This is a genomic window from Mycobacterium sp. DBP42, from assembly GCF_005924235.1.
Classification (GTDB): domain Bacteria; phylum Actinomycetota; class Actinomycetes; order Mycobacteriales; family Mycobacteriaceae; genus Mycobacterium; species Mycobacterium syngnathidarum.
The window spans coordinates 229,933-287,603 of sequence record NZ_VCMY01000002.1; the positions used below are offsets into that span (position 1 = coordinate 229,933).

A 57,671-nucleotide genomic window follows, 5' to 3' on the forward strand; every position below is an offset into this window, starting at 1 on the left:
TCCTGGTAGCCGAAGGCGTCACCGTATTGAGCCAGACTCCGTCGGCGGCAGCCATGATCTCACCGCAGGGTCTGGAGTCCGCAGCGCTGGTGGTGGCAGGCGAAGCCTGTCCGCCCGAGCTGGTGGACCGTTGGGCGCCGGGACGGGTGATGATCAATGCCTACGGCCCCACCGAGGCCACCGTGTACGCATCACTGAGCGAACCACTCGGCAAGGGGACCGCGGTGCCGATCGGCGCGCCGGTCACCGGCGCAGCGCTGTTCATCCTCGACTCCTGGTTGCGTCCGGTGGCGCCAGGAGTGGTCGGTGAGTTGTATATCGCGGGTCGCGGTGTGGGAACCGGATATTGGGGTCGGGCAGCGCTGACTTCATCCCGGTTCGTCGCCTGTCCGTTCGGGGCGCCAGGCGCCCGGATGTACCGCACCGGCGATCTGGTTCGGTGGGGTCTCGATGGCCAGGTGCACTACCTCGGACGCGCGGACGAGCAAGTCAAGATCCGCGGGTACCGCATCGAACTCGGTGAAGTGCAGGCCGCACTGGCCGCACTCGACGGCGTGACCCAAGCCGTCGTCATCGCCCGCGATGACGACTCCGCCGCCATGCGCCTCGTCGGCTACATCACCGGAACGGCCGACCCGAATCACACCAGGGCGCGGCTCGCCGAGCGGCTGCCCAGCTATATGGTTCCGTCCGCGGTGATCGCGATCGACACGGTGCCTCTGACGGTGAACGGCAAACTCGACCGGCGCGCACTGCCCGCACCGGACTATCTCGACACCGATCGCTACCGAGCCCCGGGCAACCCGGTCGAGGAGATCCTGGCCGACCTCTATGCCCGTGTCCTCGGCCTGCCCCGGGTGGGGATCGATGATTCCTTCTTCGATCTGGGAGGGGATTCGCTGTCCGCGATGCGTCTGATCGCCGCGATCAACTCCTCGCTGCGCGCCGGTATCACGGTGGGTTCCCTGTTCGACGCGGCCACCGTCGCCCAACTGGCGCGCAGGATCGGCGGGGCAGAGGCTGGGCTGGAGCCTCTGATCGCCGGTGAACGACCCGAGGTGCTGCCGCTTTCATTCGCCCAGTCCCGTTTGTGGTTCCTGGACCAATTGCAGGGTCCCTCACCGGTGTACAACATGACGGCCGCATTCCGTTTGGTCGGGGCACTCGATATCGAGGCCTTGCGGGCTGCGATGGCCGACGTGGTGGCTCGCCACGAGAGCCTGCGCACCCTGTTCGCCGCTCCCGACGGCATTCCCCGGCAGATCGTGACGGTACCGGGAGTAGACGCACTCGGCTGGGAAGTTGTCGATGCCACCGGCTGGACGCCGGCACAGGTGCAGGCGGGCATCGAGGGCGCGGCACGGCACACCTTCGAACTGGCCACCGAGATCCCCCTGCGGGCGCAGGTGTTTCGTCTCGACGACGACGAGCATGTCCTTGTCGCGGTTGTGCACCACATCGCCGCGGACGGTTGGTCGGTCATCCCGCTGGTGACCGACCTCGGGCAGGCCTACGTCAATCGGTGCGCAGGGCAGGCCCCCGACTGGGCGCCACTGGCGGTGCAGTATGCCGACTACACGCTGTGGCAGCGTGCGCAGTTCGGTGACTTCGAGGACAGCCGGAGCCGGATCGCCACCGAGCTGACTTACTGGCGGGACGCGTTGGCGGGCCTGCCCGAGCGCATCGACCTACCCACCGACCGGCCGTACCCACTGATTGCCGAGCACCGCGGTGCCACGATGGCGGTGGACTGGCCGGCCGAATTGCAGCAGCAGGTCGCCCGGGTGGCGCGAGAACACAACGCGACCACCTTCATGGTGGTCCAAGCGGCCCTGCTGACACTCCTGTCGAAGCTCAGCGCAAGTTCCGATGTGGCGGTGGGCTTCCCGATCGCCGGCCGCCGCGATCCGGCGCTGGATGACCTGGTCGGCTTCTTCGTCAACACCCTGGTGCTGCGGGCGGATCTGGCCGGGGACCCGACCGTCACCGACGTCCTGGCGCAAGTGCGTGCCCGCACCCTGGCTGCGTTCGACAACCAAGATGTGCCGTTCGAAGTCCTCGTCGATCAACTGAACCCGACTCGGTCCCTGGCCCACCACCCGTTGATCCAGGTTGCGCTGGCATGGCAGAACCTCGCCGAGCATGACATCAACGATTCGTCCGCCGGAATGGTCTTGGACGACGTGCAGGTCACCCGGATACCCGTCGATACCCGCACCGCCCGAATGGACCTCAACTTCTCGCTGGCCGAACGCCGCACCGCCGACGGTGAACCGGCCGGCCTCGGCGGCACCGTGGAATTCCGCACCGATGTCTACGATTCCGGCACCATCGAAACCCTGGTCGCTCGGCTGCGACGGGTGCTGACGGCCATGACCGCAGATCCGACCGCACGGCTGTCGTCGATCGACCTGCTCGACGAGGATGAGCACGCCCGCCTCGCTGCCCTCGGCAACCGCGCGGCCGCCACTTGCCCGGCCCCCGCTGTTGTCTCGATTCCCGCGCTGTTCGCCGAACATGTCGCACGCGCTCCCGAGGCGTTGGCGCTCACCTGTGGGGAGCGATCCTGGACCTACCGGGAACTCGATCTGACCGCGAACCGGCTGGCGCACAAGTTGATCGGCCAGGGAGCCGGTCCCGGCCAGTGCGTCGCGCTGCTGTCCAACCGGTCCGGCGAGGCCATCGTCGCCATCCTGGCGATCCTCAAGACCGGCGCGGCGTATCTGCCGGTCGATCCCGTCGTGCCCGATACGCGGCTGGAGTTCGTGTTGACCGATGCCGCTCCGGTGGCCGCCGTCACCACCAGCGGCCTGGCTCACCGATTGCGGGGACGCGGGATTTCGGTGGTCGACGCCAACGAGATCACGGTGCCTGCATTGCATCCGACCAGTGGGCTGCCGATGCCGCACGCCGATGATGTCGCCTACCTGATCTACACCTCGGGCACCACCGGGGTGCCCAAAGGTGTGGCTGTCACCCACCACAACGTGACGCAACTGCTGGAGCCCCTCGATGCCGGGCTGCCTCGTCCCGGGGTGTGGCCCCAGTGTCACTCACTGGCCTTCGACGTCTCGGTCTGGGAGATCTTCGGCGCGCTGCTACGCGGCGGACGGGTGGTGGTCGTCCCCGAGGACGTTGCGGTCTCACCAGATGATTTCCACGCCTTGCTGGTACGCGAACGCGTCGATGTGCTCACCCAAACGCCCTCTGCCGTACGTGCGTTGCCGACACAGGGGTTGGGGTCGGCGGCGTTGGTGGTGGTCGGTGAGGCATGTTCGCCCGAGGTGGTCGACCAGTGGGCGCCGGGGCGGCTGATGATCAACGCCTATGGGCCCACCGAGACGACGATGTGCGTGGCGATCAGCGCGCCGCTGCAAGCCGGTCGGCCCGGATCGGCTGTCGTTCCCATCGGTTCACCGGTCCCCGCCGCCGCGCTGTTCGTGCTCGACGAGTGGTTGCGCCCCGTACCTGCCGGGGTCATCGGCGAACTGTACGTGGCAGGTGCCGGCCTGGCGTACGGCTATGTCGGTCGCACCGGATTGACCGGGTCACGGTTTGTCGCTTGCCCCTTCGGCGCGTCCGGCACACGGATGTATCGGACCGGAGACCTGGTGTGCTGGCGTTCCGACGGGCAACTGCAATACCTGGGCCGTGCCGACGAGCAGGTCAAGATTCGCGGATATCGCATCGAACTCGGCGAAGTCCAGGCCGCCTTGGCCGGGCTGGAAGGTGTGGATCAGGCTGCTGTGATCGTCCGCGAGGACCGTCCCGGTGACAAGCGCCTCGTCGGCTACGTCACCGGCACCGCCGAACCGGCCGGTATCCGCACCCAACTCGCCGACCGGCTACCCGCGTACATGGTGCCTGTCGCGGTCGTGGTGCTCGGCGCGCTGCCACTCACGGTCAACGGAAAGCTCGACACCCGAGCGCTTCCCGTGCCCGATTATGGCTCCGGTGACGACTACCGGGCCCCGGCGGATGCCGTCGAAGCGGTCCTCAGCGACATCTATGCGCAGGTTCTCGGGCTGGACCGAGTCGGCGTCGACGACTCGTTCTTCGATCTCGGCGGCGACAGCATCCTGTCGATGCAGGTGGTTGCCCGGGCCCGCGCAGCGGGCTTGGTGTGCCGTCCCCGTGACGTGTTCGTCGAGCAGACCGTGGCGCGTTTGGCGCGGGTGGTCGAGGTACCCGGGCTGGAAGGCGGTGTACACGGCCCAGTCGATGAAGGGGTCGGGCCGCTGCCGGCCACGCCGATCATCAGGTGGCTCAACGACGTTGCGCGCGTCGGCCCAGTCGATGCGTTCAACCAGACCGTCCTGCTACAGGCTCCCTCCGGTGTGGCCGAGGCTGATGTCGTCACTCTGTTACAGGCCTTGATCGATCGCCACGGCATGCTTCGGTTGTGCGCCGAGGCCCATGGGGTCGGCCCGTGGTCGTTGACCGTGCCCGAGCCGGGCTCGGTCGACGCGCGAGGCTGCGTGCGTTCGGTGGACACCCTGACGGATGAGGCGCTGGCGATGGCCCGGTCGCGGTTGAACCCGTCGGGCGGAGTGATGCTCAGCGCGCTGTGGGTGACCTCCACCCGTCAGTTGGTGTTGATCGTGCACCATCTTGCCGTCGATGCAGTGTCGTGGCGAATCATCTTGGAAGACATCAACATCGCCTGGTCACAGCATCGCGGTGGACAACCGGTGGCGCTGCCGCCGACCGGCACGTCCTTCCAGCGGTGGGCCGAAGCGCTGCGCGCGCACGCCGACCACCCCGACGTCGTGGCCCACGCGAACGTGTGGCGGAAAGTGGCCAACACCCCTGCGGTGCTTCCCGCGGTGCAACCCGACCGCGATACGCATGAGACCGCCGGACAGCTGCGGGTGTCCGTGGACGCCGAAACCACCCGCATGTTGCTCGGTGAAGTGCCTGCGGCGTTCCATCTCGGCGTGCAGGACATCTTGCTGATCGCGTTCGGGCTTGCCGTGGCCGAATTCTCCCGCACCGGGGGTAAAGCCGACGCGCCCATCACCATCGATGTCGAGGGTCATGGGCGACATGAGGAAGTGGCCGGCGACATCGACCTGTCCCGCACGGTGGGTTGGTTCACCGCCAAGTATCCGGTCGCATTGAATTTCGGCGACAGCGGCGGTGGCCCGTCCTGGTTGCAGGTGGTCGAGGGGGCTCCAGCACTGGGCGCAGCGGTGAAAGATGCGAAGGAGCAGCTGCGTTCACTGCCTGACCCACTCACGTATGGGCTGCTGCGCTACCTGAACCCCGATGTCGACCTCGAGGGTGCCGACCCGACGCTCGGGTTCAACTATCTGGGTCGTCTCGGCGCGCCCGCCGACATCAGCGATGACTTGTGGCGGATCTCCGCGGACGGTATGTCTGCGACAGGCGCGGCCGCCACTCGTATGCCGTTGACGCACACCGTGGCACTGGATGCGGGGACCCTCGACACCGGCGCCGGCCCTCAGTTGCAGGCGAACTGGACCTGGGCGCCATCGGCCGTCGACGAAGCGCAGATGAACCGACTCCACGGACTGTGGTGCGATGCCCTGGCCGGCATCTGCGAGCACGTGCGCAACGGTGGCGGCGGATTGAGCCCGTCCGACATCGCGCCCGCCCGGCTCGCCCAGTCCGAGATCGACGAGTTGTCCCGGCAGCACCGCGTCGCCGACATCCTGCCGCTGACCGCATTGCAGCAAGGCCTCATCTACCACAGCAGCACAACGCGGTGTGCCGACGACGACCTGTATGTGGTGCAGTTGGACATCACGGTCGCCGGCCCCCTCGATGAGCACCGGTTGGAGGATGCGGTTCAGGCCGTGGCGATTCGGCATCCGCACCTGGCGGCCCGATTCTGCGACCAGCTCGGTGAGCCGGTGCAGGTCATTCCGGCCGATCCGGCTGCGGGCTGGCGCTACGTCGGATCGGGACACGTCGCAAGCGAGGAACAGCTCCAGCAGTTGTGCGCCGAGGAACGTGGGGCCGTCTGCGATCTGGCGCATCCGCCGGCCTTCCGAGTCGCCGTGATCCATACCGCCCCGAACATCCACCGGGTAGTACTGACCAACCATCACATCGTGCTCGACGGTTGGTCACTGCCCATCCTGCTGCAGGAGATCTTCGCCGCCTATCACGGTCACCGGCTGCCTGCGGCCACCCCGTATCGCAGTTACATCAGCTGGCTGGCCGATCGCGATGTCGAGGCAGCCCATGCGGCGTGGCGCGAAGTGCTGGAAGGTTTCGACGCACCCACCCTCGTGGACCCGTCGCAGAAATCGGAGTCCGGGCCTCGGGGGGTAGCGGCACATCGCCTGTCCGCCAGGACCACCCGGGCGCTCAACGAGCTCGCGCGCTCACATCGCACCACCACCAACATCGTTCTGCAGGCTGCCTGGGCGCTACTGCTGAACTCATTGACCGGCCAGCGCGACATCGTCTTCGGCACCGTGGTCTCCGGACGGCCGGCCGAGCTGGCAGGAGCCGAGTCGATGGTGGGCCTGCTGATCAACACGGTGCCGGTCCGCGCGGACATCACCGCATCGACCACCACCACCGATCTGCTTGACCATCTCCAACGCGCTCACGCCAAGACCCTTGAGCATCAACACATCTCGCTCAGCGAGATCCACCGCATCACCGACCATGACCGGTTGTTCGACACCCTGTTCGTGTTCGAGAACTACCCGGTGGACACCGCTACGTTGTCCAGCGCCGAGGCGAGTCTGGAGATCGTCGAGTTCACCAGTCACGAATCCACCGACTATCCGCTGACGATGCAAGCGATACCCGGTGACGAACTCCGCCTGCGCCTCGAATACGACACCACCGTGTTCGACACCGCCGCCATCGAAGTTCTCACTCAGCGGCTAGAGGCGGTGCTGGAGGCGATGACGGCCGAACCTCGCCGCGCGCTCTCGGCTGTGGACCTCCTCGGCGAGGCGGAGCACGCCCGCCTCGCCGAATGGGGCAACCGGGCGGTGCTGTCCGAACTGGCACAGCCGGCGTCGGTTCCGGAGTTGTTCGCAGCACAGGTGACGCGGGCACCCGAGGCGGTGGCGCTGGTCTGTGGAGCGCGGTCGATGACATATCGCGACCTCGACGAGTCTGCGAATCGGTTGGCGCACTTGCTCGTCGCCGGGGGAGTGGGCCCGGGCCGGCGGGTTGCGGTGATGTTCCCGCGTTCGGCCGAGGCGATCGTGGCAATTCTGGCGGTGCTCAAGAGCGGCGCGGCTTATCTGCCGATCGATCCGGCGCTTCCCGAGGCACGCATCGAGTTCATGCTCACCGACGCCGCCCCGATCGCCGCGGTGACCACCGCTGCCTTGGCCGACCGCCTGAGCGGTCATGGCCTGACGATATTCGATGCGGACGATGTCGTCGCACCTGTTGCCGAAAGGCTGCCCAGCACACCGTTGGCGCCACCGGCGGCCGACGACATGGCACACCTCATCTACACGTCCGGCACCACCGGTCAGCCGAAGGGGGTGGCGGTCACCCAGCGCAACGTGGCGCAGCTTTTCGACTCGCTCGAGATCGGGGTACCGCTCGAGCCCGGACAGGTGTGGACGCAGTTCCATTCGTATGCGTTCGATTTCTCGGTGTGGGAGATCTGGGGCGCGCTGCTGCACGGTGGCCGGCTCGTGGTCGTGCCCGATGCGGTCACCCGTTCCCCCGAGGATTTCCATGCCCTGCTGGTGCGCGAAGGGGTCACGGTGTTGACCCAGACACCATCGGCGGCGGGAGTGCTTCCCGTGCAGGGCCTCGACCGCACTTCGTTGGTGATCGGAGCCGAGCCCTGCCCGCCGGAGTTGGTCGATCGGTGGGCACCGGGACGGGTGATGGTCAACGTCTACGGTCCGACCGAGACCACGATGTGGCTCTGTGCCAGCAGGCCACTGGAAGTCGGATCGGCCGGTCCGCAGATTGTCCCGATCGGCGCTCCGACCGCATGGGCAGCGTTCTTCGTCCTGGACGAGTGGCTGCGGCCGGTGCCCGCCGGCGTGGTCGGGGAGTTGTACCTGGCCGGTGCCGGCGTCGGTATCGGGTATTGGCGCCGCTCGGGTCTGACCGCATCGCGGTTCATGGCGTGCCCCTTCGGAGAGCCGGGCTCACGCATGTATCGCACCGGCGACCTGGTGCGGTGGCGAGCCGACGGGCAGTTGGACTATTTCGGTCGTGCCGACGAACAGGTCAAGATCCGCGGATACCGCATCGAACTCGGCGAGATCCAGTCTGCGCTGACCGCACTGGACGGTGTGGATCAGGCGGCGGTGGTCGCCCGGGAGGACCAGCCCGGTGACAAGCGTCTGGTCGGATACATCACCGGGACGGCGGATCCGGCCACAGCCCGCGCGGCCCTGGCCGAACGGCTACCGGGCTATATGGTTCCGGCCTCGGTCGTGGCCCTCGCCGCACTGCCGGTGACGGTGAACGGCAAGCTCGACACCCGGGCGCTGCCTGCGCCTGACTACCGCGACGTGGATCACTACCGCGCGCCGGCCGGGCCCGACGAGGAGATCCTGGCCGGGATCTACGCTCGGGTGCTGGGTGTCGAGCGGGTCGGCGCCGACGACTCGTTCTTCGATCTCGGCGGGGATTCCGTTTCGACGATGCGGCTGGTTTCGGCGATCAATGCCGCCCTGGGTACCGAACTGTCGGTGCGCACCGTATTCGAGGCACCCACGGTGGCGCAGCTGGCCCTGTGTATCGGCGAACGCCCGGGGGATCTGGCACCGCTGGTGGCCGCTGAGCGGCCCGCGGTGATTCCATTGTCGTTCGCCCAGAACCGGTTGTGGTTCATCGACCAGTTGCACGGGCCGTCCCCGGTGTACAACATGCCGGTCGGATTACGGCTTCGTGGCAAGCTCGACGCCGAAGCGTTGCGCGCCGCACTGGGCGACGTCATCGCCCGCCACGAGAGTTTGCGCACGCTGTTCGAGGCGGCCGACGGAACACCTCGCCAGGTGGTGGTCCCGGTCGACCGCGCCGACTTCGGTTGGAGTGTCGTCGATGCCACCGGTTGGGCGTCGGCTGACCTGGACGACGCCATCGCCGCGACCGTGCGCCACAGCTTCGACCTCGGCTCCGAGATCCCGTTGCAGGCAAAGGTGTTCCGTGTCGACGAGCACGATCACGTATTTGTGGCGGTGGTGCACCATATCGCCGCAGACGGCTGGTCGCTGACCCCGTTGGTGCGTGATCTGAGTGCGGCGTACGCCAGCCGGTGCTCGGGCCGCGCACCGGACTGGGCGCCACTGGCTGTGCAGTATGTCGACTACACGCTGTGGCAGCGTGTGCAGCTGGGTGAGCTCGAGGACGGTGACAGCGCGATCTCCGCTCAGCTCGCCTACTGGGAAGAAGCTCTCGCCGGCCTGCCCGAACGGCTGGCGTTACCCACCGATCGCCCCTACCCGTCCGTTGCCGATCAGCGGGGCGCGACCATCGACGTGGATTGGCCCGCCGAGTTGCAGCAGCAGGTGAGTGCGGTGGCAGGCGAGCACGGGGCAACGACCTTCATGGTGGTGCAGGCCGCCCTGCTCGCCGTGCTCTCCAAATTGAGCGCGAGTTCCGATGTGGCCGTGGGTTTCCCGATCGCAGGACGCCGGTCCCCGGCGCTCGAGGAGCTGGTCGGCTTCTTCGTGAACAACTTGGTGTTGCGCGCGGACCTTTCCGGGGACCCCACGGTGGCGGAGTTGCTGGCCCAGGTGCGCGCCCGCAGCTTGGCTGCTTTCGAACATCAGGACGTGCCGTTCGAAGTGTTGGTGGAACGGCTGAACCCGACCCGTAGCCTCAGTCACCACCCGCTGGTTCAGGTGGCATTGGCATGGCAGAACCTGTGGCAGGCCACTGGGCCCGCCGACGGGTTGAGCCTTGGCGACCTAGAGGTCAGCCCGTTGCCGGTGGACACCCAGACCGCTCGCATGGATCTGACGTTCTCGCTCGGAGAACGCTGGACTTCCGAAGGTGAGCCCGCCGGGATCGGTGGGGCAGTGGAATACCGCACCGATGTGTTCGATGCCGCCGGCGTCGAAATGCTGATCGCGCGCTGGCAGCGCGTCCTGACGGCGATGACGGCCGACACCACCCGACGGCTCTCCTCGCTCGAGCTGCTCGACGAGGCCGAGCACGCCCGGTTGGCTGATTGGGGTAACCAGGCCGTACTGACGGCTTTTGAGCCCGCGGCGGATGAGCTCTCGATTCCGGTGTTGTTCGCCGAACAGGTCGCCCGCTCGCCCGAGGCGGTGGCAATCAGTTTCGGCGACTGTCACATGACGTATCGGGAAGTCCATGAGGCGGCAACTCGGTTGGCGCACAGGCTGGTTGCCGACGGCGTGGGTCCGGGTACCTGCGTGGTCTTGCTGGCCGAGCGTTCTGCCGACGCGGTTGTATCGATGCTGGCGGTACTCACCGCCGGCGCAGCATATCTGCCGATCGACCCGGTTCTGCCCGATGCGCGAATCGAATTCATGCTTACCGATGCCGCGCCGGCGGCCGCGGTCGTCACCACTGGTCTGGCCGATCGACTCGCCGGGTGCGATGTGACGGTGATCGAGGTCGGTGACGACGCGCCGGCAGTGTCTTGGACATCGGACGGCGCCTCATTGCCGGTACCGAGCCCGGACGATATCGCCTACGTCATCTACACGTCGGGCACCACCGGCGTACCCAAGGGCGTGGCCATCACCCACCGGAACGTGATCGGGCTCCTGGGCTCCGCTGACACGTTTTTGGCCGGACAGACGTGGACGCAATGGCATTCGTATGCCTTCGACGCCTCGGTCGAGGAGATCTGGGGCGCGTTGCTGCACGGCGGCCGGCTGGTGGTTGTTCCCGAGTCGGTGGCCCGGTCGCCCGAAGACCTGCAAACACTGCTCGTCGCCGAGCAGGTCGGCGTGCTGAGCCAGACCCCATCCGCGGTTGCCCTGCTGTCGCCTGATCGGCTCGGGCCGGTGTCGTTGTTGGTGGCGGGTGAGGCCTGCCCGGCGGAGTTGGTGGAGCGCTGGGCACCCGGACGTACGATGGTGAACGCCTACGGTCCCACCGAGACCACGATATGTGCCTCCAGGACGGCACCATTGACGCCCGAAACAGGCGCCCCGTCGATCGGTGTGCCGATTGCGGGTGCGGCGCTGTTCGTGCTCGACGGAGCGTTGCGCCGGGTGCCGCCTGGAGTGGTGGGAGAGTTGTACGTGGCCGGCCGCGGCGTGGGTGTCGGCTATCTGGGCCAGGCGAATCTGACCGGAACCCGCTTTGTGGCTTGCCCGTTCGGTGCTCCGGGGGCGCGCATGTACCGTACCGGCGATCTGGTGCACTGGGACGCCGACGGGCAGCTGCGCTACGTGGGTCGTGCTGATGAGCAGGTCAAGATCCGCGGGTATCGCATCGAACTCGGTGAGATCCAGGCGGTTCTGGCCGCACTGGACGGTGTCGAGCAGGCGGCCGTGATCGCTCGCGCAGATCGCCCGGGCGACAAACGACTGGTCGGCTATGTGACCGGCACCGCGGATCCGGCCAAGCTGCGCACCCAACTGGCCGAACAACTGCCTGTCTATATGGTTCCCGCTGCGGTGGTCACATTACCGACGTTGCCGTTGACACCGAACGGCAAGCTGAACATCCGAGCCCTTCCCGCACCCGAGTACCAGGACATCGACCGCTACCGTGCCCCAGGCAACGTAACCGAAGAGATTCTGGCCGGGATCTACGCCACCGTACTGGGTGTGGAGCGAGTAGGGGTCGACGACTCCTTCTTCGACCTGGGCGGGGATTCGCTGTCGGCGATGCGATTGGTCGCCGCGATCAACACCACCCTCGACACCGGTCTCGCAGTGCGCGTCTTGTTCGAGGCGCCCACGGTGGCGCAACTGGCGCCCCACATCGGTGACCAAGAGGCTCGCCTGGATCCGCTGGTGGCCGGAGAACGTCCCGCGGTGATCCCGCTGTCGTTCGCCCAGTCCCGGTTGTGGTTCCTCGACCAATTGCAGGGCCCGTCACCGGTTTACAACATGGCGACAGCCTTGCGGATCCGCGGCGGCCTGGATTCCGATGCGCTGGGTGTTGCACTCGCCGACGTGGTGGCCCGGCATGAAAGCCTGCGCACCGTGTTCCCGGCAGTCGACGGGATACCGCGTCAGTCGGTGTTGGCGCTCGAGGCCGCACAGTTCGGCTGGGTCGTCGTCGATGCCGCCGGCTGGACAGCGGACAGGTTGCACGACGCGATCGCCGCGGCCGCGCAGCACACTTTCGATCTGTCCACCGAAATACCGCTGCGGGCAAAACTTTTCCGCCTTGCCGAAGACGAACATGTGCTGGCTGCGGTGGTGCACCATATCGCCGCCGATGCTTGGTCGCTGACCCCACTGGTGCTCGACCTCGGTGTGGCCTACTCCGCCCGAAGTGCCGGGCAGGCCCCCGCCTGGTCTGATCTGACCGTCCAGTACGTCGATTACACGCTGTGGCAACGCGCACAGTTCGGCGACTTCGACGACAGCCGGAGCCGTATCGCCAAGCAACTGGCCTACTGGCAGGATGCACTGGCCGGTATGCCGGAGCGGGTGGAACTGCCCACCGTCCGGCCCTATCCGCCGACGGCGGACCAGCGCGGGGCCATCGTCACCGTGGATTGGCCGGCAGAACTGCAGCAGCAGGTCGCCCGTGTGGCCCGTGAGCACAATGCGACCAGCTTCATGGTGATTCAAGCGGGGCTGTTGACCCTGCTCTCGAAGCTCAGCGGAAGTTCCGATGTGGCAGTCGGTTTCCCCATCGCTGGGCGCCGTGACCCCGCACTCGACGAACTCATCGGATTCTTCGTCAACACTCTGGTGTTGCGCGCCGATCTGGGCGGAAACCCGACGGTCGCGGAACTCTTGGCGCAGGTGCGGTCCCGCAGTCTGGCAGCCTATGACCACCAGGATGTGCCGTTCGAGGTGCTCGTCGAGCGGCTCAACCCGACGCGTTCCCTGACCCATCACCCCCTGATCCAGGTGGCGCTGGGCTGGCAGAACGTACCCGGCCAGTCCACCGGCGGCCTTGCTCTCGGTGATCTCGAGGTCAGCCAGATGCCCGCGGACACCCACACCGCACGCATGGATCTGAGCTTCTCCCTGGCCGAACGGTGGACCCAGACCGGGGCTCCGGCCGGAATCGGCGGAACGGTGGAGTTCCGCACCGACGTGTTCGACACGGCGACCATCGAAACGATGCTCGGCCGGTTCGAGCTGCTGTTGTCGGCGATGACGGCCGATACCGACCGGGCGCTGTCCTCGATCGACCTGCTCGGCGCCGCCGAGCACGCGCACCTCGACGCCGTCGGCAACCGGGCGGCGCTGGCCGCGACGGTGCCTGCAGATCCGTTGTCGGTCCCAGCGTTGTTCACCGCCGAGGTGAATCGCGCACCCGAGGCCGTCGCGGTCACGTTCGACGGCCGATCCCTGACCTACCGCGCGCTCGACGAGGCCGCAAACCGTTTGGCGCACTTCCTCATCGGTCAGGGTGCGGGACCGGGCAGCTGTGTGGCCGTGCTGCTCGAGCGTTCTGCCGATGCCGTTGTAGCGATGCTGGCGGTACTGAAGGCCGGGGCCGCGTACCTGGCGATCGATCCCGCACTGCCTGCGGCCCGAATCGATTTCATGCTCGCCGACGCCGCACCGGTCGCCGCGGTCACGACCAGCCCTCTGGCCGGCCGGCTGGACGGCCGTGGCCTGTGCGCGATCGATGTCCACGACCCGGCGATTGCGGACCAGCCCGACACCGCACCCGCGGAACCGCTACCCGAGGACATCGCCTACCTCATCTACACGTCGGGAACCACCGGTGTTCCCAAGGGGGTGGCGGTCAGCCATCAGAATCTGGCTCACCTGGCCCGGTCCACCCCCGAGCAGCTGCCGACGAATCCGGTATGGACGCAGTGCCATTCGTACGCGTTCGACTTCTCGGTATGGGAGATCTGGGCCGCGCTGCTGGGAGGGGCACGTCTGGTCGTCGTGCCCGAGTCGGTGGTGAGCTCACCCGACGAGTTCCACGAGCTGCTCGTCCGCGAACAGGTGAACGTGCTGACCCAGACCCCGTCGGCGGCGGGGGCACTGTCCCCGGAGGGACTGGAATCGGTGGCGCTGCTGCTCGGTGGTGAAGCCTGCCCGGGTGAGGTGGTCGACCGCTGGGCCCCTGGCCGGCTCGTGATCAACGCCTATGGCCCCACCGAGATCACGGTGTATGCGTCGATGAGTGCGCCTCTGAAACCAGGATCGGGCGCGGCACCGATCGGGGCTCCGGTCCCGACATCGGCGTTGTTCGTACTCGACCAGTGGTTGCGTCCGGTGCCTCCCGGGGTGGCGGGGGAGCTCTACGTGGCCGGCGCGGGTGTTGCGGTTGGCTACCTGGGCCGCTCAGGTTTGACTGCCACGCGGTTCGTGGCGTGTCCGTTCGGGGAACCGGGGCAGCCCGCAATACGGATGTACCGCACCGGAGATCTCGTCAGCTGGCGCGCCGACGGGCAGCTGCAATACCTTGGCCGTGCCGACGACCAGGTCAAGATCCGCGGGTATCGGATCGAGCTCGGCGAGGTACAGGCCGCGTTGGGTGCGTTGGACGGTGTCGAGCAGGCGGTGGTGATCGCCCGCGAAGACCACCCGGGGATCAAGCGGCTGGTCGGCTACGTAACCCACGATGCGTCCGGCTCGGCCGAGCCGGTGGGCCTCCGAAACATGTTGGCGGACCGGCTTCCGCCCTACATGATTCCGGCGGCCATCGTGGTCCTGGGGGCGTTGCCGTTGACCGTCAACGGCAAACTCGACGTCCGGGCCTTACCGGCACCGGACTATCAAGACGCCGGCCAGTACCGCGCTCCCGAGACGGCCGTCGAGGAGATCCTCGCCGGAATCTTCGCCGAAGTTCTCGGACTGGAGCGGATCGGCGTGGACGACTCGTTCTTCGACCTCGGCGGCGACAGCATCCTTTCCATGCAGGTCGTCGCGAGAGCCAGGGCGTGTGGCGTGATGTGCAGGCCTCGTGACATTTTCGTCGAGCAGACCGTCGCCCGACTGGCGCAAGTGGCAGGCGTGGCAGACGATGATGCCGGCCCTGTCGACGAGGGTGTCGGTCCGGTGAAGCCGACCCCGATCATGCGGTGGCTGGAAGAGGTGGACCGCGAGGGCCGGCCGGTCGATCAGTTCAACCAGACGGTGGTGGTGCAGGCTCCGGCCGGGGTCACCGAGTCCGATGTCGAGACGGTACTGGCGGCCCTGCTCGATCGGCATGCCATGTTGCGTCTGCGTGCTGAAGATGCCGGGACCGGCAACTGGTCGCTCGTGGTACCCGAGAAGGGTTCGGTACGAGCACATCTGGACTCGGCCGACGCCGTCTCCGACGAGGCACTGATCGCAGCCCGGTCGCGGTTGAACCCGGCGGCGGGCGAGATGGTCAGCGCGCTGTGGGTGGCCACCACCGGCCAGCTGGTGCTGACGGTCCATCACCTGGCCATCGATGCGGTGTCCTGGCGAATTCTGCTCGAGGACCTCAACATCGCCTGGGCACAACATTGTCAGGGGCAGCCGATCGTATTGCCCACCGCCGGGACCTCATTCGCGCAGTGGGCGACACTGCTGGAGGAGCACGCCCGCTCGGCGGCAGTGGTGGGTCAGGCCGACGCCTGGCGACGAGTACTGGCGGCCCCGTCGGCGCTGCCCGCGGTCCGACCCGAACTCGATACATACGAAACCGCAGGTCATCTCACCACATCGCTGGATGCCGCGACGACGCGTGTGCTGCTTGGAGAAGCGCCGGCCGCATTCCACGCCGGAGTGCAGGACATCCTGCTGATCGCCTACGGCATGGCGTTGACCGAATTCCTCGGTGTGACCTTGCCGGTCACCATCGACGTCGAGGGCCACGGCCGTAGCGAGGAACTGGGTGCGAGCGTCGACCTGTCCCGAACGGTCGGGTGGTTCACCACCAAGTACCCGGTGACCCTGACCATGACGGGCGAACCGGAAGGCCAACGGGGCAGGCTGCCGTGGTCCGATGTGGTGGCCGGTGGTCCGGCACTGGGCCGCGTCATCAAGGACGCCAAGGAACAACTGCGTGCCCTGCCCGACGGAATGACCTACGGTCTCCTGCGTTACCTGAACCCCGATGTCGACCTGTTCGGGGCCGACCCGGCTGTCGGGTTCAATTATCTCGGCAGAGTGGGTTCCGCCGGTCCAGTCCCGTCGGAGGCGGCTGCGGATCTGTGGCGGCCCAGCAGTGACGGGGCGGCGGTCGCATCCGTTGCCTCAGCCATCCCCATGCCGCTGGGCCATACGGTCGAACTCAACGCGAGCACCGCTGAAACCGAGTCCGGCCCAAGTCTTCACGCCTCGTGGACGTGGGCCCCCTCGGCCCTGGGCGAGGACCAGGTCAGCCGGCTGGGTCAACTCTGGTTCGAGGCGCTGACCGGAATCTGTGCGTACGTCGGCGCCGGTGGCGGAGGCCTCACGCCATCTGACATCGTGCCGGCCGATCTCACCCAGCCCCAGATCGACGAGCTGACCGAACATCACCGGGTCGCCGACATCCTGCCGCTGACACCGCTGCAGCGGGGGCTCCTGTTCCAGGCCAATGCCACAAGGAACAATGATGACGACGTCTACGCCATGCAGCTGGACATCACCATCACCGGACCCCTGGATCCGCTGCGGTTGCGTGAGGCGGTGCGCGCCGTGGTCAACCGGCACCCCAACTTGGCAGCCCGGTTCGACAAGCGATTCGACGAGCCGGTCCAGATCATCCCGGCCGACGCCACGGTGCCCTGGCAGTACCTCGACATGGCCACGGGCACAGTGACGCTCGACGAGCAGGTGGCACAGGTGTGCGCCGCCGAACGCGCCTCGGTCTGCGATCTCGTGCACCAAACGGCGTTCCGCACCGCCTTGATCAAGACCTCGGACAGCGAGCACCGGTTCGTCATGACCTATCACCACATCGTGCTCGACGGTTGGTCACTGCCGATCCTGTTGCAGGAGATCTTCGCCGGCTACTACGGGCAGCGCCTTCCCGCTGCCGCGCCGTACCGGAATTTCGTGGCATGGATGGCCGATCGGGATGTCGCGGCCGCCAACACTGCCTGGCGCGATGTCCTCGCCGGCTTTGCCACCCCGACCCTGGTCGCACCCGGTCGGGCAACACCGGGACGACGCGCCACCGAGACGTTCCGGCTGCCCGCCGAGACGACCCGGGCCGTCACCGAGCTCGCACGCGCCCAACACACCACCGCCAACACCGTCTTGCAGGCTGCGTGGGCCCAGGTGCTCATGTGGCTCACCGGCCAGCACGACGTCACCTTCGGTGTCGCGGTATCGGGCCGGTCGGCCGAAGTGGCAGGAGCGGATTCGATGGTGGGACTGCTGATCAATACCGTGCCGGTTCGCGCCACCATCACACCCGACACCACCATCGCCGGCCTGCTCGACGAACTGCAACGCCACCACAGCGACACCCTCGATCACCAGCATCTGGCGCTCAGCGAGATTCATCGTGCCGTGGGGCAGGATCAGCTGTTCGACACGCTGTTCGTCTATCAGAACTACCCGGTGGAGACAGTGGCGTCGTCGATGGCCGACGGTCTGGCCATCACCGCGGTCAACGGACGCGAATACAACCACTACCCGCTGACGATGCAAGCGATGCCAGGTACCGAACTGGTTCTGCGGGTCGAATTCGACACCGACGTGTTCACGGCGAAACGCGTGAACAAGGTCGTCGCGCGGTTCCGGCGGGTGCTGGACGCCATGACCGGGGAGGAACCGCGATCGTGACTGCCGAGGCCAACCGGCGACTGTTGTCGATGGATCTCGATGACGACGATGAACTCGAGGAACTCGACGGCTGGGGTAACCGGTCCGCCCTGACCGAGACGACGCCACAGACGGGGACGATTCCGGAGTTGTTTTCCGAGCAGGTGACTCGGGATCCCAGGGCAGTGGCGGTCAGCTTCGACGGAAGCCACATCACGTACGGCGACCTCGATGAGGCCGCCAATCGGTTGGCGCACCTGCTGATCGAACGTGGCGTCAGGCCGGGCCACCGGGTGGCCCTGTTGTTCTCCCGATCGATCGAGGCCGTCGTGGCCGTCATGGGTGTGCTGAAAACCGGCGCGGCTTATGTGCCGATCGACCCGGTGGTTCCTGATGCCCGGGTGGAGTTCGTGGTTGCCGATTCCGGGCCGGTGGCCGCGGTGACCACCGCCGATCTCGCCGATCGCCTTGACGGACATGGCTTTCCGGTGATCGCTGTCGACGACGCCGTGGCGGACACTCAGCCCGTCGCCGCGCCGCGACTCGTGGCAGCACCTGATGACGTCGCATATCTGATCTACACGTCGGGCACCACCGGTGTGCCCAAGGGCGTGGCGATCCCGCACCGAAATGTCACCCGCCTGCTGGGCGCGATCGATCGAGATGTGATGTTGTCCGCCGGCCAGGTGTGGACACAGTGTCATTCGTTGGCGTTCGACTTCTCGGTGTGGGAGATCTTCGGCGCCCTGCTCCACGGCGGACGGTTGGTGGTGGTGCCCGAATCCGTGACACGCTCGGCTGAGGAGCTCCACACCCTGTTGATCGCCGAGCAGGTCAGCGTTTTGAGTCAGACGCCGTCGGCGTTCTACGCGCTGCAAGCCGTGGAGAAGGGGCAGACCGACTTCAGCCGCCAAACCACGGCACTCGAGGTTGTCGTGTTCGGCGGTGAGGCGCTCGAACCGCCTCGGCTCGCACCATGGTTGGACCGCCACCCGGTATCGCCGCGATTGATCAACATGTACGGGATCACCGAGACGACGGTGCATGCCTCGTTCCGTGAGATCACCGCCGCCGATGTGGGCCGCGCGGTCAGTCCGATCGGTGTGCCGCTGGCTGATCTGGCGTTCTTCGTGCTCGATGATTGGTTGCGCCCGGTGCCTGCGGGTGCGATGGGTGAGTTGTATGTCGCCGGTGCGGGTTTGGGCTACGGCTACGTGGAGCGGGCGCCGTTGACCGCGACACGGTATGTGGCGTGCCCTTTCGGTCCTCCGGGCAGGCCCGCAACCCGGATGTACCGCACCGGGGATCTGGTCAGTTGGGGTGCCGACGGGCAGTTGCAGTATCTGGGCCGTGCCGATGAGCAGGTCAAGATCCGCGGGTATCGCATCGAACTCGGTGAGATCCAAGCTGCTTTGATGGCGTTGGACGGTGTCGATCAGGCGGTGGTGATCGCCCGTGAGGACCGGCCCGGGGACAAGCGTCTGGTCGGCTACACCACGGGGCCGGGCGATCCCGCCGCATTGCGTGACGCACTGGGGGAGAAGCTGCCGCCCTACATGGTGCCCACGGCCATCGTTGCCATCGAGACCGTTCCGCTGACGGTCAACGGCAAGCTCGACAAGAAGGCCTTGCCCGCACCGGAATACCAGCACGGCGATGACTACCGGGCCCCGTCGACTCCGACCGAGGAGATGGTGGCCGGCATCTACGCCGAGATCCTCGGCCTGGACCGCGTCGGCGTCGACGACTCCTTTTTCGAACTCGGCGGGGATTCGCTGCAGGCCATGCGCCTGGTGGCCGCGCTCAACCGAACCCTGGACGCCGGGCTTGAAGAGCGGGTCATCTTCGATGCTCCGACGGTGGCGGAATTGGTGCTTCGCATCGGTGACGGTGCCGGGAACCAGCAGCCATTGCTGGCGGGTGAACGCCCGGAGATGATGCCCCTGTCGTTCGCGCAGAGCCGGTTGTGGTTCATCGACCAATTGCAGGGCCCCTCACCGGTGTACAACCTGGCGGCGGGGCTGCGTCTCACCGGCTCGCTCGATGTCGATGCGCTGGGCATGGCGATTGCCGACCTCTTGGAGCGGCACGAGAGCCTGCGCACCTTGTTCCCGACGGTCGAGGGGACTCCTCATCAGCTGATCGCCGCCGCGGACCAGACCGGGTTCAGCTGGAAGGTCGTCGATGCCTGCGGATGGCCGGCAGCCCGGTTACAAGAAGCCGTCGAAGACACCGCGCGGCACGGATTCGACCTGGGTGCCGAGATCCCCTTCCTGGCACGGATTTTCCGTGTCACCGACGACGAGCATGTGCTGGTGGTCGTGGTGCACCACATCGCCGCCGACGGGTGGTCGATCACCCCGCTGGTGACCGATCTGGCTGTGGCCTACGCCGATCGGTGCGCTGGGCACGCACCTGGCTGGGAACCGTTGGCGGTCCAGTACGCGGATTACACGTTGTGGCAACGGGCCCAGCTGGGCGATCTGGAAGACAGTGACAGCCGGATTTCGCAGCAACTGAGATTCTGGACCGATGCCCTGGCGGGCATGCCCGAATGCGTGGCGTTGCCGACCGACCGTCCGTACCCCATGGTGGCCGAGCAACAGGGTGACCGAATCGATGTCGAGTGGCCGGCAGATGTGCAGCAGCGGGTTGCTCGCCTGGCCCGTGATCACAACGCGACCAAGTTCATGGTCCTCCAAGCGGCGCTGCTGACCCTGTTGTCGAAGCTGAGCTCCAGTTCTGATGTGGCGGTGGGCTTCCCGATCGCCGGGCGTCGTGATCCCGCCCTCGACGATCTGGTCGGGTTCTTCGTCAACACGTTGGTGCTGCGTGTGGATCTGGCGGGCGACCCGACGGTCAGCGAGGTGCTGGCTCAAGTACGTGCCAACAGTCTCGGCGCCTTCGAACACCAGGATGTGCCGTTCGAAGTGCTCGTCGAACGACTCAACCCGACCCGGTCGCTGACCCATCACCCCCTTGTGCAGGTGATGATGGCCTGGCAGAACGTCCCCGGCCAGGCCGGCGGCTCCGGCGACGGATTGGCACTCGGAGATCTGCAGGCCACCCCGCTGCCATTGGACACGCACACCGCCCGCACGGACCTGTCGTTCTCCCTGGCGGAACGTTGGACTGAAACCGGCCAGGCCGCAGGGATTTCCGGGACGGTGGAGTACCGCACCGACGTGTTCGACGCGTCGACGATCGAAGCCCTGGTCGCCCGGTTATACCGCGTGCTGGAGGCGATGGCGGCCGACCCGGCCCGCCGGCTGTCGGCAATCGACGTGCTCGATGCCGACGAACAGGTGCACCTGTACACGGTGGGCAACCGGGCGGCGCTGACCAGCCCTGCGCCGCAGGCGGGCTCGATCCCGGCCTTGTTCGGCACCCAGGTGGCACGTGCTGCCGATGCGCCGGCGGTCAGCTTCGGCGGAAGCCACATCACCTACGGAGATCTCGATCGGGCCGCGAACCGACTGGCGCACTTGCTGATCGAGCGTGGCGCCGGCCCGGGGCAGCGGGTAGCGGTGCTGTTGTCCCGGTCGGTCGAGGCCGTGGTGGCGATCATGGGCGTGCTGAAAACCGGTGCGGCGTATGTGCCGATCGACCCCGCGGTGCCCGATTCGCGGCTGGATTTCGTGCTCGCCGACTCCCAGCCGGTCGTGGCGGTCACCACCGAGGATCTGACCGGCCGTCTGGCCGGGCATTCCGTGACGGTCATCGCTGTCGACGACGCCGCGGTGGCGGGGCAGGCCGACAGTCCGCCGCACCTCGGTCCCACGCCGGACGACATCGCGTATGTGATCTACACGTCGGGCACCACGGGTGTACCCAAGGGCGTGGCGATCCCGCACCGCAACGTGATTCGGCTGTTGCAGGCGCTGGACGCGGACCTGGAGTTGTCGTCTGGCCAGGTGTGGACACAGAGTCATTCGTTGGCGTTCGACTTCTCGGTGTGGGAGATCTTCGGCGCGCTGGTACACGGCGGCCGGCTGGTGGTGGTATCCGATTCGGTGGCGCGGTCTCCCGAGGATTTCCACGCTCTGTTGGTCCACGAACGAGTCAGCGTGTTGAGTCAGACGCCATCGGCGTTCTATGCGCTGCAAACCGCGGACGAGTTGTCACCGGCGTCCGGGTCTGAGCTGGAACTTGAGCTGGTCGTCTTCGGTGGCGAGGCGCTGGACCCGACACGGCTGGCCGAGTGGCTGGAAGACCACCCGGTGCTACCACGATTGATCAACATGTACGGGATCACCGAGACGACGGTGCATGCCTCGTTCCGTGAGATCACCGCCGCCGACGTGAGCCGCGCGGTCAGTCCGATCGGTGTGCCGCTCAAGCACCTGGCCTTTTTCGTGCTGGATCGCTGGATGCGTCCGGTGCCGGTCGGCGTGGTGGGTGAGTTGTATGTCGCCGGTGCGGGTTTGGCTGTCGGGTACGTGGGCCGGGCCGGCTTGAGCGCGTCACGGTTCGTGGCCTGTCCGTTCGCTCCGCCGGGACACCGGATGTATCGCACCGGGGACCTGGTGTCCTGGAACTCCGACGGGCAGTTGCAGTATCTGGGCCGTGCCGATGAGCAGGTCAAGATCCGTGGTTATCGCATCGAACTCGGTGAGATCCAGGCCGCTTTGATGGCGTTGGACGGTGTCGAGCAGGCGGTGGTGATCGCCCGTGAGGACCGGCCCGGGGACAAGCGTCTGGTCGGCTACCTCACCGGCACCGCAGATCCGCTGGCGACCCGCGTGGCGCTGGGGGACCGGCTCCCGTCCTACATGGTGCCCACCGCCGTCGTCGCGATCGACGCACTGCCCCTCACGGTCAACGGCAAACTCGATGTTCGCGCGTTGCCCGCGCCCGAATACCAGGACGTCGATCACTATCGCGCCCCGGCCACGCCCGTCGAGGAGATCCTGGCCGGCATCTTCGCCCAAGTCCTCGGATTGGACCAGGTCGGTGTCGACGACTCGTTCTTCGACCTTGGCGGCGACAGTATTTCGGCGATCCAGGTGATCTGGCGCGCGCACAGTGCCGGACTCACCGGTCGCCCACGCGATATCTTCGTCCAGCAGACGGTGGCCCGCCTGGCGCGGGTGGTCAGGTTGGCCGACAGCTCCGGCACGGCGATCGACGACGGGCTCGGACCGGTGGTGGCGACCCCGATCATGCGCTGGCTCAAGAGCCTGGAAACCGCCGACGGCCCGATCGACGAGTTCAACCAGACTGTGGTGCTGCAGGCCCCGGCCGGGGCCGGCGAGGATGACGTCGTAATCCTGTTGCAGGCCTTGCTCGATCGCCACGGCATGCTCCGCTTGCGGGCCGAGGACGACGGAGCGGGCGGATGGTCGATGAGTGTGCCTGAAGCCAACACGGTGGACGCCCGCGGGTGTCTGCAGACGATGGACCTGTTGACCGAAGACGCCCTGGCGGCGGCCCGCTCGCGGTTGAACCCAGCAGCCGGGACGATGCTGTGCGCGGTGTGGTGCTCTGCCACGGGCCAACTGGCGCTGGTGGTCCACCATCTGGCCATCGACGGCGTGTCGTGGCGAATTGTTTTGGAAGACCTGAACATCGCCTGGACCCAGCACCGCGGCGGGCAACCGGTGCTGTTGCCGCCGGCGGGTACGTCGTTCACCGGCTGGGCGAATCGACTCGCCGAACATGCGCGCCATCCCGATGTGGTCGGCCAGGCCGGCGCTTGGCGCCAGGTGACCGCGGTCCCCGCCGCGTTGCCGGCGCCGCAACCCGCCGAGGATACGTTCGCCACGGCCGGATATCTGACCGAGTTCCTGGACGCCGAGACCACCCACATGCTGCTCGGCGATGTGCCTGCGGCATTTCATGCCGGGGTACACGAGATCCTGTTGATCGCCTTCGGTTTGGCGTGGGCGCAGTACCTGGGCACCGGTGGCGCGCCGATCGCGTTCGATGTGGAGGGGCACGGCCGCCACGAGGAATTGGACGGCGGTGGTGACACCGACATCGACCTGTCGCGCACGGTGGGATGGTTCACCACGAAGTACCCGGTGTCGCTGAGCTTTGGCGGCCGTGGCGGAGGGCTGCGCTGGACACAGGTGGTGGCCGGCGATGCCGCGCTTGGTGCGGTGATCAAAGACGCCAAAGAACAACTTCGAGCGCTGCCGGACGGTCTGACCTATGGTCTGCTGCGCTATCTCAACCCGGATGTGGACCTGCCCGGCGCCGATCCCGTCATCGGCTTCAACTACCTCGGACGGCTGGGATCCCCGGCAGCCTATGCGTCCGGTGACGTGTGGCGCTTCAGCCAGGAAGGCCTGTCGTTGACCGGTGCTGCCGGGGCGATGCCCATCGCGTTGGCGCATTCGGTGGAGCTCAATGCCGTCACGATCGACACCGACACCGGCCCGCATCTGAACGCCACCTGGACATGGGCACCCACCGCGCTGGACCGCACGGCCGTCACCCGGATCAGCCGGCTGTGGTTCGACGCCTTGGCAGGAATCTGCGCCCATGTCAGGCGAGGTGGTGGCGGGCTGACACCGTCGGACATCGCCCCGGCCCGGCTGAGCCAGCAGCAGATCGACACCCTGCACGCCGACGGACCGATCGCCGACGTGCTGCTCCTGACGCCATTGCAGCAGGGGCTGCTGTACCACGCCGGCATCGCGAACAGCTCCGGCGACGATGTCTATGCGGTGCAGTTGGATCTGGCGTTGAGCGGCCCGCTCGACGTGCACCGGCTGCGGGACGCCGTGCAGGCGGTGGTCGGCAGACATCCGCATCTGGCTGCCCGATTCTGCCCGCAATTCGAACAACCGGTGCAGGTCATTCCCGCAGAGCCGGTGGCACCTTGGCGGTATATCACGTTGGACACCAACGGGATTGGCATCGCCGATCAGATCGAGGAGATCTGCGCGGCCGAACGCGCGGCTGTGTGCGACCTGGAGAATCAGCCTGCGTTCCGGGCCGTCTTGATCCGTATCGCGGACAACCGGCACCAATTCGTGCTGACCAATCACCACATCGTTCTGGACGGCTGGTCGATGCCGATCCTGATGCAGGAGATCTTCGCCGGATACCAAGGGCTGCGGTTGCCCGCGGCGTCGCCGTATCGCAGCTTCATGACGTGGCTGGCCGAACGCGACCACCACGCCGCCCGGGCAGCATGGCGCGAGGTGCTGGACGGATTCGACACGCCGATCCTGGTCGGGCCGCCGCAGCGGCTGCGGTTCGGGGAGCGTTGCGTCGACTCGTATCGGGTGCCCGCGAAAACCACGCGCGCGCTCACCAAGCTGGCGCGTTCGCATCACACCACCGTCAACGTGGTGTTGCAGGGCGCCTGGGCGCTCCTGCTCAGTTCACTGACCGGCCAGTCGGACGTCGCGTTCGGCACTGTCGTGTCGGGCAGGTCTGCCGAGGTCGACGGCGCAGATTCGATGGTCGGCCTGCTGATCAACACCGTGCCGGTGCGGGCCACTTTCACCCCGGCCACCACCACCGTCGATCTGCTCGAGCAGCTGCAGCGGACCCACAACGACACGCTCGACCACCAGCACGTGGCGCTCAGCGACATCCATCGCATCACCGGCCAGGACACGCTGTTCGACACCGTCTTCGTCTATGAGAACTATCCGACCGAGGGAGGCGCACAACCCGGTGGTGACGGGCTGGTCATCACCGGTTTCAGCAGCCGGGACTACTACCACTACCCGATCGCGGTGCAAGCCGGGCCGGGCCGCGAGCTGGAGCTTCGCGTCCAGTACGACACCGACGTGTTCGACAGGGAAACGATCGCGGCACTGATGGAGCGGTTCAAGAAGGTGCTGGCGGAGATGACGGCACATCCGGGGCGCCGCCTGTCGTCCTTCGACCTGCTCAAAGGCTCGGCACAGCCACGGCTGGCCTGGGCCCGCGGGGCGCAGCCCGAGCGCGCGGCGTTGCCGGCACCCGAACCCGGTGCGAACAGCGATGCGTACCGCCCGCCGGCCACCTTGATCGAGCAGATCGTGGCCAGCATCTACGCCGAGGTACTGGGCGTGGACCGGGTCGGGGTAGAGGAGTCGTTCTTCGAGTTGGGCGGCGATTCGATTTCTGCGATGCGTGCCATCGCCGCGATAAACGGCGCGCTCGACGTCGAGCTCACGGTTCTCACGTTGTTCGAATCCCCGTCCGTCCGCGAATTGGCCCAGCAATTGGAGACCACACCTGCTCAATAGGGCGGCGGCAGGGCCGGGTGGGCCGTCACCACATATATGGCACCAGCCGGTAGCGCGCCTGCTGCGCGTATTCGCGGTAGCCGTCCAACTCTTCGACGAGCAGCTTTTCCTCGTCACGGATGCGCACGACCAGCATGATGAGGCCCGAGATGACGGGCAGCAGGCCCCAGTAGGAGCCGAGCGCGAGGGGAACGCCCACGATGGTCAGCACGTTGCCGGTGTACATCGGGTGCCGCACCACCCCGTACAGACCGGTGGAGACGACCTTCTGGCCTTGCTCGATCTGAACCGTGGAGGCCGCGAAACTGTTCTGGATGACCACCAGGCTGGTGATCCCCAACCCGACGACGACCAGGACGTCACCGGCCACACAGACCGCGGCCGGCACCGACGACCAGCCGAATCGATGGTCCAGGGCGCTGATCACCACCATTGCCGCCAGCGAGAGGTACCAGGCGCCGATGAGGACCTTCTGCACCATCCGGGTTTCGGCTGCCGGGCCGGCATGCTTACGGCGCCGGTGGGCCTCGGGGTCGGCGTGCTGCAGGAAGATGCTGGGGATCCAGGTCGACAATGCGAACACCACGAGAAAAACCCAGGCTTGCCAGAAGTCGAGCGTCCCGGCGAGCGAGAACAGCACCAAGCCGAATGCGAAGAGTTCGACAATCCCGAATGCCACTACTCTCGCAACGGCTTTCACGGATCCTCCTGGCACGGCTACCGGCGCGCACAACGCAGCGCTCGGCCTAACCTACAGGGCGGTGACGGTGCCGTCAGGCGGTTCGGCGCCGCGTCCGTCGGGTATCTGTGCTCATTGCCTTTGATCGAGGCGTGGTGCCCTCGGTGAGATTCGAACTCACACTGTACGGGTTTTGAATCCGTTTCCTCTGCCAGTTGGGATACGAGGGCGTTCCGATCAGTACTGCGGCCTACCACCATAGAGGATCCCCCCGCGCTCGCCGAACAGCGGCCTCCACGACACAATGTCTCCCATGACCGGGTCACCGAAAGACGCTGACAGACCGCGCCGCGTACTCATCGCCGAGGACGAAGCGCTCATCCGCCTCGACCTCGCGGAGATGCTTCGCGAAGAGGGTTACGAGGTCGTCGGCGAAGCCGGTGACGGTCAGGAGGCTGTCGAACTCGCCGAATCGCTGCGCCCGGACCTGGTGATCATGGACGTCAAGATGCCGCGCCGCGACGGCATCGACGCCGCCTCTGAGATCGCCAGCAAGCGCATTGCCCCGATCGTGATCCTGACCGCGTTCAGCCAGCGGGAGTTGGTCGAGCGGGCCCGCGACGCAGGGGCGATGGCCTATCTGGTCAAGCCCTTCAGCATCACCGACCTGGTTCCGGCCATCGAGTTGGCGGTCAGTCGGTTCAGCGAGATCGCTGCGCTGGAGAACGAGGTGGCGACACTGGGGGATCGGCTTGAGACGCGCAAGCTGGTCGAGCGCGCAAAGGGTTTGCTGCAGAGCAAGCATCAGATGTCCGAACCTGAGGCGTTCAAGTGGATTCAGCGGGCCGCGATGGACCGCCGGACCACCATGAAACGGGTGGCCGAGGTGGTGCTGGAAACCCTCGAGGACTCAGAGGAATCCCCGGCGCAGGACAGCTGACCGGAGGGCCCGGCTGTTAATTGTGCGTTTCTGCCGGGCCGATATCGCGCGTTCGACCAGGATCCGCGCAAGGACCATTCACTCAACATCCCGCACTCGGACCGGTCGTTGGCTATGTTCTACCCGAAGCTCCGGCGCCCGGCCCTCACCAGGACAGGCGCCGGTGCCGCTGACAACTCTGACCCGGAGGTGAAGCGTGCGCGGTCGCGTGGCACGGAAAGCGTTTGCTCTCGGAAGTGCGGGTGTGGTTGCCCTGGCGATTGCCGGCTGTAACCAATCCTCACCGCAAGGTGAGGCATCGCAGACCGACTTGAAGATTGTCGAGAAGGTCCAGATCGACGAGAACGGTGCCGAGGTCAACGCCGCCGAGGGGGTCACCCCTGCCGACCCTGCCGGAGACGGGAAGGCCACCTGCCCGCCGGTGATGATCGCCATGATGGGCGCGCTCAACGGTCCCGACGCCGCGCTGGGCATCAACATCAAGAACGGCGTACAGCTCGCAATCGACAAGCACAATGCCGCCAATGCCGGTTGCCAGGTGCAGCTCAAGAGCTTTGACACCGAAGGCGATCCGCAGAAGGCAACCGGGGTGGCGCCGCAGATCGTCGACGAGCCGTTCATCGTGGGGCTGGTCGGGCCGGCGTTCTCCGGTGAGACGAAGGCCACCGGAGACGTGTTCAACCAGGCCGGTCTGGTCGCGGCCACCGCGTCGGCCACCAACGTGACGTTGAGCGAAAACGGGTGGCGCACGTTCTTCCGTGGCCTGGCCAATGACGGCGTGCAGGGCCCGTCCGTTGCCAACTACCTCAAGAACACGCTGGGCAACAAGAAGGTGTGTGTGGTCGACGACAGCACCGACTACGGCCTCGGTCTGGCCATAGCGGTACGTGAAACTCTTGGCCCGATTGCCGATTCGTCGTGCAACATCTCGGTGAAGAAGGGGGACAAGGAGTTCTCGGCCGCGGTCACCCAGATCAAAGGGGCGGCTCCCGACTCGGTGTTCTACAGCGGCTACTACGCCGAGGCCGCGCCGTTCGTGCAGCAGCTCAAGGACGGCGGCGTGACGGCGACCTTTGTCAGCGCCGACGGCACCAAGGATCAGCAGTTCGTCAACCAGGCCGGCGAATCGTCGAAGGGCACGCTGTTGTCCTGCCCGTGCGGCCCGGCCACCGGCACGTTCTCCGACGAGTACACCCAGAAGTTCGGCCAGGTGCCGGGTACCTACAGCACCGAGGGCTATGACCTGGGCACCATCCTGCTCAAGGGCATCGACTCCGGTGCCATCACCCGGCCGGCGCTGCTCGACTTCGTCCGCAAGTACGAGGGCCAGGGTGTTGCCCGCAAGTACCAGTGGAACGACAAGGGTGAGCTGACCACCACGTTGATCTGGATGTACGAAGTCAAGTAGTCCTCTGACGAAACGCGTCCGAGACCGCAGCCCGGGCTCGGACGCGTTTCGCTACACATCGCAAAGTCAAAGTCAGGAGCCGCCGCCGGATGATCCACCAGTGCGCCGAGCAATCCGCCTGCCTGGCAGCCAACATCAGTTTCAACCTGGACGGCCTGCGAGACGGTTTCTGGCAGCTGACGATCGACGGCTTGTCCTGGGGCGCGATCTACGCGCTGGTGGCGGTGGGATACACCCTGGTCTTCGGCGTGCTGCGGCTGATCAACTTCGCCCATTCGGAGATCTTCATGCTGGGCATGTTCGGCGCCTACTTCTGTCTGGATGTGATCCTGGGTTTCTCGCCGAGCGGCAACGCCTACAACAAGGGTGTCGCGCTGACCGTGCTGTATCTCGGCATTGCCATGTTGTTCGCGATGTTGGTCTCGGGCTCGGCGGCCATCGGTCTGGAATTCATCGCCTACCGGCCGCTACGAAAACGCAATGCGCGCGCGCTGACCTTCCTCATCACCGCCATCGGAATGTCGTTCGTACTGCAGGAGTTCGTGCACTTCGTGCTGCCGAAGCTGTTGAAGGGCTACGGCGGCAGCAACGCCCAGCAGCCCATCGTGCTGGTCCAGCCGAAATCGCAGTTCACGATCTTCGGCGCGTCCGTGTCGAACGTGACATTGGTGATCGTGGGCGCCGCGCTGGTGCTGGCGGTGTTGACCGACATCGCGATCAACCGCACGAGGTTCGGCCGCGGTATCCGAGCGGTCGCGCAGGATCCGACCACAGCCACGCTGATGGGAATCTCGCGGGAGCGAATCATCATGCGGACCTTCCTCATCGGTGGCCTGCTGGCAGGTGCGGCGGCGTTGCTCTATACGTTGAAGGTGCCGCAGGGCATCATCTATTCGGGCGGATTTCTGCTCGGCATCAAGGCATTCTCGGCCGCCGTACTGGGTGGCATCGGCAATCTTCGGGGTGCCCTGCTGGGTGGGTTGCTGCTGGGCATCGTGGAGAACTACGGGCAGGCGGTATTCGGTACGCAGTGGCGTGATGTCGTGGCGTTCGTTCTGCTGGTACTGGTGCTGCTGTTCCGGCCGACCGGCATACTCGGTGAGAGCCTCGGGAAGGCGCGGGTATGACCGAGCAACACGGTTCACAGTCCGCCGGGTCGCTGACCAAAGCGCTGTTGGCCCCCGGCGACGCCATTCGCGAATGGTGGTCCAGCCTGCCGCGTATCGCCAAATGGCTTGTCGGGGTTGTGGGTTTCGGATTGCTGGGCCTGCTGCCGTTGTTCACTCCCGGCTTCCTCAACACCACCGGCATCAGCTTCGGCGGCACCATGGCGCAGTTCGCGATGGTGGCGATCATCGCGATCGGGCTCAATGTCGTGGTCGGGCAGGCCGGCCTCCTCGACCTCGGCTACGTCGGGTTCTATGCGGTGGGCGCCTACACGGTGGCGCTGCTGACCAGCCCGGACAGTCCGTGGAACAAGGTGGGCCCCAACGGGTTCTTCAGCCAGGACTGGGCATGGCTGTCCTGCCTTCCGCTGGCGATGGCGGTCACCGCCCTGGCCGGCCTCGTCCTGGGAACGCCCACCCTGCGGTTGCGCGGCGACTATCTGGCGATCGTCACCCTCGGTTTCGGTGAGATCATCCGCCTGCTCGCCGACAACCTGTCCGATGTGACCAACGGTTCACGAGGACTCAACCAGATTGCCTACCCGCGGGTGGGGGAGAGCGAGAAGCTGCCCAACGGGGTGTTCTCCAGCGGCAACTCGGCTGGGGAGGCGAACTATGGGACCTGGTGGTTCTGGCTCGGCCTGATCCTGATGGTCGGAATCCTGCTGTTGGTCGGCAACCTCGAGCGCAGCCGGGTCGGACGCGCGTGGGTGGCGGTCCGCGAGGATGAGGACGCCGCCGAGGTGATGGGCGTCAACGCGTTCCGCTTCAAGTTGTGGGCGTTCGTCATCGGCGCCGCGATCGGCGGCCTCTCGGGTGCGCTCTACGCCGGCCAGGTTCAGTACGTGGCACCGCCGACGTTCAACATCATCAACTCGATGTTGTTCCTGTGCGCAGTGGTGCTCGGTGGGCAGGGCAACAAACTCGGTGTCATCTTCGGTGCCTTCGTCGTGGTCTATCTGCCCAACCGGCTGCTGGGGGTGGAGTTTCTGGGAATCAACCTCGGCGACCTCAAGTATCTGTTTTTCGGTCTGGCCCTGGTAGTGCTGATGATCTTTCGGCCGCAGGGTCTGTTCCCCGTGCGTCAGCAGCTGTTGACCTACGGCCGATCGGCTCGACAGTTGTTGCGCGGCTCGTCGGACAAGGAGCCGGTGCTATGACGGAGCCTACGTCCGGTGTGACCGAGAGCGTCGAGGAACTGGCCGGGGTGCACCGCGAGATCCAGGCTGCTGAGGGTGAGATTCTGCTGGAGACAGTCGATCTCACGGTCAAGTTCGGAGGTCTGGTCGCCCTGGATTCGGTCAGCTTCAACATCCGCCGTGGTGAGATCCTGGGTCTGATCGGACCGAACGGCGCGGGCAAGACCACCTGCTTCAATGCGATCACCGGCGTCTACCGGCCCAGCTCGGGAGTCGTCACCTTCGATGGCGCCCCGCTCGGCCGGATCAAGCGTCACCAGATCACGCGACGGGGGATAGCCCGCACGTTCCAGAACATCCGGCTGTTCGGCGAGATGACCGCTCTGGAGAACGTCATGGTGGGCACCGACGCGCGGCACAAGACCTCGGTACCCGGAGCTCTGGTGCGTTCCCCGCGGCACCGGCGCGAGGAACGGTCGGCCATCGAACGGGCCGCGGCGCTGCTCCATTTCGTCGGGATCGCTCATCGTGGCGAGGAGAAGGCAAAGAATCTGCCCTACGGCGACCAGCGACGCCTCGAGATCGCGCGTGCGTTGGCCACCGAGCCCAAGCTGTTGTGCCTCGACGAACCGGCCGCCGGGTTCAATCCGGCCGAGAAGGCCTCGCTCATCGAGCTGATCCGCAAGATCCGCGACGACGGCTACACCGTGCTGTTGATCGAGCACGACATGCGTCTGGTGATGGGCGTGACCGACCGCATCGTGGTTCTGGAGTTCGGCCGCAAGATCGCCGACGGGTTGCCACGCGACATCCGCGAGGACCCCAAGGTCATCGCCGCATATCTGGGGGTGCCCGATGACGAGCTCGGCTGAGACCAGCGCTCCGGTGCTGCTCGAGGTACGCGATGTGGTGGTTCACTATGGCCGGATCAAGGCGTTGCACGGGGTTTCTCTGGTGGTGCACGAGGGCGAATTGGTGACCCTGCTGGGTTCCAACGGCGCCGGCAAGACGACCATGATGCGGGCGATCTCGGGCTTGCGGCCGCTGACCTCGGGTTCGATCTGGTTCGAGGGCCGCGACATCTCCCGGGTGAAGGCGCATCAGCGCGTTATCGACGGGCTGATCCAGGCTCCCGAGGGGCGTGGGGTATTTCCGGGGATGACTGTGCTGGAGAACTTGGAGATGGGTTGCTATGGGCGGAAATTCGCCACCCGCGCCGAGCACGATGAGCGGTTGGACTGGGTGTTCGACACCTTCCCACGGCTGGCCGAGCGGCGATCCCAGGTGGGCGGAACCCTTTCGGGCGGGGAGCAGCAGATGTTGGCCATCGGCCGGGCGCTGATGGCCCGGCCCAGGGTGCTGCTGCTCGATGAGCCGTCGATGGGGCTGGCCCCGATGGTGATATCGCAGATCTTCAAGATCATTTCTGGGATCAACGCTCAGGGCACCACGGTGTTGCTGGTCGAGCAGAATGCCCAGCAGGCCCTGAGCCGGTCCGACCGTGCCTACATTCTGGAAACCGGCGATGTCACCCGCAGCGGTGATGCGCGGGAATTGTTGGCAGACGACAGTATTCGCGCCGCCTACCTCGGCGTCGCCTAGCTCATGGTGGTCAAATCGATCGCGCTGTTCGTCCTGGCCGCGGTACTGGAGATCGGCGGAGCCTGGCTGGTCTGGCAAGGTCTGCGCGAACACCGCGGCTGGATGTGGGTGGGTGCCGGGGTGATCGCGCTGGGCGCCTACGGATTCGTCGCGGCCTTCCAGCCCGACGCCCATTTCGGCCGCGTCCTGGCTGCCTACGGCGGGGTGTTCATCGCCGGATCATTGTTGTGGGGCATGGTCGCCGACGGCTTCCGGCCCGACCGCTGGGACGTCGCGGGTGCGCTGGTGGCTCTGGCCGGGGTCGGTCTGATCATGTATGCCCCGCGCTGACCATCAGGTCAGATGGGCGCTGTCGTCGTCGAGGTCGTGCCGATTCAGGCCCATCGGCGTGGCGGCCGGCACGTCGCCTGCAGCCACCACCTGCCGGGTGATCGGCGTCAACGCCTGAAACAGGGTGATGATCTCGTCGTCGGTCAACGCATCCAGGGCGCCCAGCGCCAAGGCATCGGTGCGGTCCTCGATCGACTGCTTGACGCCGCGTCCGGCCTCGGTGAGCTCACCGTCGCCATCGAGCCAACCGCGCGAGCGCAACTGCTCGACATAACCCGCCCACTGCTCCTCGTCATAGTCGCGGCTGCGCATGATCATCTCGCGCGGCACGCGTCCTGCCGCCGCGTGCAGCACATTGCTCTGCCGTCCACTGATGCCCTCGGCGACCAGAACGGCCACATGGGCGTCGCCGCGATGTTCGCGCAGCAGGGTGACGGCGTGCCACAGTTTGGCGATCGGATCCTCGGGCCATGGCTGGGCCCGGTTGGCGGCGTAGAGCGGACGGCCATCCAAGGGTGCCGTGCGGGCAGCCTTCGCGGTCAGTTCGGCCGCCAACCGGGTCGACTCGGATTCGGCCACCCCGGATCGTCGCAGTGCCGCGGCCGCCGAATCCGACCGAACTTGCAACAGCATTGCCGGACTTGCCTTCTCCCACGCTCCGGGGAGCGCCTTGGCGACCCGCTCGGTGGTGAAGTTGTAGAACGTGGCGGCGACGACGTCGGCAGGCACGATGCCCAGCGGGGCTGAGCGAGCGGCGAAGTAGCCCGTCCAGAAGCCGCGGTAGCCGAGGGCGTCGAGGGCGGCGCGCGACTCGGGGGCGAAGTAGGTGACCGCGTGTACGGGTTCCAGCCGGTCGAAGAAGCGACGCGCGAGTGCGGGAGTACGACCCATATGGCTAGTTAAGCATCGGGCCGGTCGCCTTGTTTCACCGCGGTGGCCGCCTCGTCGATGATGGCCCGCATCGCACGTTCGGCGGCGTCCTCGTCACGCAGCCGGATCGCCCTGGCCACTTCGTCGTGTAACTCGATGGCGGCGGGATTGGGGGAGTCCGGCATCAGGCCATGTTCGGTGCGACCGGCCAGGACCTCGGCCACCACGTCGTTGAGCGCACGGAACATCTCGTTTCCGCTGGCTTCCAGGAGTGTCCGGTGAAATATTTTGTCTGCCAGTAAATATGCGTCGAGATCGCCGGATCGGCCGTGCACCACCATGTCCGAGACGGCGGCAGCGAGAATGCGGCACTGATCCGGGTCGGCCCGCCGGGCAGCCAGTGCCGCGGCCGCCGGTTCGAAACCCCGCCGAAGTTCCGACAGTGAGGCCAGCATCGCGGCCCGGTCGCCGGCGTGCAGGCGCCAGCGAATCAGTCTGGGATCGAAAACATTCCACTTGCGCGCGGGTTGGACGGTAATCCCGACCCGGCGCCTCGACTCCACCATGCCCATCGACTCCAGCACCCGGATCACCTCGCGCGCGACGCTGCGCGAAACCTCGTACTCGGCGCTGAGGCCGTCCAGGGTCAGCACCTGCTCAGCCGCCAGCTCGCCGGAAGCGATTCCGGTGCCGAGGGTGGTCAGCAGGCCAGCATGCAGCGCGCCGACGTTTGAGGGCGATGACACGGTTACATCGTGTCATAGCGGTGCCACACCGGTAATAAACCGATGTAATCGAGATGGTATTGCAATCGTATGACTTTTACGCCATGCTGTGTGACGGCAGACACATGTTGTGAGGCGGATATATGGGGTCACCGGTAGTGGTCATGGGCGTATCGGGGTCGGGAAAGTCGACCGTCGGCGCGGCGTTGGCACAGCGGATGCGAGTGCCGTTCGCCGATGCCGACGACTTTCACCCCGCCGCCAACATCGCGAAGATGTCGGCCGGCAACGCGCTGGATGACAACGACCGCTATCCCTGGTTGGAATCGATCGGTCAGTGGCTCGCCGATCATCACGTCGGCGGCGTGATGAGCTGCTCGGCGCTCAAACACAAATACCGCGACCAACTGCGACAGCACTGCCCTGGCGTCATATTTCTGTATCTGAGCGGCTCAGCCGAGGTGATCCGCCGGCGTCAGGCCAGCCGCCCTGGTCACTTCATGCCGGCCGCGCTGCTGGATTCCCAATTCGCGACGCTGGAACCGCTCGGCCCTGACGAGGTCGGTATCGCCATAGACGTGGATCAGAGCATCGACGCCATAGTCGACGAATACATGGCCCAAACCGACACTGACACAACAGAACAGGAGAACCGATGACCTCGGCGCTCACTCATCTCGCGGCTGGAACAGAACTGGTCGAGCCCGTGGCGGGCGGCGCGCAGTTGGTCCTGGCCGCACTGGCCGGCATAGCCTTGATCGTCCTGCTCATCACGATTGTCAAACTGCACCCGTTCCTCGCACTGATCTTCGGCGCTCTGACCGTGGGCATCGCCGCGGGCGAGAACATCAGCGACGTCCTTGCCTCGTTCTCCAGCGGTTTCGGTTCCACTGCTGCCAGTGTCGGCATACTGATCGCCCTCGGCGCGATGTTCGCCAAGTTGCTCGCCGACTCCGGCGGCGCGGACGAGATCGTGGACACCATCGTCGGGCACGCGTCACCGCGCACGCTGCCGTGGGCGATGGCACTGGTCGGGGCGATCATCGGCCTTCCGATGTTCTTCGAGATCGGGCTGGTGCTGCTGATGCCGGTGATCTACCTGGTGGCACGCCGTTCCCAACTGTCCTTGATCACCGTCGGGATTCCTGCGCTGGCAGGCCTTTCGGCCATGCACGGATTCGTACCGCCACATCCGGGACCCGTCGCCGCAATCTCGTTGCTCAACGCCGACCTTGGGGTCACGCTGGCGCTGGGTGTACTGGTGGCGATCCCGACGATCGTCGTGGCAGGTCCGTTGTTCGGCAAGCTGGCCGGACGCTGGGTCGTTCTCGAGGTTCCCGACCGGTTCGACGCGGCGGACACGGCCGGCACCAACCCGGGCGGCGGCACGGCCGCGACCACCACCGCGACCCCGACGAAGACGCGACCGACCTTCGCGATCACGATGTTCAGCGTTCTGCTGCCGGTGGCCCTGATGATGGGCAAGGCTCTCGTCGACATCTTCGTCGAAGACACGTCGCACTTGCTGCGTCAGACATTCGACATCGTGGGTCAGCCGCTGATGGCGTTGCTCATCGCGGTGGTGGTCGGGATGTTCACCCTCGGTGGCGGGGCGAAGATGACTCGTGACCAGATCGTGAAATGCATCGAATCGTCGCTTCCTCCGGTCGCCGGGATCATCCTGATCGTCGCAGCCGGTGGCGGATTCAAGCAGGTTCTGGTCGACACCGGGATCGGCACATTGCTCGCCGAATGGGCCAAGGGCGCCAATCTTTCGGTCACCCTGCTGGCGTGGGTGCTGGCCGTCCTGATCCGGTTGGCGACGGGGTCGGCCACGGTGGCCACCATCACCGCGTCGTCCCTGATGCTGGGGTTGGTCGAGGGGATGAGCGCCGGTGAGGTGTCGCTGGTCGTGCTCGCGGTCGGTGCCGGCTCGCTGTTCTTCTCACATGTCAACGACGCCGGATTCTGGCTCGTGAAGGAGTATTTCGGGATGACCGTCGGTCAGACCATCAAGTCGTGGTCGCTGATGGAGACGGCGCTGTCGGTGGCCGGTCTGGTTGTCGTCCTGCTGCTGGGGCTGGTGATTTGAGCCGCTGACCCGAGCCCCGGCGTGTGGCACCTGCGCGAACGGGCGCCACACGCAACGGTTCTCAGCTCCGGACCACCTGCGTTCCACCGGCGAATTCGTCGTGCTTGCCCTGCTTGGTCGGGCTGGAGCTGATGGTCACCGCGATGACGATCATCGCGATGATGCCCAGGAACCCGCCCACGAACGGAATGATCGGCAGCAGGGTGAAAGCATTGCGAATCGCCGCCTCCTTCGCCGTCGGCTTCGGCGTACCACCGGGGCCGTGCACCGCCAATCCCAACAGCTTCTTGCCCGGTGTCGCGCCCGTCGCCACCTCGAGACCGACGAAGTACACGAACATCAGCAATCCGCTGAAGAGGCCGGTGACCCAGTAGTTCGACAGCGAATCGGTGATGAACGAAAGGAAGAATGCCACGATCCCGACGATGATCCCGTCGATCACCCGCGCGAACCAGCGGCGAACCAAGCCGCCGGGGGCCTGGGTGGCATAGGGCGGTGGGTAGCCGCCCGGTTGTCCGTATTGTCCGTATCCCGGTTGATAGTCACCCGTGGTCATGCCACAACGTTACCGACCACGGCGCTGGTCGAGTTGGGTTCGCGCGCGATCGGCCAACGCAGCGGAGCGTTCGCGGGCCGCCTCGGCCAGTTCCGGTGCGCGTTCACGGGCGACCAGCGCGAATTCGCCGGCGCGGGCACGTGCGGCGTCAGCCACCTCCGGCCCGTGTTCGCGTGCCAGTTGAGCCAACTCGCCCGCCCGTTCGACGGCCGCGTCGGCCAGCTCGCGGCCGCGTTCGGCACCGACTGCCAGACCGTGCCCGATCCGCTCGGCGATCACGCCGTCGGTGAGCGCGTCACCACCGGCGGACACACCGGGAACTGCGGCCGCGAGGTTGGCCGAGACCTGCTGCGCGGCACGGCGGCCGCGCCAGGCCAGTGACGGTTTGCCCGCCGTATCGGCGGCCGCGATGATCAGGCCGCCGAGCAGACTCACATCGGTGAAGAACTCACGGCGTTGAGCTGCCGCGTGTTGCGGGTCGGCATCTTTCAGGAATGCCTGTGAGCCGATGCTTCGTGGCAACATGGTGACGGCCAGTGCGGCCGCGGTCAGGCGTGGGGCCCGGCCGAGCGCCAGGAGCAGACCGCCGACCACCTGAACTGCCGCGTTGACCCGTGCCACGGCTGCTGCGTTGTTCGGAACCCCGGCTCCTACCGGACCGGGTAGTGCACTCAATGCGCCGAGTGTTCTGCGAGTGGTCTCGGTCGAGGTACTCGGGTCGCGCAGGGTGTCGACACCTCGGGCGATGAAGGTCGCAGACAACATGGGGCGGGCGATTCGTCTGATCAACATGGGCTAGGAGTTCCCGCAGCCCGCGACGGCAAACCTGTGCGGTCAGCTCAGCGGTTGCACGGCAGCATCAGCGCCCGGCGGCGCACCGGAGTAGCTTCGCAGGCGTGCGTCGCGTGGTCGGTGTCGGCGGTGGGCGATGAATTACGACTGGGAAGACCTGGGCCCGGGTGTGTGGCGCACCCGCCTCCCGTTTCTCGATGTGACGGTCGGACTCGTCAGCGGCAGCGCACACGCCCTGCTGGTCGATTCCGGCACGACCCTGGTCGAGGCCCACGGCATCGAGTCCGACGTCGCGGCGCTGACCGGGCAACGCATCGGGCATATCGTCCTGACGCACAATCATTTCGACCATATCCTGGGCTCCTCGTGGTTCAAGGATGCCGAAATCCATTGCGCACCAGAGGTCGCCGAAACCATGGCGGCCGGCCGGGCGCACCTGCGCGCGGACGCGATCGACCACGGTGCCGACATCGACGAAGTCGATCGGGCGATCGCCGCGGTGACAGTGCCCACGCACCGACTGCCCACCGGCGAGATCGATCTGGGTGGCCGAACAGTGAGCATCTGCCGCCCCGGCCCAGGCCATACCCGCCACGACCTCATCGTCACAGTTCCGAATGAGCGCACGGTGGTGTTCTGCGGTGACCTCGTGGAGCAGTCCGGCGATCCGGTCATCTACGCGGATTCCGACCTCGAGGCCTGGCCGGCCACCCTGGAAGCGGTGCTGCGCGCCGGCGCGCAGGATGGCGTGTTCGTTCCCGGTCACGGCGCGGTCGTCGATTCGCATTTCATCCGGCTTCAGCAGGGCTGGCTGCGTGCCCGGCGCCCTTGTTGATCCCCGCCGCCAAATTTAGTTAGCCCATATGCGACGATTCGCCGGTGACCGAGGTTGACGCCCATTTCGTGCAGTCCGAGCAGGACAGGTTCCAGCCGACCCGCTTTGCGCAGAGCCACTGGGGAGAGGACCACCTCAACGGGCCGGCATTGGTCGGACTGGCGGCACGAGCTCTGGAGTCAGCCTTCGGGCTGCCCGAATTTCTGCCTGCCCGGCTGACCGTCGACCTGTTCAAAGCCGCGCGCGGGCTGCCGACCACGACGAAGGTGGCGTTGATCCGCGACGGCAGGCGGGTCCGCAATTCCGAATGCGAGCTGGTCCAGGACGGCGTGACCGTTGCGCGCGCGACGTTGGTGCAATACCGGCTCAGCGCACCCCCGCGAGGTGAGGAGTGGACCGCGCCTGCCCGGTTCGAACCGCCGGCCGCGCTCGACGGGGACCGGATGACGTATATGGGCAGCGACGAGGGCGGTTGGAGTCGTGCGATCGCCGAGCACCAGAACGCGTCCCGCAAGCGGTTCATGAACCGCACCATCACCGTCGTGCGGGGGCATCCGAACTCACCGTTCGTGCGCGCGGCGATGGCGGCCGAGGGCACCAGCCTGGTGACCAACCTGGGCACCGCCGGCGTCGGCTACATCAACGGCGACCTCACGGTCGCCCTGTCACGGTTGCCCGGTGACGAGTGGATCGGCGTCCAGGCGGATTCGCACTGGGCCGACGATGGCGTGGCCGTGGGTGCATCGACGTTGTTCGACAGTGCGGGTGCCTTCGGTACCGGCCTCGTCACAGCGATCAGCAACCCCGAGGCTCAGATCGATTTCTCCGACGACCCGTTTCCGGATCGCACCGCACCACGGTGACCACGTGCGCCCTCCGAAGTTTGCACGGCCCCCGCTGGGCACGATGTATCCGGCGAGTTTCGGTTTGGGGCCCGTCGCGATTCTGGGTGATGACGAAACCTTGTGCGGAGTCTTGGCATTGGGCTCAGGGCACACCACCGACGTCCTGGAGGAATTCGTCGCGAGCATATGATCGGCTCGATCGGCTACCGGCGAAACACCACCCACCGCATGGCGCTGTACATGAAGATCGCCTCGCACCCCCCTGCGACAATCCTGGCCAGGTGGTACTCGACGCCCACCGCGGCCAACACGCTGGATACCCCGAGGATGAACGCCAGGTAGTTGATCACGACCACGATCACATACACCGTGAGCTGGGGGCCGACGGCTGCATGCGAGCGGAAGTTCAGTGTGCGGTTGAGGTAGTAGGCCAGCCCGAAGGCCGCCGCGTATCCGACGGTGATCGCGAGTGGAAGCGGGGCCCCGAAGGCACCGTGCAGGGCCGTCAGGATCGCCAGATCGACACCGAAGGTAAAGGTGTTGATCAGCACGAAACCCAGGAATGTGGGCGCGACAACGGAATTCAGTGGTCCCGGCAGACGGCGTACCATTCGTACACATAGTCGGTGAAACCGCTCGGCCTTGGTCAACCGGTCCGGTTTGTTCCGCACATGGACACCGTGGCATCAGAAGGTTGCAGCTAGTTGAGCGCCAGACCAACCGTGAATGGTGAACAGGCTCACTCAGAGATCTCGACACCTTCATAGCTGCTCAGCATCTCAGTGTTGGGCAACGCCATCTGCAGGTACACGTCGATGTGACGGATCTTGTCGTCGGCGGTGAACTCGTACACGGACATCGAGTTGACGACCGATTCGAAATCGCCCATCTTCGTGCGCTCCTCGAGCTCGAGAAACACCACGCCGTCCACCTCGCTGACGCGCTTGAACAGGCCGTCCCATTCCGATGCCGTAGCCCAGTTGGTCAGGAAATCGGTGTACTGATCCCAGGTCATCGTTTCTTTGAAGTTCCCGACCCGTTCGAACTCGTCGACCGCGATCAGCTCCGCTAGCGGCGCCCAGCCCTCGGCCCCGAACCCGGGTTGCTTGGCGGCGTCCACGAGTTGCTTGGTGGTCACCGCATACTGCACGGCCATGCGGCTGCGGCCGGTGTACGAGTCGACGACCTCACTGACGTGTTTCAACGAAAAGTCCTATCGGTAGTGGATTTCGAGGCGGGCTCGATCAGGAGTCGGCGGCGGCCGCCAGGTACTTGTCGACGACCGAATGGAAGTGGGCGATGACGACTTCTTCTTTGACCAACGCCATGTGTTTCAGTGCGGTGTTGCGCAACCCGATCTGCTGGCGCGGCATCTGCTCGTAATCCTGTTGCAGCGCCTCGAAATACTTGAAGCTGCCTGGTTCATCGACAACGATCGGTTCAGCGGTGAACGCGGCCTTGGCCTCGTCGGGCAGCCACATGTAGCTGGCGACGTGCCAGATGCAGCGGTTGGGGTTTCCGTCGGGGTGCGGCAGCGACATGATGATGTGCGCTTCTCCGGCGCGGATCGTCATGAAGAAGTTCGGGAACCAGACCCAACCGTGATTGTCGCTCATCTGGGCGTCGGTCAGCCCGCTGACGTCAAGTCCCATGTTGGTCAAGGTGTCTCGCGTCGCCCTCTGCATAAGGGTGCGCGCGGTGACACCGTCGGGAAAGTTGAGTGTTCCGTCCGCGCCCCGGTACTCGGCGACGAGCTCCTGGAATCGGGGGATGACCGCGACGGTGGACGGAAATGTCTCGGGTAGGTCCATGATTCCGTCGACCTGCTGTTCAGGGGTGGCGCCGACGACGTCGAACGGTGCCATCGACACGCTGTGCTGCTCGAAGAATCGGTACCGGCTGGTGGCGGGGTCGATGTTGATCACCCGCAGCAACTGGGGATGGATGCCGTCGATGTGGTAGCCCTCCTGGAAGGCGTCGAGCACGACCTTCCAGTTGCAGTCGATGGCTTCGGTCACGTCCATCACGGTGACCATCTGGTCGAGGTGGTAGGGCGCGAGCATCGTCGCGACCTCTTCGCCGATGAAATCCGCCAGTGGCGCCGCGTCCGGATCCGGATTCAGGAAGATGAAACCGGCGAAGGTGTCCACCGCGACCTCGATCAGCCCGTGCGTGTCCTTGTCGATCGGCCCGGCCAACGCTTCGCGCAGCATGCCTTTGAGCCGCCCGTCGAGGTCATAGGACCATAAGTGGTACTGACACAGGAAGCCGCGCTTGGCATTTCCGCGCGATTCTCGGCACAGCACGTTGCCTCGATGCCGGCACGCATTGACGAACCCGCGAAGCCGCGTGTCCTTGCCGCGCACGATGAGGTAGGACTGGTCGAAGATCTGGTACTGCTTCCAGTCGCCCGCCTTGGTCAACTCGTCGACCCGGCCGACTACCTGCCAGACTTTGTTCCATATCGAATCACGCTCCTGGGCGACGAATTCCGGAGCAATGTAGCGACTGGTCGGAATTTCCATCCGATACGCATCGGGGGCGATGTCGCCGAGGCCGGTGGCGTTCTCGACCCAATCTCCGGGACGTGCTGTCTGCACGGGCGGACCTCCTCGATCGATATGTGGGCGGTGAGGTGTCATTTGTGACTGCAGTCACTACTATACATAGCCGTATATGCAATACAAGGATGAATATCTGTGCTGTGAAGCGTGTGAACACAACTGCGCCGACCTTTGACAGGATGGGCCCATGGCCGAACGCTGGACCAAGCAACGCCGCTTGGAGCACACCCGCAATGTCTTGCTGGATGCCGCCGAGGAGGTGTTCGCACGCAAAGGGTTTGACGGGGCCGCGCTCGAAGACATCGCCGAGGTCGGGGGATACACCCGCGGCGCGATCTACTCGCACTTCGGCAGCAAGGCCGAGTTGTTCCTGGCGGTCATCGAACGACAGCGTCAACAATTCCTCGACGGCTTCGCCGACGTGATCGCCACGTTTCACCGGCTCGAGGATCTCGACGCCGACGAACTCGGTGATCGCTGGCGGGATCTGGTCGCCGTCGAGGGGCCCGACCGCGCCGTCCTCGGATCCGAGTACACCCTGTTCCTGCTTCGCAATCCCGAGGCGCGGGAGCGGGTGGCCGCGCAACGAGAGGAAACGGTCCGAGCGCTGGCCGACTACATCGCCAAAGGCGCAGCCCGACTGGGAGGCCACGTGAGTATCCCGGCCTTGGACCTGGCTCGTGTCATTCTGGCCGCCAACGACGGCGTCACCCTCAACAGCCTGTTGGACGACCAGGCGGTCTATCGGCCCTTCCTTCGCATGGTGCTGGCCAATATCGTTGTCCCCAAAAGCAACAACTCGTGAGCAAGACCCACCATCCGGCGCGTACCGGCGCGCTGATGGCGATGGCCTCCATGCTCTGCGTGCAGATCGGCCTGGCGGTGGCTGTCGGTTTGATCGACCAGATCGGTGCCGAGGGCGCCGCGTGGCTGCGGCTGGCATGGGCCGGTGTCCTGATGCTCGTGATCGTGCGGCCTCGCCCCTCCGCCTTCACCAAGTCCGCATTCTGGACCTGCGTCTCCCTCGGTGTCGTCACTGCCGGGGTGACGATGCTCTTCATGGCCGCGCTGTCCCGCATCCCGCTCGGTACGGCCAGTGCGCTGGAGTTTCTCGGCCCGCTGGGAGTGGCTGTCGCGCACGGACAGGGTCGCAATCGCATCCTGTGGCCCGGGCTGGCGGCGGCCGGTGTCGTGCTGCTCACCGAGCCCTGGACCGGCGACGTCGATCTCGTCGGTGTGCTCTTCGCGCTGAGTGCCGCGCTGTGCTGGGCGTGTTACATCCTGCTGACCCAACGGGTCGGCGACGAGGTAGCCGGCATCAAAGGACTCGGGGTGTCGATGCCGGTCGCCGGGTTGGTCAGCACTGCCGTCGTCGGGCCGTCGATATTTCCCCAATTGACCCCGCAGTTGCTGCTGATCGGTGTGGGCCTGGCTGTCCTGCTACCGGTGGTGCCGTTCGCGCTGGAGATGTCTGCGTTGCGGTATCTGAGCACGGCGGCGTTCGGAACGCTGATGGCCCTGGAGCCGGCCTTCGCGATGCTGGTCGGGTTCGTGCTGCTGCACCAGATCCCGGCCCCGTCCGCGGTGATCGGAATCTGTCTCGTGGTGGCAGCGGGGATCGGTGCGGCGCGCACGGGAGCGCGCGCCACACCGGTCCCGGCCGAAATCGGTTGACGAGGAACCTCAGGTTCAGACGTCGATCCGCTTGCGCCGGTACAGCGTCCCGGCCACGAGCAACAACAGGCTGACCACCAAGATCGCGGTGGCGAGCACGTTGATCTGCGGTGGCACAGCGGCTTTGACCGCAGCGTTGACATACAGGGGATAGGTCACCGTGGAGCCGCTGACGAAGTAGGTGATGATGAAGTCGTCGAGGGACAACGCAAACGACAGCATCGCGGCGGCGACGATTCCAGGGACGATCAGCGGCAGGGTCACTTTGAAGAACGTCCGGGTAGGGCTGGCGCCCAGATCCATCGAGGCGTCCTCGAGCGTCCAGTCGAAACCGCGTACCCGGGCGCGGACCGTCATCGCGACAAAGCTGACCTGAAATGCGATATGTGCCAGCACGATCGTCGTGTAGCCGGTGGCCCAGCCCAGGTCGAGGAACAGTGTCAGGAGCGAGGCACCCATCACCACCTCGGGCGCGGTCAGCGGCAACACGAGAAACGTGTCGACCGTTTTCTGGCCACGGAATCGCTGACGCACCAGTGCGATTGCCACCAACGTGCCCAGCACCAGGGCCACAGCGGTCGATACCGCGGCGACGTTGAGACTGAGCTTCAGTGCGTCGGTGAGTGCCGGGTATTTGAACGGGTGCGCCCAGTTGTCGAGGGTGAATCCCTGCCAGGTGTAGTTGAACTTGCCTGCCGGATCGTTGAACGAGAACAGCACGATCACGAAAATCGGCAGAAACAGGTACAGCAACACCAGGCCCGCGACGAGCCGCAGCACCAGGTCACCCCACCTGGGGGAGCCCTTGACGGTCCTGGATACGGGCTGCTCGAGCGGCTCGGTCATGGCCTGAGTGGTCACACCAGATCCTCCGTCCCCAGTGCCCGGGTGTAGAGCAGCACGCCGGCCAGGATGATGGCCATCAGCACCATGCTCAGCGCGGCGGCGGCCGGATAGTCTTTGACCACCAGGAACTGTTTCTGGATCACATTGCCGATCATGGTGGTCTGGGTGCTGCCGAGGTAGTCGGCGTTGATGAAGTCGCCGACCGCCGGGATGAACACCAGCATGCTGCCGGCGAGCACCCCCGGCATCGACAGCGGCAGAATCACTTTGGTGAAACTACGCCGGTTGGACGAGTACAGGTCCTTGGAGGCCTCGATCAGGCGCGGATCGATCTTCTCCAGGCTCACATAGAGCGGCAGGATCATGAAGATGATCCAGTTGTAGACCAGGCCACCGATCACCGCCCAACTCGTCGACAGCAGCCGTCCCTCGCTGGGCAGCAGGCCGATCGAGCCGAGTGCGCTGACCACCAAGCCGTCATCGGCCAGGATCGTCTTCCAGGCGATGGTGCGGATCAGGAAGGTCACGAAGAACGGCAGGATGACCAGTCCGAGGATGAGGTTCTTGTACCGGCCCGCTTTGAACGCGATGACGTAGGCCAACGGAAATGCCAGCATCGCACACACCACGGTGGCCACCAGTGCGTAGCCGAAAGACCGAAGGATCTGATCTTGGTACACGGTGAAGGCGTGGACGTAATTGCCGAAGTTCCAATCGAACTGCAGCGTGGGCAGATACACCGAGCCACCTGATGTGGACAACGACGTGCGCGCCAACGAGAAGAACGGCACCACGAAGAAGATTCCGAGGTACACCAGGGCCGGCAGGATCATCAGGTACGGCGCGATCCTGCTCCGCTGCCGGCTGCTGGTGGCCACACCCGCCATCGGCCTCAGCCTCCGGTCACTGCGGCGTAGAGGGTGTTGAACTCCTGGGTCTTCTCATCCGACAGCGCCGGCCACGACTTCAGCTTCGCCTGCATGTCGGCGGGCGGGTTGATCAAGGGGTTGCTCGCGATCTTGGGATCGATCTTGGCGAGTTCGTCGGTCATGTCGGACAACACGGGCACGAACTGGGTGAACGCGATGAGTTTGGCGTAGTTGGCCCGGTCGTAGACGTAGTCGATCCAGTCCTCGGCGGCCTTCTGGTTCTGTGTGGTGTAGGGGATCACCATGGTGTCGATGAACCAATCGCCACCGGACTCGGGAATGATGAACTTCAGGTCCGGATTGTCGGCCTGCAGTTGCACCACGTCACCCGAATATGCCTGGGCCACCGCGATATTGCCGGCTGCGAGGTCATCAGCGTAGTCGTTGCCCGTGAACCGGCGGATCTGGCCCTTGTCCTTTTGGTCGCGGATGAAATCGACGGCCTTGGTGATGGATTCGGTGGTCGGGTCCTCCACGGAATTACCCTGCCACTGCATGATCATCCCGAGCCCGTCCTGGACGTCGGACAACAGGCTGACCCGGCCCTTGAACGCAGGATCCCACAGATCGTCGATCTTGGTGATGTCACGTCCGGTGGCGGCGCTGTTATATGCCAGACCGACCATGCCGGTCATATACGGAGCCGTGTACTTGCGTCCGGGATCGGCCTTGGAGTTGAGCAGGTCCTGGCGCAGGTTCTTCATGTTGGGCACGCGTGAATCGCGGATTTCGTTGAGCCACTTGAGTCCGGCAAGCCGCACTGCCATGAACTCGGTGGGCACGACGAGGTCGGCGCCGATGTCCTGCATGCGCGACAGCGGTTCTTTCGCCTTGGCGAACCACTGTTCGTTGTCGTTGAAGTCTTCCTTGTAATCCACCGTCAGGCCGGTGGCAGTCTGGAATCCTGCGACGAATCCGTCAGCCATGTAAAGCGGCCAGTTCGAAATGCGGACGGTGCCGGTGGCCGGGGACCCGTCGTCGGGTGCAGCCGAGGTGCTCGGCGCACCGGACTCCTCACCTGAACTGCACGCGGCCAGGACCGATGGCCCCAACGCCAGTGCGGCGGCGGCAGCGGCGCCGCCACCGAGGAATCGGCGGCGTGAGGTCCGGTTCGCGGTGAGCCGGGCGAGCAATCGGGGATCGAGATTGTCGGGCATGGGCGGCCTTTCGGGGTATTCGGGCGCTTGACGCAAATGAGGGTGGCGGGGCGCAGATGTCTAGGTGTCGTCGAGCATCTCTTCGAGGTCTTCGGCGGTGGGTATGTCGGCGGCGGGCAGCACCCGCGACGCTTCTGGTGACCAACTGACGTGCACCGCGTCACCGGGACGCAGCAGCGGCAGGTCCTGCTCGGGCCCGACGTGGGCGATGATCGTCGAATCATCCGGTGCGGCAACGGAAAGCCGTAGGACCGGGCCCTGGAAGGTGAGATCTTTGACCGTGGCGGACACGGTTGCGACGTCGCCTTCTGGTGGGTCGATCGTGACGCGGACCCGCTCGGGCCGGACCATCAGGGTGGCCTGCCCGCCGGGTTCGATCGTGGTATCGCCGGGCTTGGCCTTGAGCGTGGTACCGAGCACCTCGACCTCGACGAAGTCGCGGTTGGTCCGGCCGGTCTGCCGGCCTGGCCACAGGTTGGCCTGACCGATGAAGCTCGCGACGAACACCGTCGCCGGGCGATCGTAGATCTCGGTGGGGCTGCCGATCTGTTCGACGTTGCCGTTGTTCATCACTGCGATCCGGTCGCTCATGGTGAGCGCCTCTTCCTGATCGTGGGTGACATAGATGAACGTGATGCCGACCTCGCGCTGGATGCGTTTGAGTTCGAACTGCATCGCGTGGCGCAGTTTGAGGTCGAGGGCGCCGAGCGGCTCATCGAGCAGGAGCGCGCTGGGGTAGTTGACCAGTGCCCGGGCCAGCGCCACCCGCTGTTGCTGCCCACCGGAGAGCTGGCCGGGTTTGCGCTTGGCGAAGTCGGTCAGCCGCACGATTTCCAGCAGCTCGTCGACGCTGCGTTTGATCTCGGCTTTCTCCTTCTTCTGACTGCGCGGTCCGTAGGCGACGTTGTCCCACACCGTCATGTGCGGAAACAGCGCATAGTGCTGGAAGACGGTGTTGACGTTGCGCTTGTGCGGTGGCACCCGTGAGACGTCGACCCCCTCGAGGCGGATGGCGCCTTCGGTGGGATTTTCGAACCCGGCGATCATGCGCAGCGTGGTGGTTTTCCCGCATCCCGAAGGGCCGAGCATCGAAAAGAACTCGCCCGGCGCGATCGAGAAGTCCGCATCGGCCACGGCGAGGTAATCGCCGAACCGTTTGGTGACGTGGTCGATCTCGATGACGGGCGAGCCGCTACGGGGTGTGTCCTGTCCCGTCGATTTGTCGACGGCGGTGATATCTGGGCCGGTCAGCGGTCTCCTCCTCCGGTGCAGCCTGGAAGCTGTCGGTAAACCATCGCGGATTGCGCCGACCTTCGCAACCGTTTCCGCAATGAATTAACAATTTTTCAATGGAATCCTTCGTTTGAAGTGGCTTGGTAGCGCGATTCCATAGCATGGCGGGCATTCGGCCACGCCGCGCGTGGGCAGGCCGACGTCGTGCGGGGCGTGAGTGGCTCGGCTCAAGTTTCGCAGTTCAGCGCGCTGTCTCGGCGGGAAACCGACGACGGCAGGAAGGCGAATCTGGGGATCAGCCCCACTCGTGGTTCATCGCGCGCGACTCCGACATGGTGTGCACGGACTCGCCGTGACGGTCGGGTGCGCGCGAGACCGCGATGAGGGCCATCGCCAAGCCGGCGGTTACCGCGCCGGCGACGAAGATCGTCACGAAGCTGCCTTCCGACGGCACCACTTGATGGCCGAGCAGCACGGCGACGACGGCCGCGGCCAGCGAGCTGCCGATCGTTCGCGCGATCGCGTTCATGCTCGTGGCGATGCCCGTCTCGTTGGTGCCCACCTCACTGACGACCAGCGCGGGCAAGGCGCCGTAGCCCAGGCTGATATAGGCGTTGGCCAGGACACCGGCCAGGACCACCTGCCAGGGACGGTCGTGCGCGACGGCAAGCATGACGAATCCGGCGATTCCGGCGACGGCGGCTACCACCAGCACCCTGCGGGCGCCGTACCGGTCGATGTAGCGGCCACTGACGAGCGCCACCAGAAAACCGGTGATCGCACCGGGGAGCAGGAAGTAGACACTGGCCTGCAAGACGCTCGCGCCGAATCCATAGCCGGCGGCCTGACGGGACATCTGAACGAACTGGGTGAGGCCGAGAAAGGCGAAGTACAGGCCCATCCCGACGAGGATCGTGGCCAGATTGGTCAGCAGGATGGGCCGCCGGGCCAGCATCGCGGTCGAGACCAGGGGATCGGCGGCACGTCGCTCCCACCACCACCAGCCGATCAGCGCCGCGACACCGCTCACCAGAAAGCCGATCGTGCCCGGATGACGCCAGCCCCAGGCGTTGCCTTGGGTGATCGCCAGCAGGACCGACGACAGACCGACCGCCAGACCGGCTGCGCCCAGCCAGTCAATCGCGCCGCCGGCGTCCGGCCGGCGGTTGGGCACGACGACCAACGCCACCACGATGACGACGGCGGTGAAAGCGGTGGTCAGCCAGAACACGCGGTGATAGCCCGCATCGCCGGACATCAGCAGGCCGGTGACCACGAGACCGACACCACCGCCGAAACCCAGCGTTCCGGACAACACCGACATCGCTCGCACCAGGCGCTCTTCGGCGAGCTCTTCGCGCAGGATCGCGATGCTGATCGGATAGAGCGCGTAAGAGGCGCCCTGCAGGACGCGGGCTGCCACCAACAGCGGTACCGACGCGGTGACCGCGGCCAGCACCGAGCCGGCCAGCACGACCAGCAGCACCCCCATCAGGACACGCTTTTTGCTATGGAGATCGGCCAGCCGGCCGATCAGTGGGGTTGACGCGGCTGCGGCAAGCAGGTTGGCGGTGACGGCCCAACTGACGGCCACCGACGAGGTGTTCAGCTGGTGGGCGATGATGCCCAGGATCGGCACCACCGCGGTCTGCAGGATGGCGACGGTCAGGGCCACCAGGCTCAGCCCGGCGATCAAGACGCCAGGGCGACGTGGCATTCCGGGAACCGCAGGGGAGGCGGACCGCTCAGAATCGGTCCTGGTCACTACCCGCTCCGATCCATAGCCAATCTTTGTGTTTCTCGATTATGGCCTTGTTGCGGGATGCGCCCCCACACCGGGTGCGCGGTCGAACAGACGCGCTCGTCGGGTCAGTCCAATGCCGCCAGCACGTGCTCGGTGAAAGCTGACGTCGACGCGCTGCCACCGATGTCGGCCGTGCCAACGCCGGCGTCGAGGACCCGCCGGACAGCGTCCTCGATGTGATCCGCGGCGACGCCGAGCGCCGGTGTGCCGCCGTCTTGACCCGCGAGCCAGCGCAGCAGCATCGCGGTCGACAGGATCATCGCGACGGGGTTGGCGATGTCGCGTCCGGCGATGTCGGGTGCGGAGCCGTGGGCTGCCTGCGCCATGGCGTGGGTATGGGAGGCATTGATCGACGGTGCCATCCCGAGGGATCCGCTCAACTGGCCGGCGAGATCGGACAGCATGTCGCCGAACATGTTCTCGGCCACGATCACATCGAAGTCTCGCGGGTGGCTCACCAACCGCGCCGCCAGTGCGTCGATGTGCTCACCACGGACTTCGACATCGGGGTAGCTCTCGGAGACTGTCAGACATACGTCCAGGAACAGGCCGGTGGTCTTGGTCAGGACATTCGTCTTGTGTGCGATGGTGACGGACTTGCGCCGCGCGGCAGCCAGCTGGAATGCCTGGTGGGCGATCCGCTCGCAGGCCGTGCGGGTGAATACCGCGACGGCCAGTGCGACGTCGGGCGTGGGCATGAATTCGCCTGCGCCGTCGTACATATTCCGGTCAGCGTAGAACCCTTCGGTGTTCTCCCTGACGATGACCACGTCCAGGTCCGGGCACAGCGCCCGGACCGATGCGCTCAAGGTCCGTGCGGGCCGGATGTTGGCGAACAAGTTGTAGCGCTTGCGGATTGCACCACCGGGTGACAGCGTGCCGCGGAACTGCTCGGGGTACCCGGCGTTGTCGTGCGGTCCCAGGATCCATCCGGGCAGCTCGTCGAGTTCGGACAGAGTCGGTTCTGGCAGCGGGGATCCGAAGTCGCCGATTGCCTCGAGGCCGAAGGGCAGCTCACGCCAGCGCACCTCGACCGCCACCCCGGCCAGGGCTTTTTCGGCGACGCGGGTCGACGCATCCACGATCTCGGGACCGATGCCGTCACCGAGGAGCACACCTAGAGCCAACACACCGTCATCTTCCGCTCAAACCGGATGCGCTGTGGACCACTGCAGGAACATTTCGGCAATCTCCGCGGGTTTTTCTTCCGGCAGCCAGTGTGAGACGCCGGCGAGGGTTTCGAATCGGTAGGGCCCGCTCACGTACTTGGCGGTGTCGCGCGCGGGCTTGGCCTTGATGGCGATATCGCGGTCACTCCAGACATACAGGGTCGGCACCGTGATGCTCTGCGCTTTGCCCAAGCCCGACCGGCTCAACGGCATGGCGCGATACCAGTTCAGCGCCGCGGTCAGGGCCCCGGGTTCGGCCATGGCCCGGGCGTCACGTTCGGCCGCCTCGGATGGCAGCCCGCTGGAGATCAAGGATCTGGCGATGGCCTTGCCTTTGCCGTCGCGCCCGAGCATGAGCCGTTCGGACACCCACGGCAATTGATTGACGTACATGTACCACGACGCCAAGCCCTGCCGACTGGTGAGCAGCGACCGCAGAAACGCGATCGGGTGGGGCACCGACAACGCCGACAACGAAGCCAGCTTCTCGGGCGCCGCACCGGCCACGCTCCACGCCACGGCGGCACCCCAGTCGTGTCCCATCAGATGGACCCGATCGGCGCCGCTGGCGTCGATCAGCGCGAGGACGTCCTCCACCAGCTCCGTCCCGCGATAGTCGCGCCGACGACGCGGCCGGGCGCCGGGCGAATATCCGCGCTGATTGGGCGCCAGGCAGCGGAAGCCCCGTGCGGTGAGTAGGGAGATGATCGGCTCCCAGCTGGTGTTCTGTTGCGGAAAGCCATGAAGCAGCACGACCACCGGTCCGTCGGCCGGCCCATGATCGATGACGTCGAAAACGAACTCCCCGCGCCGGTATTGATCCATACCGTGCATCATGCCAAGCCGGGCAGGGCCGGCGGCAGGGGAGTACTTCCGTCCCGGGAACAGCCTCCTTGGCGAGAGCGGTTGTTTGCCAGGCGATCCCGCGCGGCGAGTGGTGTCGGCGGCCGTGATCTTCCGGTGCCCAACTTGTGACGGCAACGTGGCGCCGATCGACGCCTGCACGGTTGCAGCGCACGCGCAGGGTGCGGTACCAATCATCAGGTGTGTGCGGGAATGAACATTTGATGACCGAGATTGGGCCAGAAGATGTTCGGGGCACGGCGCGGTGAAAGCGGTGTGCCCGACTTTCCGTTGAGCATCGGATCCCGGTATCTGGTGGGGCACTTGGGGATGGTGCCCCACCAGAAATCGGTTCGGTTACAACGGAATCCAGGTGCCGAGGAACCAGAAACCCCAACCGCGGCCATCTCCGGCAGGCATCGGGGTCACCCGCTGCCCATTCCATTCGAATGGCTGATGGTCGCGCCGGCCCTGATCGACACCCCGGCCGTGCCAGTCATCGCGCTGAGGCCCGCGGTCGTCGCGGTGCTCACACGGCGCACCCGGCCGGTCGCAGCCCGGGCCGGGATCGGCGCCGGCGGTACCGATGCCGAGACCCAACAACCCGGCGGTGCCGATTCCTGCCGCCAACGCGGATACGCCCACGGATTTCTTGAAACCCATTGCTTTGCTCCGTTTCTGAATGGTGCGGCGATCGGCGCCGCACGGGAAGCAAAGCTATTTCAGCCGGATGGGTTTGCCCTGTGCCTGCTGTGGGGATGGGCTGTGCGATCGACAACGGATCGACAACCGGTCTGCGCTCACCAGGTCAGGTTGTGTTTTTCGAAGTGGCGGGCCAGGGCCTCCATGTATTCGTCGCCATGGAAGGGCCCACAGGCGCCGATGGCCTTTTCGAGGAACGGGCCGTACTCCTCGTCGTTGACGTAGGTCGACCAGTGGGTGATCTGCCCGTCGTCGTTGGTGTCGATGAAGCTGATCGAATAGAAGCCCATGGTCTGACCCTCGGCGGTGGTCCCCTCCCAGCGGTAACGCATTACGAGACCGTTCTCGGCGGGCCAGAACTTGTGGTCGACGGGTTTCCAATCAGGAAAGACCACTGAATAGGCCTTCGCCTCGACGGTGGCGGCCACATCGAACGAGGTTGCGACATCCTTGAGCACGAGTTCTTGCCCGGCCACGAAGTAGGGCGAGGTGTACACGGCGTCGTCAGTGAACTCCCACTCGTCGTACGACTCGCCTTCCTGGACTTTCCGCAGTACGTACTTGTCCCGGTAGCTCTCCGCCATGCGGCGGTGTTTGGCGATTCGGTCCACGAGATCCATTGCAATCCTTGTTCATTCGAGGAGTGGTAACACGAGGTCGGCCAGCGCCTGTGGCGTGGCGCACACCACTAATATACAGAGCTGTATCACAGATTCAATGATGAATTTCAAGCCTCGGCCCGGGTGAGGAATCCGAGCACGGTCTGCTCGAAGGCTTCCCTGGCCTCGATCATCGCCCAATGCCCACAGTTGGGGAACACGTGCAGCTCGGCGTTGGGGATCGTCCGCATCGGAATCAGCGCCATGTCGAGCGGGCTGACCCGGTCATCTCGGCCCCAGGTCAGCAGCGTGGGGGCGGTGACCTTGTGCATCTGCGCCCAAGGCATCGGCGCGTCGGACGCACGCATGGCGCCCATCATCGACGCGAACGCCGCCTTGCCGTACATCCGCTTGGCGGCCGCCAGTGCCGTGGGGTCGGTGGCCAATTCCCACCGTTGTTCTATGAGTTCGTCTGTGACGAGTGCCGGGTCGAACACCATCGAGTTCAGCCAGTCGACCAGACGCTGGCGGGTCGGATCTTCGGTGAATTCCTGCAGCAGGCGGATCCCCTCGCTGGGGCCCGGACTGAACAGGTTGGTCCCGATGCCACCGATGGTGACGAGTTTGCCGATGCGGTCCGGTTGCCGGATGGCGAAGTTGACGCCCACACCGCCACCCATCGAGTTGCCGACGATGTGCACGCGGTCGAGGCCCAGGGCCTCGACGAATGGGGCCACCACACCCTGAGCGGTGACCATCGGATGACCACCGAGGTCGTCTGTGACGCCGAATCCCGGGAATTCCAGTATCAGGCAACGGAATTGCGAGGCAAACGTGGGAAGGATCCCACGGAAATTACGCCAGCCGGTGACCCCGGGCCCTGAGCCGTGCAGGAACAGCAGCGCCGGGCCGTCCCCGGTGTCGTAGTACCGCAGGACGCCTGCGGACGTCGTTATTTCCCTCAGTTCCAGTTCGGTCATGCCGACCAACCTACGGGCGTCCGTTCACCGGCCCGTCGACAGTCCCGCCCCGCGGCAAGGGCTCGCGGAGCGGGGCCGGGCCGAGTCAGAACGTCGGTACGAACACGCCGTTCATCCAGACGCCCCAGTGCTGCCAGCCCTCATCCCAGACTTGGGGGTTGCCGGCGCCCCACGTCGGCTGGGCCGGTGCCGGCGGTGCCCACGCGGGTGGCGAGCCGGGATTGGGTCCGCCGGGAAGGGTCGTTGCGATCATGGGCTGATGGGGTGCCGGTGCGTATCCTGGGGCGGCGCCTGCGGTGGCCGCGCTCATCCCGGCGGCACCCGCCGCCATCCCACCTGCAATCGCTGCGCCGGCAATGATCTTGGCGATCTTCATGGTCGTAGACCTCCAATCTGTATGCGATGAATTTCGCCGGACCCTCTGGCTATCCAGCATGTAGCAGCCGTAAACCCGATTACGCCAACGAAAAACATGATCCGGTCAGATCTGCCAGTCGTTCGCCCCGTCGTTCTGGTTGTAGAGGCCGACGGAGTTCTTCACGACGACGGGATCACCGCTGCCGAAGTGGTCGAAGAACCATTGCGCGTTCGCCGGGCTGAGGTTGGGGCAGCCGTGACTCACATTGCGTTTGCCCTGATCAGAAACGGACCATGGGGCGCTGTGCGCGAAAATGCCGGTATTGCTGAGGCGGACGGCATTTTTGACCTTGAGCTTGTAGCCTTCGGCCGAGTTCACCGGGACACCGTAGGTTGACGAGTCCATGACGATGTCGGCGAACTTTTCCAGGACGTAGTAGGTGCCGTTGGGGGTTTCGTAACCTGGCTTCCCGAGTGACACGGGAAAGGTCTTTTCCAGCACGCCATTACGGTGGATCTGCATTTGATGAGTGTCGTCGTCGATGGTGGCCACCAGCGCATCGCCAACCCGAAAACTGGACTTCGTGCCTGCGGCGTCAATGTTCACCACTGTGCCGGACGGCCAGAAATCGATTGGCCGCCAACGTACCTGGGTGTCGCTCATCCAATAGAACTTTCCGGGCACCGGCGGGTTGGAGGAGATGTGAATCGCGTCCTCGGCCAGCTGACGGTCGGCGATCGGCCGTTGGAAGTTGATGTAGATCGGCTTCGCGACGCCAACCGTCGACCCGTTGGTGGGGTTGAACGCGGGTGGCAGAAATGGCGGCTCACCACTGAACGGCAACGGATTCTGCCCGGCCGGGACGCCGACGTTGGCCGCTTGGCCGGACAGGTCGAGCCAGGAGTTCTCTGGCGGGCCGAAATGCGGAACTGGTTCGACGGGCGGCCCCGCCGGTCCAGCTGGCTCCGCCAGGGCCGAAGCTCCGGTCACCGCTGACGCGGTGACCGTGGCAGTTGCCGCGATCGCGGCGATCCACAGGTGTCTGGTCCGGTGTTGCACTGGGCCTCCATCGATGAGGTGTCGTTGATGACCACGCCCGCCCGGGCGGATGAATGACGTGATCCACTCTACTAGCTACGTACGTGGATAGTAGTTACCGGTGGTGAGTCCGGTCGTTGCTGAGGTCCCGGTCGCCAGCGTGAAAGCGTTTGTTTTCCATGGCATTTGTGAAGAATCTGTAAATGTCTGCGCATAACTGTCGTCGCGGCGGCTGCTGGACCTGGTAATACGTAGTTCTCCAATACGTGGGCAGTACGTAGGTTGTTGTGAGTTCGATATGAGTGTCGTATCGCGTCATGTAGGCGACGGCCGAAAATCTTCAACGAACCTTCACACAATCCATACCGATCCACCGATGTGGGTGACGAGGGTGGAGAACATGCCAGACATCGCCGATCTGCCTCAGCTCAACCGTCGGGGGTTCCTCGCGGCAACCGCCGCTCTGGGTGCCACAGCTGTTGTGGGGTGTCAGCGCGACGCCGGCGCCACATCGACCCGCGTCGATTCCCGAGACGCGATCTCCATGGCCGAAGCCCGTCGGCCGCACAGCGGGCGCACGGTGTCCACCACATTGACCGCCCAGCGCACGCGGGTGGACCTCGGCGGCACGATTGCCGACACCATCGCCTATAACGACATCGTGCCCGGACCACTGCTGCGGGCATCGGTCGGCGATGAACTCGAGGTCACGGTCCGCAACCGGCTCGGCCATTCGACCTCGGTGCACTGGCACGGGTTGGCGTTACGCAACGACATGGACGGTGCCGCGCCGGCCACCCCTGACATCGCCGACGGCAAGGACTTCACCTATCGATTCTCGGTGCCCCATCCGGGCACATATTGGGCTCATCCACACACCGGGCTCGATGCGGACACCGGTCTGTACTTCCCGTTGATCGTTGACGACCCCCGAGATCCGGGCCGATACGACGCCGAATGGATGGTGATGCTCGACGATTGGACCGATGGTGTCGGCCCGAGCCCTGCGCAGATCTATGACCGGCTGCGGATGTCGTCGGGAGATGGGCACGACATGCCGGGTATGGGTGCCCGAGGTGGGTCGCCCCTCGGCGGTGACGCCGGTGATGTCGACTATCCGATGTATGTGGCCAACGGGCGTAATGCCGAGAATCCCAGCAGCTTCCGGGCCCGCCCTGGCCAGCGCGTCCGGATCCGGTTGATCAATGCCGGCTCCGACACCGCGTTCCGGGTCGCGTTGGCCGGGCACCGTCTGACCGTCACCCATACCGACGGGTTCCCGGTGGTCCCCAGCGAGGTGGACGCGCTCCTGATCGGGATGGGCGAGCGATATGACGTGACGGTGACCGCCGGGGACGGGGTCTTCCCGCTGGTGGCGGCTGCTGAGGGGAAGAATGCGTCGACGCGGGCGCTGTTGGTGACAGCCATCGGTTCGACTCCGCCGCCTGACTACGCGCCGCCGCAGCTGCACGGCCGGTTGGGAACGGTGAGTTCCTTCACCGCCACACCCGAGGCGACCTTTGAGGCTGCGCGCGCTGATGTCGAACTGCCGGTCGAGCTGGGTGGCTCGATGGCCAGGTATGACTGGACGATCAACGGCCGGCCATTCGAGAAGTTGCGGCCCCTGACCGTGCGCGAAGGCCAACAGGTATCGATGACTTTCCGGAACTCGACGATGATGTGGCATCCCATGCATCTGCACGGTCACACGTTTCAAGTGCTCGGTGAACACGGACGCCCCGGCGCACGCAAGGACACCCTTGTCGTGCTGCCGATGCAGCGACAGCGCGTGATCTTCACCGCCGACAACCCGGGGATGTGGATGCTGCACTGCCA

General features: G+C 65.7%; 36 protein-coding genes, 1 tRNA gene and 1 pseudogene (2 of these 38 only partly in view). 17 read left to right on the top strand and 21 right to left on the bottom strand.

Going from position 1 to position 57,671, the window contains the following annotated elements:
• Positions 1-17,789, top strand: partial view of a non-ribosomal peptide synthase/polyketide synthase gene (locus tag E0T84_RS03470; protein ID WP_249383560.1) — the 3' portion only. 6,667 nt of this gene lie to the left of the window's left edge; only the last 17,789 of its 24,456 coding nucleotides appear in the window; the start codon falls outside the window, past its left edge; its stop codon occupies positions 17,787-17,789.
• Complete coding sequence (locus tag E0T84_RS03475; RefSeq protein WP_249383561.1) at positions 17,786-25,960, top strand: non-ribosomal peptide synthetase; 8,175 nt, start codon at positions 17,786-17,788, stop codon at positions 25,958-25,960. The genes E0T84_RS03470 and E0T84_RS03475 overlap by 4 nt, the downstream gene beginning before the upstream one ends.
• A gap of 25 nt (positions 25,961-25,985) precedes the next feature.
• Here the strand turns inward: E0T84_RS03475 and E0T84_RS03480 are convergent, their stop codons facing one another.
• Complete coding sequence (locus E0T84_RS03480; protein ID WP_070189416.1) at positions 25,986-26,660, bottom strand: isoprenylcysteine carboxylmethyltransferase family protein; 675 nt, start codon at positions 26,658-26,660, stop codon at positions 25,986-25,988.
• A 132-nt stretch (positions 26,661-26,792) separates the two neighbouring features.
• Positions 26,793-26,869, bottom strand: a tRNA-Leu gene (locus E0T84_RS03485).
• Between the two features lie 83 nt (positions 26,870-26,952).
• Between E0T84_RS03485 and E0T84_RS03490 the strand changes: the two genes are divergently transcribed.
• The 7 genes from E0T84_RS03490 (at position 26,953) to E0T84_RS03520 (ending at position 33,224) form a co-directional block, all read left to right on the top strand.
• Positions 26,953-27,579 carry an ANTAR domain-containing response regulator gene (locus E0T84_RS03490; RefSeq protein ID WP_070945754.1) on the top strand — a complete coding sequence of 209 codons (627 nt, stop codon included), beginning with the start codon at positions 26,953-26,955 and terminating at the stop codon, positions 27,577-27,579.
• 196 nt (positions 27,580-27,775) lie between these two features.
• A complete protein-coding gene (locus E0T84_RS03495) occupies positions 27,776-28,987 on the top strand; it encodes a branched-chain amino acid ABC transporter substrate-binding protein (protein WP_070945753.1) in 1,212 nt (403 codons plus the stop codon).
• 89 nt (positions 28,988-29,076) lie between these two features.
• Positions 29,077-30,114, top strand: coding sequence for a branched-chain amino acid ABC transporter permease (locus tag E0T84_RS03500; protein ID WP_138743757.1), 1,038 nt, complete (start codon positions 29,077-29,079; stop codon positions 30,112-30,114).
• The gene (locus tag E0T84_RS03505) at positions 30,111-31,313 is read left to right on the top strand and encodes a branched-chain amino acid ABC transporter permease (RefSeq protein WP_138743758.1); all 1,203 of its coding nucleotides are present in this window, start codon (positions 30,111-30,113) and stop codon (positions 31,311-31,313) included. Before E0T84_RS03500 ends, E0T84_RS03505 begins: the two co-directional genes overlap by 4 nt.
• Complete coding sequence (locus tag E0T84_RS03510; RefSeq protein WP_138743759.1) at positions 31,310-32,164, top strand: ABC transporter ATP-binding protein; 855 nt, start codon at positions 31,310-31,312, stop codon at positions 32,162-32,164. The genes E0T84_RS03505 and E0T84_RS03510 overlap by 4 nt, the downstream gene beginning before the upstream one ends.
• On the top strand, positions 32,148-32,894 hold the full coding sequence (locus tag E0T84_RS03515; protein ID WP_138743760.1) for an ABC transporter ATP-binding protein: 747 nt from the start codon (positions 32,148-32,150) through the stop codon (positions 32,892-32,894). Before E0T84_RS03510 ends, E0T84_RS03515 begins: the two co-directional genes overlap by 17 nt.
• Before the next feature lie 3 nt (positions 32,895-32,897).
• The gene (locus tag E0T84_RS03520) at positions 32,898-33,224 is read left to right on the top strand and encodes a YnfA family protein (protein ID WP_138743761.1); all 327 of its coding nucleotides are present in this window, start codon (positions 32,898-32,900) and stop codon (positions 33,222-33,224) included.
• Positions 33,225-33,227: 3 nt separating this feature from the next.
• On the opposite strand, the gene E0T84_RS03525 is transcribed toward E0T84_RS03520, so the two are convergent.
• Positions 33,228-34,115 carry a hypothetical protein gene (locus E0T84_RS03525; RefSeq protein ID WP_138743762.1) on the bottom strand — a complete coding sequence of 296 codons (888 nt, stop codon included), beginning with the start codon at positions 34,113-34,115 and terminating at the stop codon, positions 33,228-33,230.
• Between the two features lie 8 nt (positions 34,116-34,123).
• A complete protein-coding gene (locus E0T84_RS03530; protein WP_138743763.1) occupies positions 34,124-34,840 on the bottom strand; it encodes a FadR/GntR family transcriptional regulator in 717 nt (238 codons plus the stop codon).
• Between the two features lie 122 nt (positions 34,841-34,962).
• Here E0T84_RS03530 and E0T84_RS03535 point away from each other — a divergent pair, with 122 nt between their 5' ends.
• Together E0T84_RS03535 and E0T84_RS03540 are read left to right on the top strand one after the other, a co-directional pair.
• A complete protein-coding gene (locus E0T84_RS03535) occupies positions 34,963-35,478 on the top strand; it encodes a gluconokinase (RefSeq protein ID WP_138743764.1) in 516 nt (171 codons plus the stop codon).
• Complete coding sequence (locus E0T84_RS03540; RefSeq protein WP_138743765.1) at positions 35,475-36,911, top strand: gluconate:H+ symporter; 1,437 nt, start codon at positions 35,475-35,477, stop codon at positions 36,909-36,911. Before E0T84_RS03535 ends, E0T84_RS03540 begins: the two co-directional genes overlap by 4 nt.
• A gap of 61 nt (positions 36,912-36,972) precedes the next feature.
• Here the strand turns inward: E0T84_RS03540 and E0T84_RS03545 are convergent, their stop codons facing one another.
• Positions 36,973-37,467 carry an RDD family protein gene (locus E0T84_RS03545; protein ID WP_138743766.1) on the bottom strand — a complete coding sequence of 165 codons (495 nt, stop codon included), beginning with the start codon at positions 37,465-37,467 and terminating at the stop codon, positions 36,973-36,975.
• A gap of 9 nt (positions 37,468-37,476) precedes the next feature.
• Positions 37,477-38,232 (bottom strand): DoxX family protein, encoded by a 756-nt coding sequence (locus E0T84_RS03550; protein WP_138743767.1) that lies wholly within the window; start codon positions 38,230-38,232, stop codon positions 37,477-37,479.
• Positions 38,233-38,395: 163 nt separating this feature from the next.
• Between E0T84_RS03550 and E0T84_RS03555 the strand changes: the two genes are divergently transcribed.
• From E0T84_RS03555 to E0T84_RS32190, 3 genes and pseudogenes are all read left to right on the top strand, one after another.
• Positions 38,396-39,094 (top strand): MBL fold metallo-hydrolase, encoded by a 699-nt coding sequence (locus tag E0T84_RS03555; RefSeq protein WP_138743768.1) that lies wholly within the window; start codon positions 38,396-38,398, stop codon positions 39,092-39,094.
• A 44-nt stretch (positions 39,095-39,138) separates the two neighbouring features.
• Positions 39,139-39,957 (top strand): acyl-CoA thioesterase domain-containing protein, encoded by an 819-nt coding sequence (locus E0T84_RS03560; protein WP_171054890.1) that lies wholly within the window; start codon positions 39,139-39,141, stop codon positions 39,955-39,957.
• Between the two features lie 34 nt (positions 39,958-39,991).
• Positions 39,992-40,096, top strand: a pseudogene (locus E0T84_RS32190) (peptidase M42); the annotation flags it as partial.
• A 46-nt stretch (positions 40,097-40,142) separates the two neighbouring features.
• Here the strand turns inward: E0T84_RS32190 and E0T84_RS03570 are convergent.
• The 3 genes from E0T84_RS03570 to E0T84_RS03580 form a co-directional block, all read right to left on the bottom strand.
• Complete coding sequence (locus tag E0T84_RS03570; protein ID WP_083284555.1) at positions 40,143-40,550, bottom strand: GtrA family protein; 408 nt, start codon at positions 40,548-40,550, stop codon at positions 40,143-40,145.
• 128 nt (positions 40,551-40,678) lie between these two features.
• The gene (locus E0T84_RS03575) at positions 40,679-41,095 is read right to left on the bottom strand and encodes a hypothetical protein (protein ID WP_070189472.1); all 417 of its coding nucleotides are present in this window, start codon (positions 41,093-41,095) and stop codon (positions 40,679-40,681) included.
• Between the two features lie 88 nt (positions 41,096-41,183).
• On the bottom strand, positions 41,184-42,539 hold the full coding sequence (locus E0T84_RS03580; RefSeq protein WP_138743770.1) for an SRPBCC family protein: 1,356 nt from the start codon (positions 42,537-42,539) through the stop codon (positions 41,184-41,186).
• Between the two features lie 151 nt (positions 42,540-42,690).
• Between E0T84_RS03580 and E0T84_RS03585 the strand changes: the two genes are divergently transcribed.
• The gene (locus E0T84_RS03585; protein ID WP_138743771.1) at positions 42,691-43,308 is read left to right on the top strand and encodes a TetR/AcrR family transcriptional regulator; all 618 of its coding nucleotides are present in this window, start codon (positions 42,691-42,693) and stop codon (positions 43,306-43,308) included.
• Between the two features lie 35 nt (positions 43,309-43,343).
• On the top strand, positions 43,344-44,177 hold the full coding sequence (locus E0T84_RS03590) for a DMT family transporter (protein WP_138743860.1): 834 nt from the start codon (positions 43,344-43,346) through the stop codon (positions 44,175-44,177).
• Positions 44,178-44,192: 15 nt separating this feature from the next.
• On the opposite strand, the gene E0T84_RS03595 is transcribed toward E0T84_RS03590, so the two are convergent.
• From E0T84_RS03595 to E0T84_RS03650, 12 genes are all read right to left on the bottom strand, one after another.
• Positions 44,193-45,038 (bottom strand): ABC transporter permease, encoded by an 846-nt coding sequence (locus E0T84_RS03595; RefSeq protein ID WP_070189435.1) that lies wholly within the window; start codon positions 45,036-45,038, stop codon positions 44,193-44,195.
• Positions 45,035-45,910, bottom strand: coding sequence for an ABC transporter permease (locus E0T84_RS03600; RefSeq protein WP_070189436.1), 876 nt, complete (start codon positions 45,908-45,910; stop codon positions 45,035-45,037). Before E0T84_RS03600 ends, E0T84_RS03595 begins: the two co-directional genes overlap by 4 nt.
• A 5-nt stretch (positions 45,911-45,915) precedes the next feature.
• Entirely contained in the window at positions 45,916-47,109 is a 1,194-nt protein-coding gene (locus E0T84_RS03605; RefSeq protein WP_070189437.1) for a spermidine/putrescine ABC transporter substrate-binding protein, read from the bottom strand.
• 60 nt (positions 47,110-47,169) lie between these two features.
• Positions 47,170-48,198, bottom strand: coding sequence for an ABC transporter ATP-binding protein (locus E0T84_RS03610; RefSeq protein WP_234998629.1), 1,029 nt, complete (start codon positions 48,196-48,198; stop codon positions 47,170-47,172).
• A gap of 439 nt (positions 48,199-48,637) precedes the next feature.
• Positions 48,638-50,059: an MFS transporter gene (locus tag E0T84_RS03615; RefSeq protein ID WP_138743772.1), complete on the bottom strand. Its 1,422-nt coding sequence runs from the start codon at positions 50,057-50,059 to the stop codon at positions 48,638-48,640.
• Between the two features lie 152 nt (positions 50,060-50,211).
• Complete coding sequence (locus tag E0T84_RS03620) at positions 50,212-51,276, bottom strand: isocitrate/isopropylmalate dehydrogenase family protein (protein ID WP_138743773.1); 1,065 nt, start codon at positions 51,274-51,276, stop codon at positions 50,212-50,214.
• Positions 51,277-51,291: 15 nt separating this feature from the next.
• The gene (locus E0T84_RS03625; RefSeq protein WP_138743774.1) at positions 51,292-52,140 is read right to left on the bottom strand and encodes an alpha/beta fold hydrolase; all 849 of its coding nucleotides are present in this window, start codon (positions 52,138-52,140) and stop codon (positions 51,292-51,294) included.
• Positions 52,141-52,515: 375 nt separating this feature from the next.
• Positions 52,516-52,821, bottom strand: coding sequence for a hypothetical protein (locus E0T84_RS03630; protein WP_138743775.1), 306 nt, complete (start codon positions 52,819-52,821; stop codon positions 52,516-52,518).
• A 137-nt stretch (positions 52,822-52,958) separates the two neighbouring features.
• On the bottom strand, positions 52,959-53,480 hold the full coding sequence (locus tag E0T84_RS03635) for a hypothetical protein (protein WP_138743776.1): 522 nt from the start codon (positions 53,478-53,480) through the stop codon (positions 52,959-52,961).
• Positions 53,481-53,587: 107 nt separating this feature from the next.
• Positions 53,588-54,439, bottom strand: a complete 852-nt coding sequence (locus E0T84_RS03640; protein WP_138743777.1) for an alpha/beta fold hydrolase — start codon at positions 54,437-54,439, stop codon at positions 53,588-53,590.
• Positions 54,440-54,524: 85 nt separating this feature from the next.
• On the bottom strand, positions 54,525-54,815 hold the full coding sequence (locus tag E0T84_RS03645; protein WP_138743778.1) for a hypothetical protein: 291 nt from the start codon (positions 54,813-54,815) through the stop codon (positions 54,525-54,527).
• 105 nt (positions 54,816-54,920) lie between these two features.
• Positions 54,921-55,856: an Ig-like domain-containing protein gene (locus tag E0T84_RS03650; protein WP_138743779.1), complete on the bottom strand. Its 936-nt coding sequence runs from the start codon at positions 55,854-55,856 to the stop codon at positions 54,921-54,923.
• Positions 55,857-56,235: 379 nt separating this feature from the next.
• On the opposite strand from E0T84_RS03650, the gene E0T84_RS03655 reads away from it, so the two are divergent.
• A protein-coding gene (locus E0T84_RS03655) for a multicopper oxidase family protein (protein WP_138743780.1) crosses the window boundary here: on the top strand, positions 56,236-57,671 show its 5' portion. The gene runs 55 nt beyond the window's last position; 1,436 of the gene's 1,491 nt are visible here — the first part of the coding sequence; it begins with the start codon at positions 56,236-56,238; its stop codon lies off the right edge, out of view.

Coding starts and splice junctions, on each gene's coding strand:
- E0T84_RS03505 (WP_138743758.1), top strand. CDS start 30,111: ATGACCGAGCAACACGGTTCACAGTCCGCCGGGTCGCTGACCAAAGCG.
- E0T84_RS03600 (WP_070189436.1), bottom strand. CDS start 45,910: ATGGCGGGTGTGGCCACCAGCAGCCGGCAGCGGAGCAGGATCGCGCCG.
- E0T84_RS03605 (WP_070189437.1), bottom strand. CDS start 47,109: ATGCCCGACAATCTCGATCCCCGATTGCTCGCCCGGCTCACCGCGAAC.
- E0T84_RS03540 (WP_138743765.1), top strand. CDS start 35,475: ATGACCTCGGCGCTCACTCATCTCGCGGCTGGAACAGAACTGGTCGAG.
- E0T84_RS03550 (WP_138743767.1), bottom strand. CDS start 38,232: ATGTTGTCTGCGACCTTCATCGCCCGAGGTGTCGACACCCTGCGCGAC.
- E0T84_RS03520 (WP_138743761.1), top strand. CDS start 32,898: ATGGTGGTCAAATCGATCGCGCTGTTCGTCCTGGCCGCGGTACTGGAG.
- E0T84_RS03610 (WP_234998629.1), bottom strand. CDS start 48,198: ATGCTCGGCCCTTCGGGATGCGGGAAAACCACCACGCTGCGCATGATC.
- E0T84_RS03590 (WP_138743860.1), top strand. CDS start 43,344: ATGGCGATGGCCTCCATGCTCTGCGTGCAGATCGGCCTGGCGGTGGCT.
- E0T84_RS03510 (WP_138743759.1), top strand. CDS start 31,310: ATGACGGAGCCTACGTCCGGTGTGACCGAGAGCGTCGAGGAACTGGCC.
- E0T84_RS03500 (WP_138743757.1), top strand. CDS start 29,077: ATGATCCACCAGTGCGCCGAGCAATCCGCCTGCCTGGCAGCCAACATC.
- E0T84_RS03625 (WP_138743774.1), bottom strand. CDS start 52,140: ATGGATCAATACCGGCGCGGGGAGTTCGTTTTCGACGTCATCGATCAT.
- E0T84_RS03640 (WP_138743777.1), bottom strand. CDS start 54,439: ATGACCGAACTGGAACTGAGGGAAATAACGACGTCCGCAGGCGTCCTG.
- E0T84_RS03570 (WP_083284555.1), bottom strand. CDS start 40,550: ATGGTACGCCGTCTGCCGGGACCACTGAATTCCGTTGTCGCGCCCACA.
- E0T84_RS03525 (WP_138743762.1), bottom strand. CDS start 34,115: ATGGGTCGTACTCCCGCACTCGCGCGTCGCTTCTTCGACCGGCTGGAA.
- E0T84_RS03615 (WP_138743772.1), bottom strand. CDS start 50,059: ATGCCACGTCGCCCTGGCGTCTTGATCGCCGGGCTGAGCCTGGTGGCC.
- E0T84_RS03555 (WP_138743768.1), top strand. CDS start 38,396: ATGAATTACGACTGGGAAGACCTGGGCCCGGGTGTGTGGCGCACCCGC.
- E0T84_RS03490 (WP_070945754.1), top strand. CDS start 26,953: ATGACCGGGTCACCGAAAGACGCTGACAGACCGCGCCGCGTACTCATC.
- E0T84_RS03535 (WP_138743764.1), top strand. CDS start 34,963: ATGGGGTCACCGGTAGTGGTCATGGGCGTATCGGGGTCGGGAAAGTCG.
- E0T84_RS03585 (WP_138743771.1), top strand. CDS start 42,691: ATGGCCGAACGCTGGACCAAGCAACGCCGCTTGGAGCACACCCGCAAT.
- E0T84_RS03575 (WP_070189472.1), bottom strand. CDS start 41,095: ATGGCCGTGCAGTATGCGGTGACCACCAAGCAACTCGTGGACGCCGCC.
- E0T84_RS03635 (WP_138743776.1), bottom strand. CDS start 53,480: ATGGATCTCGTGGACCGAATCGCCAAACACCGCCGCATGGCGGAGAGC.
- E0T84_RS03645 (WP_138743778.1), bottom strand. CDS start 54,815: ATGAAGATCGCCAAGATCATTGCCGGCGCAGCGATTGCAGGTGGGATG.
- E0T84_RS03515 (WP_138743760.1), top strand. CDS start 32,148: ATGACGAGCTCGGCTGAGACCAGCGCTCCGGTGCTGCTCGAGGTACGC.
- E0T84_RS03545 (WP_138743766.1), bottom strand. CDS start 37,467: ATGACCACGGGTGACTATCAACCGGGATACGGACAATACGGACAACCG.
- E0T84_RS03630 (WP_138743775.1), bottom strand. CDS start 52,821: ATGGGTTTCAAGAAATCCGTGGGCGTATCCGCGTTGGCGGCAGGAATC.